This is a genomic window from Sphingobium sp. CCH11-B1 (assembly GCF_001556865.1).
GTDB lineage: Bacteria > Pseudomonadota > Alphaproteobacteria > Sphingomonadales > Sphingomonadaceae > Sphingobium.
Window position 1 is genome coordinate 1 of record NZ_LSJY01000134.1, and the last position, 57,438, is coordinate 57,438.

The following is a 57,438-nucleotide window of genomic DNA, read 5'->3' on the forward strand; positions in this document are numbered from 1 at the left end:
CTGCGCGCGCCTCCGGTCGGGCTACGCCCGCCCTCCGCCGCACGCAGCGCAAGGCCATCTTCAACAAACCAGCATCATATTATCCGAAAAGGGGGTCCCTCTTCGACGCCGATCGGGGGTCCCTTTTGAACGCCGTTTGACACCTGTGACGGTAAGACGCCGATTGCGTAAGCTGATTGAGGACGAAGCGAAGGTGGCAGCCTGAATCTCACAGGCGCTCCACTCCATCGCGTGCGGGTTGCGAAGGCCATTGCAGCCGATAGGGGGACAGAAATCCATCGGAAAACGCCATTCGCGCCGGGAGAGTGGAAGACTGCCACGTCCGAAGACTCGGCGTGCCCACTGATGCGCGCCAAACAGGTGATGCCGGCTGCGAGACATGCACGCGCTCCCGAATCGTCCGGAATTCGTCGTCCGCCAGCACTCGGGCGAGGGAAGCTCTCCGGACCAAGCGCACACTCCGTAAATTTCGCTACGATCCGCGCCGAACGGTCTGGCGACGGACGATCGTCAAACATCGCGGCGGGCGGCAAAACATTCCTTAAAGATCGGAAACTCGGCCACGATTCCTCCTCGACGACCTGAAACGGGGAACTCAGCGGCCATAGCGCTTCATCACCATCGTGTCCGGCTCGATCGACCCCATGAATTTTTGTGCAGAAGGGGCGGAAGCAAAGCTGTTCATTGAGGCATCCGCATCTTTCACTGAACGCCAATGCACGATGACAAGCCAGTCACGATCTCTGCCAGGTGCCGATTCACGGCTAATAAACCCCGGCTGCCGGGAAACATGCTCTTGCTCCACCGCTTTGTCGATGTCGGTGAACTCCGACACAGAAACGCCAGGTCGAATTTTGAGAGTCACCACTTCAATAACGTGGGATTGCGGCTCTTTGGTGCAAGATGAGGCCATGAACGCTCCTAAGGCGGCAACAGCGATAACCCCGATACGTCTCATATTTACGCTCCATCGAAGGTGAAGGGGAACCGTCCCACACCGGCAGGACGGTTCCCGCTTGTCAAAACTTGCCGTTCTCGTTTTTCCACGATTCGCGCGGCGGGATCGTTTCGATTGTATCCCAATGTTCGGCGATCTTGCCGTCCTCAACACGAAACAGATCGTAGAAGGACACGTGCTCGCCGGCAAACGTCCCCTCGCTCGCCACCAGCACGAAGTTGCCCTCTCCAAGCACGCGATGGATGCGATCATATTTCATCGTGACGCCTGCTTCGGCCATCGCCTGTAAAGCCGTCTGAAGGCCCGTCAGATTGTCCGCAATCTGCGGGTTGTGCTGCACATACGCATCGCCGTCGAAATAAGCGTTCAGTCGGTCGAGCTTGCCATTGACGAGTATGTCCTCGACGAACGCACAAACAAAGGCCTTGTTCTCTTCGGTTTTGTCGAGATCAGAGGCTTCGGTCGGGCCATCGATCATCGAATGTCCGCTCGGGTTCGGGCCCGCGATGGTCTGCAGATTGTCCCAATGCTCTACGATCTTGCCATCTTCGAAACGGAAGATGTCGAAGCCGATCTTCGGGCCGAAAAAGTCATAGTCCGTATGGGCGAAGACGAACGCACCATCCTCGAACACCCGAACGGTGTTGACCCGCGCCGACCCGGCAGGAAGCTGCGCGAGCACCGCCCCAAAGCCCTCCAATCCATCGGCAACTGCGAGGTTATGCTGAATATAGCTGTTGGAATTGATGACACTGACCGGCTCTCCCTCGCCCGTCTCAATCGCCTTCAGGAGCGCGACCACCTGTTGCTTTCTTTCACTCATTTCAAACCTCCATATACAACTGATATTGTAACACTCATGCGCAAGAATTGGCGAGAATGTCCTATACGGACTTCTGCCCTGCCAAGGGGAATTGGACTTGTAGCGGATTTGCGCCGGTCACCTATCTCATTATGCCACCTTGGCTTCGAATGTGAGCGGGCTGATGCCACCCAAATATGAATGGCGCCCCCGCGTAGCCGAACGGCCATGTCGAGTGCACGGATCGCCAGATCCTTCTTCATCCGGTCGCTGACCGCCCAGCCAACGATACGGCTTGCAGGTCGAGGATGACAGCGAGGTAGAGCCAGTTCGCCGCCACGCCCAGATGATGGTGGCTGTCGGTCGTGACCTTGTGCTTGTGGGTGCGGATACCCGCTTGCGCGGTAAACCACTGGCCAGTGCGATCCGCCCTGCCTCACGCTGAAATTCTAACCCATGCTTGGTCATCACTTCGGTCTCCTCGAATGAGCAGCTCTCAGGTGACTGGCGCAAATCCGTTACAAGTCCACGACCGATAAGAGGCGCTGAACGCCGCCGGGGATCCGCTGGAACGGTTGGAGGCCGTAGTGGCGAGGTTTTTCGCGGCCCCCTTATAGCGGCCTTGCGCCGCACCGCCCGTGCCAAGGGCGGACGGCCACCGATGCGACTGAATTGCAGATCAAGGACCGGCTCTCTTTTCAGCGCTTTTCCGGGTCTCGGGCTCGACGGAACGGTGCCCGATGCGACGACGGTCGCCTGACCCGCACCTGGGACGCAAGCGCAGCCAATGCCCATGAGGGCGCGCGGTTGCCCGATCTGATGAGCCGCGCCAACGCCCGGAAAGGCGATGGCGGCGGCATTCAAAGCAACCAACGAACGGTTCATGGGACAATCTTGGCAAGGGTGGATAAGATGCTTTACGCATGCCCTTGCCCGCCCCCTCATCCGCCGCGCATATTTCCTTTGCTGGCTACCCAAGGGATAGGCGCGCCGCGCGCGTATGCGATGCGGGGAATGGAGACGATGACGATGAGCGACCTCGACCAGATGCTGAATGCGCTGCGCGCCATGCCGACCGACGCCCGGCTCGACGAGATCGACGGCGCGGTGATGGCGGGCGTCGCGCGGCGGCGCGAACAGGCGATGGCGCGGCGCAGCCTGGCACTGGCAGGGCTGCTGGCGATCGGCATCGGCTGGGCGGGCAGCATTTTTCCTTCCGCCCCGGCCCAGGTCTCTCTCGCGGCGATCGGCATGTCCGACTACGCGCCCTCGCGCCTGCTCGGCCAGTGAGCGCGGGCCGCTATCTGCTGGTGGCGCTGGTGGCCTTCGCCGCGGCCTTGGCCGCCGTACTGGTCGCGCGTACCCTGCTCGCTCCCGCGCCCCATGTCGAAAGCGAGATCCACGCATTGCTGCATGAGCGGCTGACGCTTGATCCCGCCCAGAAATCGAGAATCCATGCGCTGGAGGCAGCCTTCGCGAAGCGTCGCGCGGCGCTGGAGGCGGAGATGCGCACCGATAACCAGCGGCTTGCAGATGCGATTGCCGCCGAACATGGCTATGGCCCGAAGGTCAGCGCGGCGGTCGATCTGTCGCACCACGTCATGGGTCAGCTGCAAAAGGAAACGTTGCAGCATATTTTCGCGATGCGCGGCGTATTGCGTCCTGATCAGGCGGCGCAGTTCGACGCCGCCATCGTCAAGGCGCTGACCCAGCCTGCCCAGTCCTCGCGCTAGGGTGAGTGCCGCTGATCCAGAGGATCGCGCGCTTGTCGCCCGCGCCTTGTCCGGCGACCAGTCGGCCTATGCCGAGCTGATGCAGCGCCATCGCGAGGCCGTATATCGGCTCGCGCGTGGTCATATCGGCGATGCTGACGAGGCGCTGGACATGACGCAGGAGGCCTTCATTGCCGCCTTCGCCGCCCTGCCCCGCTATGACGGCGCGCGCTCCTTCCGCGCCTGGATCGCGCAGATCGCGCTCAACAAGTGCCGCGACTGGGCGCGGCGGCGCGCTGTGCGCCGCTTCTTCACCGGCGCGCGGCCGATCGACGAGGCGCTCGGCATAAGCGATCAACGCGCCACCCCGGAGGAGGCGCTCGATTCGGCGCAGGCGCTCGCCCGGATCAACGCCGCCGTCGCCGCCCTCCCTGCGACATTGAAAGACCCGCTGCTGCTTTGCGCGATAGAGGGGATGAGCCAGGTCGAGGCAGGCCAGGTGTTGGGCGTCACCCCCAAGGCGATCGAGACGCGCCTCTACCGCGCTCGTGCGAAACTGAACGCAATGTTGAGGGATTAATCTGCGGGGCGCGTAAAAGGCAGCATGGTTTCCCTGTCTCTCGATCGCCGCGCCCTTATGAAGGGGGCCACAGCGCTCATGCTGGCACACGCCTTCCCAGCCTGGGCGCGCAGCGGATCAGCGGGCTTGCGCCCCGCGCCGGACGTGCTTTCGGGCGACATGATCGCGCTCACCGTCGGCGAAAGCCATTTCGCCACTGGCGGGCGATCGGCCCATGCCATCACCGTCAACGGCACCCTGCCCGCCCCGCTCATCCGCCTGAAGGAAGGACAGAATGTCCGCTTCGCCGTCACTAACCGGCTGAAGGAAGATACGTCAATCCACTGGCACGGCCTGATCGTCCCGTTTCAGATGGACGGCGTGCCCGGCATCAGCTTTCCTGGCATCCGACCGGGAGAGACCTTCACTTATGAATTCCCGATCCGGCAATCGGGCACCTATTGGTATCACAGCCATTCAGGAATGCAGGAAGCAATGGGCCATTATGGCCCGATCATCATCGATCCGGCCGGCCCCGATCCGGTGCAGGCGGACCGAGAACATGTAATCGTCCTGTCCGACTGGTCGCCGGTCCACCCCCACATGCTTTTGAAACGTCTCAAGCAAATGGGCGGCTATTATAATATGCAGAAGCAGACCCTGGCCGGGCTGCTCAAGGGCAAGGATCAGAGCCTTGCGGACCGAATCGCCTGGGGTAAGATGCGGATGGACCCCACCGACATTTCCGACGTCACCGGCTTTACCTACAGCTTTCTGGTGAACGGCCACGGCACGCCGGAAAACTGGACCGGCCTGTTTGCGCCGGGGGAGCGGGTGCGATTGCGGATCGTCAACGCCTCGGCGATGACCAATTTCAACGTGCGGCTGCCTGGCCTTGCAATGATCGTGGTCCAGTGCGACGGCCAGCATGTCCAGCCGGTCGAAACCGACGAGTTCCAGATCGGCATTGCCGAGACCTATGATGTGGTCGTCCAGCCGACCGAAGCAAAGCCTTATGGCTTGATAGCCGAGGCGATCGACCGTTCTGGCCTTGTCCGCGCGACGCTCGCGCCGCAGATCGGCATGGTGGCGCCCATCCCTCCGCTGCGCCAGCGCCCGCTGCTCACCATGAAGGACATGGGCATGGACATGAGCGGGATGGACATGGGCCAGAATGGCGTCATTGATCTGAGCCAGCCCGCCGACGACAGCATGAGCGGACACAGCATGAAGATGCTCGACCCCTCGGTCGCGCCCGACGTGCCGATGGGACCGGGCGTCGCGACCCTTTCCGCCATGCCGGCGGACCGCACGGCCGACCGTCCCACCGGGCTGGAGGACGTCGATCACCGCGTCCTCACCTATGCGGACCTGAAAGCGCTCGAGCCTAACAGCGATACGCGCCGGCCGACCCGCGCGCTCGACATTCACCTGACCGCGAACATGGAGCGTTACATGTGGTCGTTCGACGGGGTGAAGCTGTCAGATGGAGCGGAGCCGATTGCTTTTCGCCATATGGAGCGGGTCCGCGCGACGCTCATCAACGACACGATGATGCCCCATCCCATTCATATTCATGGCCATTTCTTCCAGCTCGTGACCGGTGAGGATGCGGCGACCAACCCACGCAAGCACACCGTCAACGTGCTGCCGGGAGGAAAAGTGAGCTTCGACCTCACCGCCGATGCGATCGGGGACTGGGCGTTTCATTGCCATATGCTGATGCACATGCACGCGGGCATGATGCGGGTCGTAACCGTCCGGCACGAAGGTGGCGCGGCATGATGCGCGCACTCGGCCTAGCGCTGCTTGCCACCGCGTGGCCGGCACAGGCGCAGACGATGGACCATAGCCAGATGGACCATGGCGCGCATCAGATGCCGCAGGGCGCAATGCCCGCCGCCGCCGACCCTCATGCCGGTCCCGGTATGGACGACGCGGACAGCGCCATCCCGAACGGCACGCCGCCGCCCATTCCCGTCGACCATGCCGCCGACGCCCTATATGATCCCGCCGTCATGGCCCGCGCCCGCGCCGCGATGACGAAGGAAAGCGGCGGCATGATCTTTTCGCAGTTGATGATCGACCGGCTCGAATATCGCGCGTTGAAGACTAGCGACGGCTATCATTGGGAAGGCGAAGGCTGGATCGGCGGCGACGTCAACCGGCTGGCGATCAAGTCCGAGGGTGAAGGCGACATTGGCGGCGCGCTCGAAAGCGCCGAGGTGCAGGCGCTTTACAGCCGTGCCATCGACCCGTGGTGGAACATCGTCGGCGGCGTGCGACAGGATTTCCGCCCGCAGCCCCAACGCACCTATGCCACCATCGGAATCGAAGGACTGGCCCCCTACTGGTTCGAGGTCGAGGGGCAGCTTTTCCTGTCGCAAAAGGGCGACGCACATCTGCGGCTGGAGGGCAGCTACGACCAGCGCCTGACCCAGCGGCTGATCCTCCAACCGGCAGTGGAAGTGAATGTCGCCGCGCAGGACGTGCCTGACATCGGTGTTGGCTCGGGCCTGTCCGACATCGAGCTGGGTGTTCGTTTGCGCTACGAGATTGCGCGCGAATTCGCCCCCTATGTTGGCATCAACTGGGAACGCAAATTCGGAGACACCGCCCGCTTTGCCTACGCCGGCGGGGAGAGCGCGTCTGCGACCAGCCTGGTCATGGGCATCCGCTTCTGGTTCTAACCTGCGCCGCAGAAGAAGACGCCGCCTCGCCGCATTTCCTCCAATACCCAGCGCCGAGGGCAAGGCTTTGCCTGACATCCCCTCGTGCGGAAGGCTGGCTGCCGCGCTCGCCATTTGCAGCGGCGCGCGGATGAAATACGCTGAAGGAATGCACGGAACCCGAAAGCTCCGTGCGGATGGTTTATCCTGAAATCCGGCTCAGCGGGACGCGAACTGGCGTCCTCGCCCGGACAGAGCCCAGCGCTGCGGCGTCGCATCGGGGGCGGTTTCGCGCACGAAACACTGCCCGCCCCGGCTTCGGATCGTCCGGCACATGGTGGCGGCGGCATTCCTGTCACCAAAGCCGCTGATGGCCAGCCTGTGATAGCCCCGGCCATTGACGGTCGCCTGGCTCGTCAGCACCGGAAAAGCGGCCAAGCTTGTGTTGCGGCCCGCCATGGCGAACCATTTCTCCTTGGCGACGGCCGCATTGTCATAGGCGCCAAGCTGAACCACCCACTGGCTGGCACCAGTGCCCACCGGCCTGATGAAGGCTGCGCGCTCCATGTTAGCCACAGGCATGCGGCTACCGGCAGCGCGCATCTTCAGGCGGTTTTCGGAGCCATAGGCCGCGACCCTGACCGGTTCAGGCAGCGCCTGGATAACGGGCACCGGCTGTGGCGCGCCGTTTTCGTCCGCCATCTGCATCGGCAAATTGGGTATGGAAGGCTCCGACGCGGCGCTGGCCATCTCGACCGGAGACGCGGGCGCCGCCAGCGCCAAGGCGACCGGCTGGCCAGGATCGGCCTGATTGATGGTCACGCCCATCAGAGCCGCGACGCGCAGGGGGGCGAGTGAAGGCTCCGCAATCTGCGCCCAGTCCGAAATCCGCTTGTTTGCCGCGAGCGGTTCCATATCCATGCCCACGACCATGCGCGCATCCTTCCACCGCCCTGCCAAGGCATAGGCATAGGCAAGGTTCTGGCGCGTCCGCACCGTGGCTGATGGGTCCTGGATCGCTGCGGACAGGATGCGTGCGCCCTCGGCCGGGTCGCCGGCAATCGCCATGGCAAGGCCGTAGTCGCCAGCAGGAATGATGTCGGCATGCGCGGTCAGAAGCTCGCGGGCCACCTCCGCCCGGCCTTGCGCCGTCTGCACAAGTGCCAGATTAACGAAGGTACTGGCGTCGCCGTCGCCCAGCGAAACCGCGTCAGACAGCGCGCTTTCCGCCGAAGCAAAACGGCCGGCGAGTACATAGGCACGGCCCAACGTCCGGCGATAGGTCGCATTCTGGGGATCGAGGCGAACCGCGGCCTCCGCCGCCTCCACGGCTTTCGCGCCATTTCGATCCGTCAGGGCCTTTTCCGCCGCAACAGCGGACTTGGCCGCGTCGCGTTGGGGCTGAACGACCGCCGCCGACGGACGGAAGGCTGCGCCCGTGCAGCCGACCATCGTGGTGGCGACGAGCAGCGACGAAAGCGTCACGCTTTTGAATGTCTTGCGATTCATCTTCCTACCCACTCCGATTACTGACCGTCGCCTACAGCTGGCAATTGTTGAGCCAGCCGGTCGATTTCCGGCAAGTCGTTGAGATAATCATCAAGCGCCTGCGTCACAATCTGCTGCGCGGATCGACCGCTAACAGCGCAGGCAAGACGAAGCTTGAGATGGCGATCAGCGTCCAGGCGCAAGGTAAAGGCAGCCTTTCGCGCCCGCACAGCGGCCGGAGCCGCAACGGCCTTGCCAGCCAATCGCCGCGCCAGCGTCTTGCGTTGGTGGATGACCGGCGGTTCGGTCACGGCTGCGGCCATGGGGGTGAGGCCGATAGGAGCGACAGCCTCTTCGACAGGCAATGGCGCAGGTTGCACGTCAAAGCCCATGTCGTTCCAACCAAGGTCGTCCGCCGATACAGCGGGCGCACGGCCCGAGCCAAGCATCGGACGGCGCATCGCTGGCTGGGCGGTGCCTTTGCGGGCCAGCAAGCCGGAGGTCAGAGAAGCAAGCGGTTTGGGTTCGGCCATGATGCGCGCCTCCTTCACTGGCTGATCACGCGGCGGCCAAAGCCTCCGCCCGTCGGGCGGGCGGCAACGGTACCGACGCTGCCATGGGGCACGGAAAACACCGTGCGACGGAAATTCTTTTCAAGCCGGTCCGACACATAGGTCCAGAGGGCCTGCACCTCCGCTGCGGAACGCCCCTTGGGATCGACCTCCATCACGGTGCGCCCGTCGATCATCGATGCGGCGAAATCCGTCCGGTGGTGCAGTGTCACCGGGGCGACCGTGCCGTGCTGCGACAGAGCCACGGCTGCTTCGGAAGTGATGCGCGCCTTTGGCGTAGCGGCATTTACGACAAAGATCAGCGGCTTGCCCGCCCGTTCACACAAGTCCACGGTCGCGCCCACGGCTCGCAGGTCGTGCGGACTCGGACGCGTGGGAACGACGATGAGTTCCGCAACGGAAATGACGCTCTGTATCGCCATGGTGATCGCGGGCGGCGTATCGATCACGGCGAGCTTGAAGCCCTGCTGCCGCAAAATCTCTAGGTCGGCCCCCAGGCGGGCAACAGTTGTTTGCGCGAAAGCGGGATATTCCGCTTCCCGCTCGTTCCACCAGTCGGCAAGCGACCCTTGCGGGTCGATATCGATCAGCACCACCGGGCCGGCACCGGCCAGCTGCGCCTGAACAGCCAGATGGCCGGACAGCGTCGTCTTGCCCGATCCCCCCTTCTGCGATGCCAATGCCAAAATCCGCACGCGCGCCCCCCACCAAAATTCAGGTTCGTTCGCAATCGCACGGGCGGAGCTAAAAATTGGTTAATTGCGGGAAAACACCATCTGAGCGATCATCCCGAGGCGTCGCACGAACTGGCGCTAACGGGACATTAACCCTGATGGCATAGGGCATCGCTGAATATCATGAGACGCAGGAGCTTTGGCGCATGAAGCGGATAGTGGTGATCCTTGCGGCCGCGGCTATGGCGAGCCTGACCGCGCCTGTTCAGGCTGACGTAAAGACCGGCGTCGATGCTTGGCAGCAGGGCGATTATGCGAAAGCAATCGCAGAATGGCGTCCGCTGGCGGAAGCCGGCGACCCCGACGCGCAGTTCAATCTCGGCCAGGCCTACAAGCTCGGCCGGGGCGTTCAGTCCGACATGGCCATGGCCATCAACTGGTATCGCAAGGCCGCGCAGCAGGGACATCTGCGGGCGGAGGACAGCCTTGGCCTTCTCATGTTCCAGCAAGGCGACCGGGCGGGAGCCATGCCTTATCTTGAGCGTGCCGCATCCCGCGGCGAACCCCGCGCGCAATATATCGTTGGCACGTCCTTGTTCAACGGCGACGTCATCGGCAAGGATTGGGTCCGCGCCTATGCGTTGATGAGCCGCGCTTCGGCTGCGGGGCTGTCGCAGGCCACGACGAGCCTCGAGCAGATGGGCAAATATATCCCTGAAGATCAGCGCAGGCAGGGCACGGCGCTTGCCGCCAGCCTCGAGACCGGCAAAAGCCCTAAAACGGAAGCAGCTCCGATTCCGGTGCGTTCAGCGGCGGTGTCCAGTCCGGCCAAACCATCGCCGCCGAGCGCGGCAAACAAGCCGATTCCATCGAAGCCTCAGATCGCCTCCACGTCCAAGGCGGTCCCGCCCTCTTCCGGCAACTGGCGCGTTCAGTTGGGCGCCTTCAGCGAGGAGGGCCGCGCTCGGACGCTGTGGAGCCAACTGACGAAGAAGGTTGGAGGCCTTTCCGCTTACCAGCTCTATCTGGTGAAGACGGAGGCCGTGACCCGCCTCCAGGCAGGGCCACTGTCGAGCGCAGCAGAGGCGGCACGGTTGTGCGGCTCGATCAAGGCCGCGGGATCGGACTGCATGCCCAAGAAGATGTGACCGGGGCACCCTCTTCGCGCTCAACTGACCGTGCCGGCATTTGGCAAAGCGTCCTTATACTGCAATAAGGACGGCCATGGTCGAACCTGTCACGGTGAATGGAAGATGGGACATATAGAGGCGCTGGTTGCCGCCAACTTGGGAGAGGAAGCCGGTCATCGAACTCTGGCCGCATTGGCGATCGACAGCGGATTGATGGCGGAACAGGGCGAAGCGGTGTCGCGCGCCGCCTTTGCCATAGCGCTCAACGTCGCGCTGTTTCATGACCTGCTTGGTCGGGTGTCGAGTGGCGCAGCCTATGTCGCCGATGTGCTTGCCCGCGGGAAAAGGGTGTTTTTCGACCATGGGGCGCTGCGGACGGTGCGGTTCCCATCCGGTCCTACCGGTGCCCTGCCGCCGGGCGAAGACGCGTTTACCCGTATTCTCGTGCCGCTCGGATACGACATGGCGGCGGTCTATCCGCTAGATCGATTGAGCATGACCGGCCGGGCCTACCGTCATCTGGACCATCCCGACATCATCCCGCAATTCTTCCTGTCGGAACTCCATGTCGATCGCTTCGACGCGGCCTTCGCAGATGTCGCCCGGCGCGTATTCGGAACGTCGCGTGATCCGCTGACCCTTCAGGCGAAGGATGTGCTGGCGCGCTATTCGGCTCAAGAGCCTGTCTACTTCGCTGACGCTGTAATCGCGCTGCCCTCCGTCGTAGCGGCGTTCGACCGCCAGCATGAACCGCCCACATGGGAAGATTATCAACAGCTTCTGTCTTACTCCAACGAAGCCGCCTGGATTGCGACGGAAGGCAACGCGTTCAATCACGCAACCGACAGGGTCGACGATGTCGCGGCCCTTGCCGAGCGGTTGAAAAGCGAGGATCGGCCCATGAAGGACAGACTGGAAGTGTCAGCCACCGGCCGCGTCCGACAGACCGCCTTCCGCGCCGACAGGGTGGAGCGCCTCTTCGCTGACGGCGAAAGCCGCTCCGTTTCCGGTTCCTTTTTCGAATTCATCAGCCGCGACATCGATCCGGCCACGGGACGGCTTGACCTCGCCTTCGACACCGGGAACGCGACGGGCATTTTCGCGATGACCGCTGCGCAGGAAAGCGGGGCCAGATGACGGAATGGCTGCAATCCTTCGACCCAGCATCGGGCGAAGTGATTTGGGAAGGCAAGATTGCTCGGGCGGACGACTGCCATACCGCCGTGGCGGGCGCTGGCAGTGGACGACCGGATCGCCATAGCGCGCCGCTACGCCGATGCCCTGCAGGAGCGCCGCCGCGCCCTGGCGGAACTCATTTCACGTGAGACTGGCAAGCTGCTCTGGGAAAGCGACGCCGAACTGGGATCGATGATCGCCAAGGTAGAAGTGTCGATAAAGGCCCATGCTGAGCGTACCGGCGAGCGGCAAAGCGACATGGCGTTCGGTCGCGCCATATTGCGCCACCGCGGGCATGGGGTGATGGCAGTGCTCGGCCCCTATAATTTCCCCGGCCATCTGCCGAACGGACATATCGTCCCAGCACTGATCGCCGGCAACACAGTCATTTTCAAACCATCCGAAATCGCACCAGCCACCGGCGCGGCGATGGCCGAAGCCTGGCTGGCGGCGGGGCTCCCGACTGATGTGCTGCAAGTCCTGCAGGGCGGCCGAGCCACCGGCGAAGCACTGGTCGCAGCGGACATTGACGGACTGCTGTTCACCGGGTCGGCGGGCGCGGGTTCGGCGCTGAGGCGGGCACTGGTGGATCGCCCTCATGTCATCATGGCTCTGGAGCTGGGCGGCAACAACCCGCTGATCGCATGGGACAATCCCGAAGCCGCCGCTTCGATCATCATCAACTCAGCCTTCATCACCACCGGCCAACGTTGCTCCTGCGCTCGCCGTTTGATCGTGCCGGACGACGCGATCGGGGATGCCATCGTCGAAGCGACGGCGGCCTTGGCTGCGCGCCTTCCGATCGCGGCCTGGACCGATGCGGGAGAAGCCTTCATGGGACCGCTGGTATCTGAACAGGCGGCCTCCTCCGCCCATGCAGCCGTTCACAACCTGATCGCGCGGGGAGCCAGGACCATCCGGCCCTTCACGGCGATCGAGGGCCGCAGCGCCGCCTTCGTGACGCCCGCCATGTTCGACGTGACGGGCATCGACACACCTGACGCGGAGATTTTCGCTCCCGTTCTGTCGGTCATCCGCGTTCCTGATTTCGATGCAGCAATGGAGGCTGCGAACGCCACCGTGTTCGGCCTGTCGGCGGGCCTTGTCTCGGAAAACGAACATTTGTGGTCGCGTATGGTGGAGGAAAGCCGCGCGGGCGTGGTCAATCGCAACCGACCGACAACGGGCGCAGCGGGCAACATGCCCTTCGGCGGATTGGGCGCGTCCGGCAATCATCGACCCAGCGCCTATTACGCAGCCGACTATTGTGCTTATCCGATTGCCAGTTTCGAAGCGGGAACCGTGGAAGCCGTGCCAGTCAACGGGTTGAACATCGCGACATCATAGGGCATCGGCGTGCCGCGCACTATTTGCGGAGGGTGTCGTGGCTATGTCTGTCTTTCCATCCTGGGTTCTGACCCTGGTCTGCGCGGATCGCGTCGGCATCGTCGCCGCGGTCAGCCGCTTTCTTGCGGAACGCGGGGGATTCATCACGGACAGCCAGCAATATGCGGATCGCGACGCCGGCCTGTTCTTCATGCGCGTCGCGTTCGAGGCTACCGATGGCCGGATGGCGGACACGGAGACGCTGCGCGCTGAATTCGCACCTGTGGGTGCCGCCTTTGCGATGGATTGGTCCCTGTCCCCCGCCGACCATCGCCCCCGCATGCTGATCGCTGTATCGAAAGCGTCGCACTGCCTCGCCGACCTGTTGCACCGATGGCAGACCGGAACCCTGGCAATCGACATCATGGGTGTGGTGTCGAACCATCCCAATATGCGCCGCACCACGGAATGGCACGGCATTCCGTATCATGAGCTACCGGCGAATGGCGATAAAGCCGTACAGGAAGCAACCCTTCTCGATCTGTTCGAGCGCACCCGATCCGATTATCTGGTCCTCGCGCGCTACATGCAGGTGCTGTCCGAAGAATTGGTCGAACGCCTTGCGGGACGCTGCATCAACATCCACCACAGCTTCCTGCCCGGCTTCAAAGGGGCGCGCCCCTATCACCGCGCCTATGACCGGGGCGTCAAGCTGATTGGCGCGACCGCGCATTTCGTCACTGCCGATCTGGATGAAGGTCCGATCATCGAGCAGGCGGTCGAACGTGTGGATCACCGCGCTACCGCCGACGACATGATCCGCATAGGACGGGATATCGAGGCGCAGGTACTTGCCCGCGCCGTCAGCTGGATGGCCGACCGGCGCGTGCTGCTCAACAGGGGCAAGACAGTCGTATTTCGGTGATCGTGCGGATCAAAGGCCGAGGCGCGTCCAGAAGTCTTCAGGTGCGATCGCGCGGTCCGACTTGGTCGACGGTTCGCGCGCCGTCCAGGATGAATGGGGCAGATAGATGTGCCGTTGAGGCCGGATGTCGCGTGGGCGACGGATATTGGAACCATGGTGGATCATCGTCTTCTCCTTGGTAGGGGAACACGAAACCTGGCGTTGTCGCTTCGGAACCGTGCGCTTTAGCCGTTGATGACGCGGAGCAAGCTGACATCCTTCAAAAGCCGCGGAGCATGAAGCTCGACATCCTGATCGGACATTTCTCGGGAAAAAGCCAAATAGCTTTGTTTGGCAGCGGCGCAGGCCAGCTTTTACACCGACCCTATCCGGCCGGTAAGCGCTTTCAGGCGACGATGCTGTATAGGAACCAGCCGACGATGAGCAGGCTCGAAACTATGCAAATACGATCGCCAAAGACATCGATCCGGGACACCAGACACCATCCTTCCATTTTGGGTGATCTTCGTCACCTCGCAGAGAGGATAGCGCAACTTGGTGAAAACGAGAATAGCAATTTTGCAAATCCGACATTTGCAACATTGCTAAAAATCCCTGTGTGCCACTGGGCCGTTCAGTCCGCCGAATTGCGAACCAGAGCCTGTGTTGCTTCCTGCGGCCCGCGATAGGCCTGCTGCAGTTCCGCACTCCAGTAGCGCAGGTCTTCCAAATCAATACGCGCGCCGGAGACCGCGCAAAGGACGAACTGTCCCGACTGAACGATGTCGAAATCCGCAGCGCCATAATGAAGCACTGCCAGTCCCTGGATGTCTGCCACCATCAGTCGCCTGTCAGTATCCGATCGACCAGTTGCTTCACGGTCGGCACGAAACCGTTGGAATAGAAAGGATCCTGCTTGAACTTGTAGGCGCCATGGCCGGCAAACAGCAGGTTCTTGTCCAAATCGCCGCCATGCACCGCTTCCTGCAATGATTTCTGGATGCAGAAGCTGCGCGGATCGGCAAGGCGGCCGGTGGAATTGGTCTCGCTGTCCATCCAGCTGGAAAAGGCGCATTGCGACAGGCAGCCCATGCAGTCTGTCTGGTCTTTCCGGATTTCCGCCTTTTCCTCCTCGTTTACGAAGACCAGCGTGTTGTCTGGCGTCTTGAGCGCGGATGTGAAGCCTTTCCCCACCCATTCCCGTGCGCGGGTGAGGTCGCCCAGCGTAACCCAGAAATTCTTGCCCTTGACGCCGACGTCGAGTTGATGCGTGTGATCACCCGCCTGCTCGGTGCTGAAGGGAATCTGGCGTTCAGAGCGCGCTTCGAGTTGCCGCAGGAACGGGTTGCGGATCGCGGAACTGTAGAAGCCGGTGGGTGAAAAGCGGTGAAGCAGGACATCGCCCGGCTCCAACTGCATCAATCGCTCCTTCCACAGTTGCGGTATGGGGCTTTCCTGCGTAAGCAGCGGGCGCGTACCAAACTGGAAGGCAATCGCGCCCAGCTCCGGATTGTCGATCCAGTCGTTCCAGTCCTTGAGATGCCAGACGCCTCCAGCCATCACAATCGGCACATCATCCGAAATCCCGCCTTCGCGCATCGTGGCGCGCAGGTCGCGGACACGGGGATAGGGATCCTGCGGGGCGCGGGGATCTTCAGCGTTAGACAGGCCGTTATGCCCCCCGGCAAGCCAGGGATCTTCATAGACGACAGCAGCCAGCCACTCCGACGCCTTGGAGTAGGCGCGCTTCCACAAGGCGCGGAAGGCGCGGCCCGACGAAACGATCGGGAGGTAGGACACCCCGTAGGATGCCGCGATCTCGCTAAGCTTGTACGGCATGCCAGCCCCGCAGGTGACACCCGAGACCATGCCCTTCGTCTTTTCCAGCACGCCGTGGAGAACGCGCTGCGCCCCGCCCATTTCCCACAAAACGTTGATGTTGATCGCGCCCTTGCCGCCGGCGATCTCGAACGCGCGCTTCACCTGCTCCACCGCGCCGTCGATGGCGTAGGCGATCAGTTCTTCGTGCCGGTCACGGCGTGTGCGACCATGATAAATTTGCGGGATGACATTACCGAAACTGTCGTAGCTGTCCGCGTTTACGGCCGAAACCGTGCCGATGCCGCCCGCCGCGGCCCACGCACCCGAACTCGCATGGTTGGAAACCGCAACACCCTTGCCGCCTTCAACGAGCGGCCACACTTCGCGGCCACCATAGACGATGGGCTTCAACCCCTTGAACAACGACTTCTCCCGCAACAACAGCCCGGCCCCGCGACCGGATAAAGGCTAGCCTATAGCAGCAATTGCCGCCGATGACGAATTTTCGCGCCCCCCTATCGCAAAATCATGGGACTGGCCAGAGCTTGTCCATAGAGCGTGGCATAGGCGTCGATCATGCCTGCTTCGGTAAAATCCCGACTGGCCCTTGAGCGGTTTGCCTCGCCCAGGCGCAGCCTGAGATCGGCATCATCCGCTAGCCCCGCGAGCGACCTTGCCAGCCCCGCCTCGTCTTGAACGATGAACGGCCGATTTTCCGGCGCCACCATATTGGCGATGTCGCCGACGTCCATCGATGCGACAGGCAAGCCGGCCGCCATCGCCTCCACCAGCGAAATGGGAAATTGCTCGCTGTCCGAAGAAAGGGCGAAAATGTCGAACAGCCCCATGAAACGCCATGGCCGGTCCATGAAGCCCGCCATATGGATGTCGCCGAGTCCGCACGCCGCAGCCTCTCTCAGGATCGCCTCTCGCTCCGGCCCCTCCCCTACGACGACCAGTTGCAGCCGGTCCTGGTGCGGCGCGACGGCGCGGACGAGCCGCGGAATGTTCTTGACCGCCCTCAACCCCGCCAGCGTTCCGACAAGCAACTTGCCCGGCGAACGGACCAGGCCGGCTATGGCGTCGCCCGCAGGCGGTTGAGCGTAGGAAGCGACGTCAATGCCGTTGCGGATGAGATGTATCTTGTCGGCGGGCTGCTTCCATATGGTGCGCGCGATCTTGTCCAGCCTGGCGGAGGGCACCACCAGCCCGTGCGCCGACCGCAGCGCCAAACGCCGAAACATGTTCCTCTTCGCCTTCAGGCCATCGGCCTCGTCGGCATTGAAGCCATCCTCATGGTGGATCAGCGGAGGCAAGCCATGTCTTCGTACCGCTAGTCGATGCGCCATGACGGCGTCCATCGCACCCCAATTATAGGTCAGAACAAGATCATAACGGCGCAGAAACGTCCTGATGTCCCGATAGCGCGCAAGGTTGGGCTTCCCGGCAAAGGATGGACCTGCGGGAAAATCCACCACAACCGCAGGATCGATCGCGTCGCGCGCGCCCATGGCGTCGGGATCCGCGCTCATGATGCTGTGCGATGCCCGGTCACCCCAGACGTTCATCAAGCGAACCGCTCGAGCTTCCTTGCCGCCAAGAGAAAAACTGCCGTGGACGTGAAGAATATGGGGCCGTTCACCCATGCAGCACACGGGCCAGCAGACGATCGATGCCGGCCGCGCTTTCCGGCTCGGCCAGAGTGGGTGCGTGACCGACGTCCGGCACGGTGACAAGTTCTGCATTGCCGCCGATCTCAGTAGCCATCCGGCGCGCAGTCGCATCGCTCAGCAGGTCGGACCGCGCTCCCCGCAGCAGCAGCGTCGGGATGTCGCGAAACGCCTGCATCACTGGCCACATGTCCACCCCCGCCTCGCTTCCCATGGCGCGGATCGGCTCCGCGATCTTCATGTCGTAATCCAGCACGATCCGCCCACCACTGTTCAACCGATAAAGCCGCTTCGCCATGGCCAGCCAGTCTTCAAGATCGTAGCCGGGATAGACGTCGCCATTCGCCTCCGCCAGGGCGCGCGCCGCATGGACCCATGTCGGGTGCGACTGCCCGACGCCGACATAGGACCGGATCCGCGCGAGCCCGCCCTCATCCAGCACCGGTCCTACATCGTTGAGCAGCGCTCCGGCCAACCATTCCCGGTGCGTGGCGGCGATCAGCATCGTGATGACACCGCCCAGCGACGTCCCGATTGCTACGAACCGGGTGATGGCCAGGTCCGCCAGCAAGCGGCTGATGTCTTGAAGATACACCAAGGGGACATAGGTCATCGCATCCTTGGCATAGGCGCTTTCGGCCCGCCCGCGCATGTCTGGACAGATAAGCCGCCACTGGCCCGCAAGCCGGGCGGCCAATGGCTCGAAGTCCCGCGCGTTGCGGGTCAGCCCCGGCAGGCAAAGCAAGGGCGGTCGGCTATCGTCACCGCCGGCATAATCGCGGTAATGAAGCCGGAGGCCATCAGGCGACCACCAATATCCGTCCTTATAGCCGCTCAAGCTTGATCCTTCGGATGCCTGCACCCCATATCGCCGTATGAGCCAGCCCCTGCAAGCCGCCAATTACCGTCCCGCAACCGAAATCGACGCGCTGATGCCCGACATCGCCACGCCGGTCGCGGCCGCCTCGTTCCCGCAGACGATCCTGCGGTACCGTAATGACAGAGCGGCGGCATCTGTCGGGCTGGAAGGTCTGGACGATAGAGATTGGGTCTCGCATTTCGGCCGCTTTTCTCCACTGGAAGGCAGTTTGCCCCAGCCATTGGCCTTGCGCTACCATGGTCATCAGTTCCGTCACTACAATCCCGACATAGGCGATGGGCGCGGTTTCCTGTTCGCGCAGCTGCTTGAAAAGGGAGGTCGCCTGCTGGATCTGGGCACCAAGGGTTCAGGCCAGACGCCCTATAGCCGGTTCGGCGACGGCAGGCTGACGCTGAAGGGCGGCGTTCGCGAGATACTGGCGACGGAAATGCTGGAGGCATTGGGCGTCAACACTTCGAGAACCTTGTCCCTTATCGAAACGGGCGAGGCGCTGGAACGCAACGACGAACCGTCGCCCACCCGTGGTTCCGTGCTGGTCCGGCTGAGCCACTCCCACATCCGGATCGGCACGTTCCAACGCGCAGCCTATCACGGCGATGGGCCGTTCCTCGAGCGTTTGGTCGAGTACAGCCTGACTCGTCTCTACGGGCAGCGTCCAGGCAGCAACCCGGCAGCACAGCTGTTCAACCATGTGGTCGAACGCGCGGCCGATCTCGCGGCGAGCTACATGGTGGCAGGCTTCGTCCATGGCGTGCTCAACAGTGACAACATCAACGTCACGGGCGAAAGTTTCGATTACGGCCCCTGGCGGTTCACCCCGTTGTGGGAGCCAGGCTTTACCGCGGCCTATTTCGACCATGCCGGGCTTTACGCCTTCGGACGGCAAGCCGAAGCTATCCATTGGGACGTCGCGCAATTGGCCGTCAGCTTGCGAACGATCATGGAAGCCGATCCCCTGATCGAGAGCCTGGAACATTTTCCATCCCTCTATTCGCAAGCCCTTCAGCGCCGCTTTTGCTGGCGCCTGGGCGTCGGGGACGGAGACGCCGGTGTGATGACCGAAGCGGCCGTGCGCGGCATGATCGCTACCGGCACGCCCATCGATCGCTTCTTTCATGACTGGCGCGGCGGCAGTCTGCTGGATTCCAATGCCTATGGCGATAGTGCATGGACCGCCTTCCGGAACGCGATGGCAGCATTCATTCCCTGTGCGGGTGCCAGGGATCACCCCTATTGGTCAGATGAAGCGCCCTGCTCCATGCATATTGACGAGGTGGAAGCGATCTGGAGCGCGATCGACGAGCGCGACGACTGGTCCCCCCTTCATGACAAGGTGACCGCCATCCGGCGCATGGGCGACGCGCTCGGCACCGCGCCACCTCCACCTTGAAGGCTCCTCCATCCCGTCGGTCATTTTATCCTTAACTATTTTCCGCCATATCCGCCCCATGCCTGCTGACCTGTTGTCTCATGAACCCGCGACCGGCACCCTGTTGTGGCAGGGTCAAGCGGGAGACGTCGACGCGGAGGTCGATCGTGCAAGACGCGCATGGCCGAAATGGGCGGCACAGCCTATCGCCTACAGGATTGAAACGCTTCGCAGGTTCGTAAATGTGGTGCGTCGGCACGAAGATGCTCTGGCGGACCTGATCGCGCGCGAGACTGGCAAGCCGATGTGGGACGCCCGCAACGAAGTCGCCGCGGTGATCGGCAAGGTGGATGTCAGCGTCGCGGCCTATTCCGAACGCACCGGTCAGCGTCGTCTGGAGGCCAATCTGGGCGCGCGCCAGTCGGTACGGCACAAACCCCATGGCGTGATGGCGGTATTTGGCCCCTATAATTTTCCGGCGCACCTGCCGAACGGGCATATCATCCCTGCGCTACTGGCCGGTAATGCCGTGGTGTTCAAACCGTCCGAAAAAACGCCGGCGGTGGGCGAGATGCTGGTGGGACTGTATCATGAGGCAGGCGTACCCACAGACGCAGTCCGAGTGCTCCAGGGTGGTCCCGATAGCGGCAAGGCCCTGGCCCTTCATCCCGCTGTAAACGGCATCCTGTTTACCGGCTCCGCGCAAACCGGCATCGCGATCAATCGCCAATTCGCAGGGCAGCCCGCGAAGATCCTCGCGCTGGAAATGGGTGGCAACAACCCCATCGTGGTCTGGGACACGCCGGAACTTCACGCCGCAGCGACGATCGTCGTCCAGTCGGCCTTCATGACCAGCGGTCAGCGCTGCACGGCGGCCAGTCGGCTGATCGTGAGGGACAGCATGGCGGATAAGCTCATCCCCGAGGTGAAGAAGCTAGCCGACCGGCTGATCGTTGATCATCCACATGCGGATCCGGCACCCTATATGGGTCCCGTGATCGACAACCAGACGGCAGACGGCCTGACGGAGAGCTTTCTGTACCTCATGAGCAACGGCGGCAAGCCGATCAAGCATATGGTACGCCCACACAAGGGCCTGCCCTTTCTCTCACCAGCTATCATCGATGTCACGGGAATGAAGGAACGACCAGATGTCGAGCTTTTCGGTCCGCTGCTGCAGGTAATCCGCGTGTCCGACTTCGATGCGGCGATCGAGGAAGCGAACAATACGCGCTATGGCCTGTCCGCTTCGCTGATAGGCGGTTCGCCGGAACAATATAATCAATTCTGGTCGAACGTTCGCGCGGGCCTTGTCAACTGGAACCGCCCCACCACCGGCGCTGCGTCCAACGCACCCTTCGGCGGCACCGGGATATCTGGCAACCATCGGCCGAGCGCCTATTATGCCGCCGACTATTGTGCCTATCCCGTCGTGTCCGCAGAGATCGAGAATCCCCGCGCAGCGATCGGTATTGGCCTGAAGGACATAGACGTCAGCGCCATGGGCGATTGAAGGCCAAAACTTTTCCTTACCACCGCCATACCCATTCTGAATTGAACTGCTCCGCCGCTTTCGCCATGTGGCGACCATGGCTGAAATTGCACCTGCTACAGTCTTTCTCGTCGGCGCAGGCCCCGGCGATCCCGATCTTCTGACGATCAAGGCCGCACGCCTGATCGCATCGGCGGACGTGATCGTTCACGATGGGCTCGTATCGGCGGAGATATTGGCGCTGGCGTCCGCCGATGCCGATCTCATTTCAGTGGCAAAGCAGCGGAGCCGCCATTCCATGCCGCAGGAAGCGATCAACGCATTGATTGTCGACCTTGCACGGGAACAGCGCAACGTGGTGCGCCTGAAGGGCGGCGACCCTTTCATATTTGGACGGGGCGGCGAAGAAGCGGCCGCTTGCCGGGCGGCGGGCGTCCCGGTGGAAATCGTGCCGGGCATCAGCGCGGCGATCGGCGCGGCCGCACAAGCCCAACTGCCGCTCACGCACCGACATGCATCCAGCGCGGTCAGCTTCGTCGCCGGCCAATGCAAGGGCCTCAGCCAACAGGATTGGTCTGGTTTGGCGGGGAAAGGCCGGACCCTCGTGATCTACATGGGCGTGGCGACGGCAGCAGACATCGCGGATAAGTTGATCGCGGACGGCGTATCGCCGTCGATCCCCGTCGCCGTGCTGGAAAATGGCACACGCGCCAACATGCGGTCGCTGCGCACGCTGCTCGCCGACCTTGGCGACATGGTGGAGCGCGAGCGCGTGAAGAGCCCGGCACTGATCGTCGTTGGCGAGGTCGCAGCCCATGCCATTGCGCAGGATGTTCTGACTGGCTGGTCGCAGGAATTTGGTTCGGAGATAGGTTCGTGAAGATACTGACCGGCAATGATCTGGTGACGGGAGACGTCATCTGGTGGGCAGGCGATGGCTGGTCGCGTCAACTGAACGACAGCGTCGATGTCGGACAGCATGGGGATGATCTGGCGCGGTCCGAGGAAGCGGCGCTGCGCGTCGTGGGCGCCTATGTTATCGACGCCACCCTCACCGACCAGGGCATCCGGCCGGCGCATATCAAGGACCGCATCCGCGCGCTGGGACCGACCGTGCGCCCCGACCTGACCATCAAACCGAACGATGCCGACGCCGGCAATTGGGTGATCTGAACCATGTATCGTTATGACAGCTACGACCAGTCGATCGTGGACGCACGCGTCGAGGAATTTCGGGATCAGGTGCAGCGCCGCCTGTCGGGGGCGCTTACGGAGGATCAGTTCAAGCCGTTGCGCCTGATGAACGGTCTCTATCTTCAGTTGCACGCCTATATGCTGCGCGTTGCGATCCCCTATGGCACCCTGTCCGCGCGACAGATGCGCAAGCTGGGCGAGATCGCGCAGAAATATGATCGTGGTTATGGCCATTTCACGACGCGCCAGAACCTTCAGTATAACTGGATCAAGCTGGCCGACGCGCCCGACATCCTGGCGGAGTTGGCGAGCGTCGAGATGCATGCCATCCAGACCAGCGGCAATTGCATCCGCAATATTTCGTCGGATCAATATGCCGGCGTGTCGGCGGACGAGGTGACGGATCCGCGGCCCTGGGCCGAGCTGCTGCGCCAGTGGTCCAGCTTCCACCCGGAATTCACCTATCTGCCCCGCAAGTTCAAGATCGCGGTGATCGCATCCGATGAAGACCGTAGCGCCATGCGACTCCACGACATCGGTCTGAAGCTCGTTGCGCGGGATGGGCAGATCGGCGCGGAAGTCTATGCTGGCGGCGGCATGGGCCGCACGCCCATGGTTGCCCCGCTTATCAGGGACTTCGTCGCAGAAGATGAGATCGTTTCTTATCTGGAGGCCTGCCTTCGCGTCTATAATCGCTATGGCCGCCGCGACAACAAGTACAAGGCGCGGATCAAGATCTTGGTCCATGAACTGGGAGTCGACGAATATAAACGCCAGGTCGAGGAGGAGTTCGCGCATATGCGGACTTTGGGTCTCAATCCGCCTGTTGAGGAAATCGACCGCATCCGCGCCTTTTTCGCGCCGCCTGCCTATGAGACCGGGCTTGCGGAAGACATCGATCGCAGCGACCCAGCTTTCGCCCTTTGGGTGGATCGCCAGGTCGCGGCGCACAAGGCGCCGGGCTATGCGATCGTCAATGTGAGCCTGAAACCGCTGACCGGCATCCCCGGCGACGCATCGGCCGAGCAGATCGCGCTCGTGGCAGACCTGGCCGAACGCTATTCGCTCGATGAGATCCGCGTCACCCACGCGCAAAATCTGGTCCTGCCGCATGTGAAGAAGGCCGATCTCCATGCCATCTGGCAGGCGTTGGAGGATGCGGGACTGGCGGAAGCCAATCTCGATCTCATCACCGACATCATCGCCTGTCCCGGGCTTGATTATTGCGCGCTGGCCAACGCGCGCTCCATCCCGCTGGCGCAGAAGATCGCTCAGCGCTTCGCCGATGCTGAACGGCAGGCTGAGTTGGGTGAGCTCAAACTCAAGATCAGCGGCTGCATCAATGCCTGCGGCCACCATCATGCCGGCCATATCGGCATTCTGGGTGTGGACCGTAAAGGCGTGGAGAATTTTCAGCTGCTGCTTGGCGGATCGGGCGCTGAGGACGCGTCGCTCGGCCAGATCACCGGCCCCGGTTTTTCCGAGGACGGCGTTGTCGATGCGATCGAGAAGGTCACAGATATCTATCTCTCTCAAAGGACCAGCGGCGAACGCTTTCTGGACACCTACCGCCGCATCGGCATGAAGCCCTTCAAGGAGGCGATCTATGGTTGAGTTCCTGTCCTTCCGCGACGGCGAAACGGCACAGGAACCCGCAGTCACGGTGGAATCTTTCACCGGGCAGTCCAACGCCACCGCCGTCCGCATCGAACCGGGCGAGGATGCGCGGGAACTGCTGCCGCATCTCGACCGGATATCGCTCGTGGAGGTGAATTTCCCCGCTTACGGGGACGGCCGCGGCTATTCGGCTGCCCGCATCCTGCGCGAAGCCGGCTATCAGGGCGAACTGCGCGCGGTGGGCGATGTGCTGGTCGATCAGATCAACGCCATGCGCCGCTGCGGTTTCGACAGTTTCCATCCGGCCAGGCCGTTGGACGACGACGCGGTCGATCGCGCGCTCAGTCGCTACGCCGACGTTTATCAGAAGACTATCGATGGTCGGCAGCCTGTGTGGGCCAAACGCCATCCGGAGAAAATCGATGGCTGATCCTGCCCGCCGGATCGATATCATCGATGCGCGCCCTGCCTTCACCCAGGCGGACGCGGACGCGTTGAATGCGCGTTTCGAGGGCGTGGATGCCCTCACCATGCTCAAGGCCGTCTTCGCGGAAGGTCTGGCCGGCAAGGTGGGGGTCGTCTCTTCCTTCGGAACAGAAAGCGCCGTGCTGCTTGATCTTGTCGCCAAGGCCGATCCAACCATCGACGTGATATTCGTCGATACGCTCAAGATGTTCGCGGAAACGCTCAACTACAGGGACCTTCTTATCAAGCGTTTCGGCTTCACCAACAGCCGGACGATTTCTCCCTTGCCCGACGTCATTGCCGCGAAGGACGAAACCGGGTTGCGCTGGTCCTACGATCCCGATGGTTGCTGCGAGATTCGCAAGGTGGAACCCATGAAGCGGGCGAAGGCTGGGCTTGACGCGTGGATTTCGGGACGGAAAGCCTTCCAGTCTGTGACTCGGCAGAACCTTCCCCGGTTCGAGGTCGAGGATGGGCGGCTCAAGATCAACCCGCTCGGAGACTGGACGAAGACCGACCTGGAAGCCTGGTTCGCTGGACACGACCTGCCCCGCCATCCGCTGGAATCCCAAGGCTATCTCTCGATCGGGTGCGAGCCGTGCACGTCGAAGGTGCTGCCGGGGGAAGACCCGCGTGCGGGCCGATGGCGCGGCTGGGACAAGGTTGAATGCGGCATTCATTCTCCTGTCACGCCGATCACCCCGGTCGATCCTGAAGATCCGGCTAACCAGCCGGTATTCTGACCGGCCGGTGCGTCCGCGCTTGTGATGAAATTGCAAGGCGCTGGACGGGCCATGCCGAACGCGCGATAGACTCGCTCCCTGTTTCCAACGACATAAGGGAGTCGCCAATGGATCGCCGCCAATTTCTGACCAGCACCGGCGCGGTGGCGATCGCCGGTGTCGTGCCACATGCCCGTGCCCAGACCGCCGGCGCAGATGACGCACGTCTCTCGGCAGCCTTCGCCGCCATATTCGAACGGCAGCTCGACCTGTCCCCCATGATGGTCACCAGTCTGGGGCTCGACAAGGGTGGCCGCGCCGGAGCGAAAAGCCAGCTGGATGACAACAGCAGATCCGGGACGATGAAGAAAGTGGCGGCGGCTCAGGCAGCGCTTCAGGAACTGGACGGATTTAAGGGCGCGCCCCTATCCGATGCGCAACGGCTCAACCTGGACGTCATTCTATACTCACTGGATCAGCAGACCGTGCCCGCGAAATTCGGGCTCAACAGCGTCCAGCGGCCCTATCGCATCTTCCAGCAAGGCGGCAGCTATTTCCAGGTGCCCGATTTCCTGAATACCGCGCACACCATCAACGTCGCGTCAGATTGCGATGCTTATATTGCCCGGCTCAACGCTTTCGCCCGCAATCTGCGAACCGATACGGCGTTGCAGCGGGATGAAGCCGCACGCGGCTATCTCGCTCCGGGCTGGTCACTCGATCTGACGCTGGGCCAGTTGAAGAAGCTGCGCGGCCAGCCTGCTGCCGACAGTTCCATCGTGCAGTCACTGGTCAAGCGCGCGGCCGCGAAAGCCATCGCGGGTGACTGGCAGGCGCAGGCCACCGCAGTCGTGGAAAAGGCGATCTACCCCGCGCTGGACGAACAGATGGCCACCATTGAAGCGCTCAAAGGCAAGACTGCGGCAGGCGACGGCGTATGGCGGACGCCCCGAGGAGATGAAATTTACGCGGCGGCGCTCAAACAGGCGACGACAACGGACCTGACCGCTGACCAAATTCATGCGATGGGCGTCGAGCAGGTGGCTGATATCAGCGCGCAACTGGACGCCATGCTCAAGGGCGCGGGGCGTATTGGCGGCACGATCGGCGAACGGTTGGCCGCGCTCAACGTCGATCCCTCGCAGCTGTACGCTGACAGCGCAGAAGGACGGGCAGCACTTTTGGCGCAGCTCAATCGGGATATCGATGCGATGCGGGCGAAACTCCCGCAGGCCTTTGCCACCATCCCCGACACGCCGCTGGAAATCAGGGCGGTACCGGTGGAGATTCAAGATGGCGCGTCGAACGGCTACTATAATCGTGCCGCACTCGACGGGTCGCGGCCCGCCATTTATTTCATCAACCTGAAGGATGTTGGCGACTGGCCGAAATATGGTTTACCCTCCCTCACCTACCATGAAGGGGTGCCGGGCCATCACCTCCAGATTTCGACGGCGCAAACCGCTGGCGACGTGCCGATGCTGCGCAAGACAGCCTTCATGAGCGCCTATTCGGAAGGGTGGGCTCTCTACGCAGAACAACTGGCTGACGAACTGGGCGGGTATGCGACGCCGCTCGACCGCGCAGGTTATCTCCAGTCCTTCCTGTTCCGGGCCGCGCGCCTCGTTGTGGACACTGGCATTCACGCCAAGAAATGGAGCCGGGAGCAGGCGACGGACTATATGGTTCAAGCCACCGGATTTGCCCGCCCACGCTGCCAGCGCGAGGTCGAACGCTATTGCACGCAGCCGGGGCAGGCGACCAGCTACAAGGTCGGTCACGGCGTCTGGACCAAAGCGCGGGCAGCTGCTCAGGCGGAACTCGGAAAATCATTCGATATCAAGCAGTTTCATGCCATTCTTGAGGAAGGCGCGATGCCGCTTTCGATGCTGGAAAAACGCGTCGCCGATCGCGCGAGAGCCGCACGCGGCTGATCATCGCCATTCCCGGGCACGCCGGGGAATGGCCTTGCCATCATTCGTAGCTCAAATCCTCATAACCGTCATCGGCAAGGTCGGAGAAGCGCGTGATCTTGGCATCGAACTTCATCCGGATGCGTCCGGTGGAACCATGGCGCTGCTTTGCCACGATGACCTCCGCCTTGCCGTAAATACGGTCCATATTTTCCCGCCACGCCGCGTAAGCGGCTTCGTCTTCCACCTTCGGCTCCTTCGCTGCTTCGTAATAATCCTCGCGGAAAACGAACCAGACCATGTCGGCGTCCTGTTCGATCGACCCGGATTCGCGAAGATCGGACAGTTGCGGCCTTTTGTCTTCGCGCTGCTCCACCGCGCGGCTCAACTGGGATAGCGCCAGCACCGGCACATGAAGTTCCTTCGCCAACGTCTTGAGGCCGCGCGAGATTTCGGAAATTTCGTTGACGCGATTATCGTTGCCGCGTCCTGTACCCTGCAATAGCTGGAGGTAATCCACGACGATGAAGCCGATGTCGTGCCGGCGTTTCAACCGGCGGGCACGGGTGCGCAGCGCCGCGATGGTCAGGCCCGGCGTGTCATCGATGAAGAGGGGCAATTCCTGCAGGTCCCGCGCTGCCCGAGACAGATTCTGGAAATCGGCGCGGCTGATCTTCCCCATGCGCAACGCCTCGCCGCTGATGCCCGATTGCTCGGCAAGGACACGGGTCGCCAGCTGGTCAGCCGACATTTCGAGCGAGAAGAATGCCGTTTTTGCGCCCATATTCTTTTCCGGCGCAATGCCGTCGGCATTGTCACGGACCCAGCGAGACGCGGCATTATAGGCGATGTTGGTGGCGAGCGAAGTCTTGCCCATGCCCGGACGTCCGGCAAGGATCATCAAATCCGAATTATGCAGACCGCCGATCTTGGCGTTTAGGCTGTTGATGCCTGTCGTAATCCCCGACACATGTCCGCCGCTGTTCAGCGCGCGCTCGGCAACCTGTACGGCCATGGTGGAGGCTGCGAGGAAGCTTTTGACGGACCCTGTCTCGCCCTCCCCTTCCGATACCTTGTAGAGCGCGACCTCCGCTGCCTCAATCTGCTCGCGCGGGTTGACATCCTCGCTTGTATCCAGCGCATTTTCAACGAGTTCCCGACCAACACTCACAAGCTGACGAAGCAGTGCAAGGTCGTAAATCTGGTTGGCGAAATCACGCGCGCCGATCAGCGCGGCGCCGTTGCCGGTGAGCTGCGCCAGATAAGCGGCACCGCCCAGTTCCTTCAACGCCGGATCCTGCTCCAGCATGGGCTTCAGGGTCACCGGATTGGCGACCATGTCCTTGTCCAGCAGGCGCATGATCGCATCGTAGATCCGCCCGTGGAGCGGCTCGAAGAAATGCTCGGCCTTGAGCTTGAGCTGCACGTCTTCCGCAATGCGGTTGTCGATCATGATCGCGCCCAGCAGCGCAGCCTCCGCCTCGACATTGCGCGGTAGTTCGGTGCCGCCTGCCTCGGCCGGCGTAATTTTCAGAAGTTCGACCATGCGCTCTCTTTCCTCCCGTGAACTGGCGGGCGCAAGGGGGCGGGAGGAAAGCTTTCTGTGGATAAGTCCCACTTGCATTTCATGGCGCACCGTCCCACTGACTGATCGCTTCATCATGGCCGATCCCCGCATCATAGACATCCAGCTCGATCAGCGCACCATTTTGTGGCGGAACGCGGATGTCGAGCAAGAGCGGCGGATCGCCATCTTCGACCTGCTGGAGGATAACCGCTTCGCACCACAGCGATCGCATGCGGACGGCTATGCCGGACCCTACAAAGTGCTGTTGCGGGTGGAGGAGGGACGGCTGGTGATTGAGATCAGCCGAGAAGACGGTAGCGGGCTGGAAGCGGTCATCCTGGGTCTCGGCCGGTTTCGTCGGCCCATCCGCGACTATTTCGCCATATGCGACAGCTATTATCAGGCCATCAGCAACGCGTCGCCCCAGCAGATCGAAACCGTCGATATGGCGCGTCGGGCCATCCATAACGAGGCCGCCGAAATGCTGAGAGAAAGGCTGGAAGGCAAGATCGAGGTTGATTTTGATACGGCACGACGTTTGTTCACGCTGATTTGCGTGCTGCACATCAAGGGGTAAGCTAATCAGGGTCACGACTTTCGGGGGCATGCTGGTCCGCGTGGGGGCGGGATTGGTGGTGGTCGCTGCGCTGATTGCGGCGCTGTGGCTCTACGCGCGCGCATGGGCGCCGGATCGGGCTGACTATGCCGTACAGGGCGCGACTATCGACGGGGCCAACGGCCATGTCGATTGGGGAACGCTGGCGGCCCAAGGCGCCGACTTTGCCTATATCGGCGTAACCGGCGGGACGGGCGTTCGGGATCCCGCCTTCGCCGCCAACTGGCGCGGCGCGCGCGCGGCAGGGATGCGATACGGCGCGCTCATGGCTTACAGCCTTTGCCGCAGTCCTGCCGACCAGGGCACGACGTTCATGACCACCGTCCCGCGGGACAATGCGGCCCTGCCCCCGGCCATCCGCCTGGCTTTCGATCCTGCGTGCGGCAAACGGCCGCGACGCGACCAGTTGCTGTCCGATCTCAACACGCTGGTCAATCTGGTGGAGAGCCATGCCGGCAAGCCCGTGCTGCTCAATGTCACGGAAGAGTTCGATGAGGTCTATGACGTCGGGTCGGGCATCAACCGGACATTGTGGCTGGATGCCAACTTCTTCCCGCCTGATTATGCGTCGCGATCATGGGTGATGTGGACAGCCACGGACATGCGGCATATCGACGGGGCCAACGGCCCGGTGCGATGGAATGTGGTGGCGCCCTGATGCAGGACGAACAACGAGTGAGACAATTGATTGCGGCCGCGCGTGAAGCGATGGCCCATGCGCATGCGCCATATAGCCGCTTTGCGGTGGGCGCCGCTGTCCGGCTGACCGATGGCAGCATCGTCGCCGGATGCAACTTCGAAAATGCGAGTTACGGTTTGTCGCTCTGCGCCGAAACGGTGGCGCTGGCGTCGGTCAATGCGCAAGGTCGTCTTGCCGACGTCGAAGCGATCGCTGTCGTAGGCGGCGCGATGGACGCTGCGGAACAGGCGCTCGTCACACCCTGCGGCCGTTGCCGCCAGATCATGAACGAAGCTGAGCAGATGGCGGGGCGTACCCTCTCCATCTACTGTTCCACCCCGAATGGCGACCGCATTCTCGACCTTCGCGTCGCCGACCTGCTTCCCCATGCCTTTGGCCCTGCCGACCTCGGCATCGGCCCCGCGAAAAAGAGCTGAAACCTATGGCAATTCTTTCCGACAAGTGGATACGTGAGCAGGCGGTGTCGACCGGCATGATCGAACCGTTCGTCGAAAACCAGAAACGCGACGGGTGTATCAGCTACGGTCTGTCGTCCTACGGTTACGACGCGCGTGTGGCCGACGAGTTCAAGATCTTCACCAATGTCGACAGCGCAGTGGTGGACCCCAAGGATTTCGCAGCCAACAGTTTCGTTGATCGCAAGACGGACGTCTGCATCATCCCGCCCAACAGCTTCGCACTCGCCCGCACGGTGGAATATTTCCGTGTGCCCCGCGACGTGCTGGTGATCTGCCTCGGCAAATCCACCTATGCGCGCTGCGGCATTATCGTGAATGTGACCCCGCTGGAGCCGGGCTGGGAAGGTCATGTCACCCTCGAATTTTCCAACACGACCCCCCTGCCCGCCAAAATCTACGCCAATGAGGGCGCATGTCAGTTCCTCTTCCTTCAGGGCAATGAGCCATGCGAGGTGAGCTACGCCGACAGAGCGGGCAAATATATGGGCCAGCAAGGCGTCACTCTGCCTCGGTTGTAACCTCTGTTGAAATCTTCATAAGCCTATTGGCAACATTTTATGTCGCCAAATTGTCATTCCTTGTAGCGGGATGTCTCCGAAACTTCGTTCTGGGGCATTGAGCGGCCTGAACGCTGCCACAATCAGGGGAACAGACAATGCAGATGCGCCAATTGCTGGCGGGGGTCTCCCTCGCCATATGCCTTGCTTCGCCCACTCAACTTCTGGCAGCGCCAACAACGGATGCCAGCCTTAGCCAGCGGCACCGGTTTGACATTCATGTCCAGCCGTTGAGCGGCGCTCTTCGGCAATTATCCACCCAGTCGGGCGTCCGCATCCTCTTCCCCTACGACGAAGTTGCGACAATTCGCAGCCGTCGGATCCAGGGATGGATGTCGACGCAGGAGGCGCTGTCCCGTCTGCTCGCCGGCACCGAGCTGCGGTCTTCGGAAGCAGGCGTCGGCGTCATAGCCCTTGCCATTCCATCCAATCGTGGCGTCGCCTGGCGAAATCCGCTAGCGCTTCAGCTTGCGCAAGCAAGCGTGCCAGGCGCGACAGGAACGGCTGTGGCCATGGCCCCCGCGCCGGAACCCGTGGAGGATTCGACCCCCATCATCGTGACAGGCACGCGCACCACGACGCGTACTGTCGCGGAAAGCCTGGCCCCGATCGACGTGCTGGGCCAGAAGGATCTGGAAGCGAGCGGCAAGCAATCCGTGCGAGACCTGCTCGGCACGCTCGTCCCCTCCATCAACGTGTCGAACAACGGCGCGGGCGCGAGCTGGGCGGTACGCACCCTGTCGCTTCGTGGCCTGGGTGGCGACCAGTTGCTGGTGCTCGTGAACGGCAAGCGGCGGCACAACAGCGCCACGCTCTTCATCAATGGGTCGGTACAGAACGGGCAATCCCCGCCGGACCTGGATCTGATCCCCGGGAACGCTATCAGCCGGATCGAAGTGTTGCGTGACGGGGCGTCCGCCCAATATGGGTCCGACGCCATCGCCGGGGTGGTCAATGTTATCCTGAAGAATGACACGTCAGGCGGCGCAGCGCTCACGTTGGGCAGCACCGCCGACAATGGCGGGTGGCAAGGCCGCATTCAGGCTGACAAGGGTTTCTCGCTGGGCGCCGATGGCGGATATGTGCATATTTCCGGCGATGCGGTGCTGCAGGACAATACGGTGGTCGCAAGCTCGCCTATCGCCTGCGCTGGCCCGGCGAACTGCTCGGGTCTTAACGCCTGGTACCCCTCGGTGAATGGCGTCGCCGACCCGCGCAACACCACCGTAGACCGTCACCGCGCCAAATATGGGCAGCCGCAGGTGATCGGCGGCAATTTGGGCTATGACGCCATGCTGCCGGTCGGCGGCGCGTTCGAGCTTTACAGTTTCGGCACTTTTTCCAAGCGCCATGCCGCCGGCTGGCTGACCTATCGACTGCCGGCCGCCAACAACAATATCTATTCCACATATCCCGAAGGCTATATCCCGCGCATCCATGTCCGCGATGAGGATTATCAGGTCGCGCTGGGATTGCGCGGCGATGTGGGAAGCGGCGTGAATTTCGACCTGTCAAGCAGCTATGCACGGGACAAGGTCGGCTATAGCCAGACGACCACTCTCAACCCGTCGCTTGGCCCGGCAAGTCCGACGAACATGTATCTGGGTAACATCCAGTTCGACGAGTGGGTCACGAACCTCGACCTGACCAAGGAATTCGACCTGGGGCTCGCCAAGCCGATCGCCCTGGCGGTGGGCGCGGAATATCGCGAAGACACGTTCCACATCCGGCCGGGCGAACCGGCTTCCTATATCAATGGCGGCTACCGCTTCCCGGCGGGTCATCATCTCGCCGGGCAATTTGCCGCCGGCATCGGGTCGCAGGGCGTCAGCGGCTTCCCCCCTGAAGGATCGGGCAAATGGAGCCGCAACAATTGGAGCGCCTATGTAAACCTGGAAGGCGCGATCGTCGAAGGCGTGGAGTTCGGCCTCGCCGGGCGGCATGAGGATTATTCCGACTTCGGCACGACCGACACGGGCAAGGCGTCGATCCGCATCGAACCGGTTCGCGGCATCGCGATCCGCGGCACGGCAAGCACAGGCTTCCGCGCTCCGACGCTCCAGCAGCAACATTATGCCTCCGCGTCCACCATCGGCGTCGTCATCAATGGCGAAAATGTGCTCCGGCCGGTGCAGGCGCTTCCGGTGGACAGCCCGGCTGCCCGCGCCTTGGGCGCCGTGCCGCTGAAGCCCGAAAAGTCCACCAATCTTTCGGCCGGCATCGTCCTTACGCCCGCGCCTGGCCTCAATCTCACGGTCGATGCCTACCAGATCAAGGTGAAGGACCGCATCCTGCTGAGCGAAACTCTGCAAGGTCCTGCCGTCGTCAACATCCTGCGCGCCAACGGTATCCAGGAAGTCTTTGGCGCACTGATCTTTTCCAACGCCGCCGATACGCGCACCCGCGGCCTGGACATCGTCGGGACATACCGGAAGGGCCTTGGCGACTTGGGGCTGGCAACGGTCAGCCTCTCGGCCAACTTCAACCGGACCAAGTTCACCCATATCGATCCCCCTGTCACCGGCGGCGCGGGCGTCGCCTTTATCGGCCGCGCGCGACAAGGCGATCTTTCGGAAGGAACGCCGCGCGACAAGTTCATTGCCAACATCCTGTGGGAGAAGGATGCGTTCAACCTCAACCTGCGCGCGACGCGCTACGGCAAAATCTACGCTCGCGCCGGTGCCACCAGCCTGGTTACCGCAGACTGGGTCGCCTGCACGCCTGCATCTGCCACCTGCACCGCGAAGTTCGTGGACAATGTCGTCGATCCCAAGGTCATCCTGGACCTTGAAGCGGGGGTGAAACTTACCAAGGGGGTCAAATTGTCGGTTGGCGCTAACAACTTGCTTAACACCTACCCCTCGAAGCTGAAGCCCGCCAGCCAGGTCGCCGGCAATCTCTATAACGCTTATGCGCCCTATGGCATCAGCGGCGGCTTCTATTATGGCAGGCTGAACCTTGAGTTCTGATGGAGCAGTGCGGTTCGCTGCCACGCCTGCGAACCAAAAAGCGGAACCCGCGCTGAACTGAAAATTAAAAAGGCCGACGTCAGTAAGACGTCGGCCTTTAATCATGAAAGCAGGATAAAGGAACCTGTCAGGCGACCTTCGCCTGCTGTTCCGGCAGTTCGTCAGGATCGCGCAGCACATAGCCGCGTCCCCAGACGGTCTCGATATAATTGTCCCCACCGCAAGCCAGGGCCAGCTTCTTGCGCAGCTTGCAAATGAAGACGTCGATGATCTTGAGTTCCGGCTCGTCCATTCCACCATAGAGGTGGTTCAGGAACATTTCCTTGGTCAGCGTCGTGCCCTTGCGGAGCGACAGCAGCTCCAGCATGGCATATTCCTTGCCGGTCAGGTGGACGCGATTGCCGTCGACTTCTACCGTCTTCGCGTCGAGATTGACCGACAGCTTGCCGGTGCGGATGACTGACTGCGAATGGCCTTTCGACCGGCGCACAACGGCATGAATACGCGCGATCAGCTCTTCGCGATGGAAGGGCTTGGTCACATAGTCGTCCGCACCGAAACCAAACGAGCGGACCTTGCTGTCCATTTCGCTGATGCCCGACAGGATCAGGACCGGGGTCTGGACCTTGGCCGCGCGCAATTTCTTCAGCACGTCATACCCGTGCATGTCGGGCAAGTTCAGGTCGAGACAGATGATGTCGTAATCGTAGAGCTTGCCGAGGTCCAAACCCTCCTCGCCAAGGTCGGTCGTATAAACGTTGAAGCCTTCGGTCGTGAGCATAAGCTCGATCGCCTTGGCGGTGGTCGGTTCGTCCTCGATCAGCAGCACGCGCATGTGAAGCCCCTTGTCCGTCGCAGTTCCGTTCACCCACCAGAACGGCTTACGTTCAATTTCATTAACCAAAAAACTTCTGAAGGACAAAGGTTAATTATTCGCTAACCGGCAGGAATGCGCGAGTCGCGTACTTTCGAATCTGTTTACAATGCGTTGAGGCCGAAACATTCCGCACGGAGTCAATATCAATCCGCTTGCGAAACGAGGTTAAAATACTGGATGCCTCGATCCTGCGGTAACGATTTTCTGCAATCAGCAGCCGTGATGTCGCGCGAGGAAATCTAGCAGGGCTTCCACCCGAGCCGGCCTCAGGCGCGACGGTGGGGTCACGAGATGAAGGCCAAAGGGTGGCGGTCTCCACTCCACCAAAATCTCTTCCAATTCGCCTTTTGCCAGCGCCTCTCCCACTATGAAGTCAGGCAGCCGGGCGATGCCGACACCCTGCCGGAGGGCAGGCAACATCGCCTCACCGCTATTGACGGTGAGGCGGCTGCGTACCTGCACCGCGACATTTTGCTGACCCGGCCCCGCGAAACGCCAGACGTCCGGTGTCGCCGCGTTGGAATAGCAAAGACAGTCATGCGCCGCCAGGTCGGAGGGATGCTGGGGCCGCCCTCTCGCGTCCAGATAGGCAGGCGACGCGATGACGTGCATCGTGACATCGGAGAGCCGGCGCGCCCGCAGCGAACTGTCGGGCATGTCGGCGATACGGATGGTGGCGTCGAGCCCCATTTCGACGATATCGATCCGCGCATCCGACAGGTGCAGGTCGACATCCACCTGAGGATTGGCCTTGGTGAATTCCGCCACCAGTGGTGCTACACGCAGAAGGCCGAACGTCATGGGTGCGCCAAGCCGCACCAGGCCGGACAGGTCCGCCGTCTCGTCCTTAGCCGCCTCTTCCGCCGCATGTCCTTCGGCCATGATGCGTCGCGCATGGTCGGCCAGGCGCTTGCCACTTTCCGTCAGCGACAGTCTGCGGCTCGTGCGGTTGAAGAGACTGGTGTCGAGATGTTCCTCCAACCGGGTCACTGCCTTGGACACCGTGGCCTTGGACACGCTTAAGGCCTTGGCGGCGTCGGTGAAGCTCCGGTGTTCGACGACGGCAGCGAACATGGCCCACGCCTCGAAATCAGGTAAGCGCATAAGGAAACAATCCGTTTCATAGCTGCTTGTTTATGAAACGATCCTGAGGACTAAATTTGGGAAACGCAAGGTGGAAGCTGCTGCTTCCGCAACGAAAAGGATTTAAAATGACCACGACCACTGCGAGCCGCATAGAGCGCCGCCCTTTTGCGTCGCTGGGCCATGCTGACCATGGTTGGCTGAACGCCCGCCACCATTTTTCCTTCGCCGATTATTATGACGAAGAGCGGATGCACTGGGGCGCGATCCGGGTTTGGAACGATGACGAGATCGCCCCGCGGTCCGGCTTTCCGCCGCATCCCCATGCCGACATGGAGATCATAACCTATGTCCGCACTGGCGCGATCACGCATCAGGACAGCCTGGGCAACAAGGGGCGCACGGCGGCCGGAGACGTCCAGGTGATGTCCGCCGGCACCGGCATTCGCCACGCCGAATATAATCTGGAGGACGAGACCGCCACGCTCTTCCAAATCTGGATCATGCCTTCAGCCAGGGGCGGGCAGCCCAGTTGGGGCGCAAAGCCATTCCCCAGGGATGACCGCTGCGGCAAGCTGATCGTTCTCGCCAGCGGGCATGACGATGATCGGGAGGCACTCCGCATCCGCGCAGACTGCCGTCTGCTAGGCGGCACGATCAAAGCCGGCGAGAGCGTGACCTATGAAAGTGCGCCCGGCCGCCATCTCTACTTGGTCCCTGCGACTGGCCGCATCGAGATAGATGGCCAGACTTTCGAGGCGCGCGATGGAGCGGCGATTATCTGCGGCGGTCCGATCACCATCACGGCGATTGAAGATGCGGAGATCGTCCTTGTCGACAGTATTTGACCTGAACCGGCCTGCCCTTCCCCCAACCTTGGGGCGGGCCGCGGCCGTCCGCACCTTTCCCTCTCCCATGCGGACGGCCCCCTTTGCTTCTTCTATTGACCGTTTTTCAGGAGACTAAACATGGCTAAAGTTCTGGTTCTCTACTATTCGTCCTATGGCCATATCGAAACGATGGCCAAGTCGGTTGCCGAAGGCGCGGCCTCTGCCGGCGCGCAGGTGGACATCAAGCGCGTACCCGAAACCGCACCGCTGGAAGTGGCCAAGAACGCGCATTTCAAGCTGGATCAGGACGCGCCGGTGGCGACCGTGGCCGAGCTTGCAGAATATGACGCGATCATCGTAGGCACCGGCACCCGCTTTGGCCGCATGTCCGGCCAGATGGCAGCTTTTCTCGATCAGGCGGGCGGTCTGTGGGCGCGCGGAGCGCTGAATGGCAAGGTGGGCGGCGCGTTCACATCGACTGCCTCACAACATGGCGGGCAGGAAACGACGTTGTTCTCCATCATCACCAACCTCCTCCACTTCGGCATGGTGATCGTCGGGCTCGACTATGGCCACACCGAACAGATGGGCGTGGACAAGGTTCGCGGCGGTGCCCCCTATGGCGCGACGACCATCGCTGACGGTGACGGCAGCCGCCAGCCTTCGCCGGAAGAATTGGAAGGCGCACGCTACCAGGGCCGCCGTATCGCGGAAACAGCGATCAAGCTGCACGGCTGAGGCAAGGGCCTTCATAATCGCAAAGCCCGGTGCCCAATATTGCCGGCACCGGGCTTTTGGTACGCCTTAGAGCATCCAGCGGCTTGCGGTTGGCGAGCGGCTTATGACCTTCCATAGTGCCCAAGGCGCAATGAGCGCGATGGCGAACAACGCGTATTTGGTCATGTAGGGCGTCAGATAATGGATCACGGCCACATGGCAGTACATGATAATCATCGAAGCCCGGCCGATAGCCGCGAGCGGCCCCGCGCCCGGCGCGATCAAGGCTGACAGCCGGAACGTCAGAAACGATGTCGCCACTGCGGCGCCGACGGACAGCAGGGGCCAGCCATAATCCGCCGCCTTCATGTTCAGCGTCGGGAACAGGCCGCACAGTCCGCACAAGGCAACGGCAAGAAGCGGGACTATCATCCAGTTCCGCCACGCAATGCGCGGCCAAGCCGCGCCGATCCAGAGCAGGATGAACGCCATCGGGACCGTGATGAGCCCGAGCGGCGACGCCCTGAACCACCCTGTCACGCAGGATAGGAGCGTCATCGCGATCAGCGGCAAGCTCCATCGCCGGTCCAGTGGATCGGGCAACCGCGCCGAGACCAGATTGAAGAGGATGCGCGCGATCATGAGGCAAGGCACGAACCAGAAAATGGTATAGGGGCCCCGCAACCAAGACCCACCCAGCAAGATCGGCAAGATATCGCCAGGCCACTGGTCGAAGATGGGCCGTTGCCCCTTTAACGGTTCGACGATCTGGTCAACGCAGACGAGCAGAAGCAGGTAGATTGAATAGGGACGCATCTGTCCGAGCAGCTGACGCTTGGTGAAAGCGCCGATGGGGTGCGGCCGCGATAACATGCCGGACAGTAGGAAGAACAGCGGCATGTGGAAGGAATAGATCGCGTCCCGCACTGGCCCGCGCGTCCAGACATGCCCTGCCACGACGGCGATGATGCCGATCCCCCGCGCAACATCGACCCAGTCAAGGCGAAATTGCGCCTGCGGCCTGCCCTGCCCTCTGTTGTCCATCGGCACCCTGCCCTATAGGATGGCCGGCCAACGTCAATTCCCCCTTCGATCGGATGCTCCTTTTGCCCCTGCTGACCGACCATGTGCTGTTCATTGATGGAGAGGCGCTGATCCTCGACAAGCCCGCGGGTTTGCCGGTCGATGCGCCGCGCGATGGATCGATGTCGCTTGAAAATCATCTGTCGTCGTTGACGTTCGGCTTCCAGCGGTGGCCTCTCCCCGTGCATCGGCTGGATCGGGACACCAGCGGATGCCTTCTGCTGGCCCGCAATCCCAAGGCGCACAAGCGGTTCGCCGGCGCGTTCGAGGCGGGAATCGTCACCAAGCGCTACGTCGCCGTCATCGGCGGGGTGCCGGAGGAAGAGGAAGGCACGATCGCCCTGTCGCTCAAGAAGGTCAGCAGCCCAACCCAGGGCTGGCGCATGATCGCGGCCAAGGCTGGTAAGCCTGCGGTCACGCATTGGCGCAGGTTGGCGGTGCGCGATGGCCGTGCATTGATCGCCTTCACCCCCGAAACCGGCCGCACACATCAAATCCGCGTCCATGCCGAACATGGGCTGGGCTTTGGCATATCGGGTGATCCTGTCTATGGCGATGGCACCGGCCCCATGCTGCTGCACAGCCGGTTCCTCAGCATTCCACGCGATGGCAAGCCAGCGGCGGAGGCGGCCGCCCCTCTGCCTGCGGCTTTCCTTGCCGCCGGCTTTGCGCCCGAGATATTGGACGATGCCGGACTTTGAGATTCCAGAAGGAGCGCTTGAAGAGCGGTTCATTACCGGCGGGGGGCCGGGCGGCCAGAATGTAAACAAGGTCGCGACCGCCGTTCAGCTGCGCGTCAACCTGTTCAAGCTCGGCTTGCCGGTACACGCCTATCGCAAGATCAGGACGCTTGCCGGTTCCCGGCTCACATCCGCCAACGAAATCGTTATTCAGGCCAACCGTTTCCGCACGCAGGAGGCCAACCGCCAGGATGCACGCGACCGGCTGGCGGAGATGATCGCGAAGGCGCATGAGCGCGATGCCCGGCGCATCGCCACCAAACCCGGCAAGGCCGCCAAGGCCAGACGGGTCGATGCGAAGAAAGCCCGAGGGTCCGTCAAGGAAGGACGTGGGAAGGTGCGTGTCGATTGATGAGCCCTATGGTTCTGACAGGGTCCAGCGCTTATATCCCGACTCATGTATGATTTTGCCCCCGCCGACACTGCCGACAAGCAGGCGCTTCACGATGATCTCCTGTCCGCTGCAAAGGCACTGACGGCCAACGAGCCCGATGCGATCGCCAATATGGCGAATTTGGCAGCATTGATCTGGCAGTTTCTGCCGGACCTGAACTGGGCCGGCTTCTACCGGATGGTGGAAGGAGAGCTGGTGCTGGGGCCGTTTCAGGGCAAGCCTGCCTGCATCCGTATACCCATGGGGCGGGGGGTGTGCGGTACCGCAGCCGCTACCCGTCAAACGCAGCTCGTCGAAGATGTGCACGCCTTTCCGGGGCACATCGCCTGCGACGCGGCCAGCGCTTCGGAAGTCGTGGTCCCGATCATCGCAGAAGGCGACCTGATCGGCGTGCTCGACCTGGACAGCCCCTTGCCGGCGCGGTTCGACGCAATCGACGCGCGAGCTCTGGAAAGGCTCATGGCAGCGGTCGCGTCACGCCTTCGCTGAGACAAGCGATCAAAGACAGCTTTCCGTCGCCCCGTTTCGGGACAGGGGCGGCCGCCACAGGGTGACGAGCCTCGGATCATCATGCTAAACGGCTCGTAAGGGAGTTGAACCGCCTGCCTTCCGGCGCGCGGACGTGAGGGAGCATAGACCATGAGGATTGCAGGCCTTCTGCTGATTGGCGCGAGCCTCTTGCCCGTTGCGGCCGTTGCAGAAGCTGGCGGCGCTGCGCATCCGGAGGGTGGCATGGCCCGCCCCCGCGGCGATGCATGGACCGGAACGCATCGGTGGGGACCGCGCTATAATGGCCGCTGGTATGCGGGTTGGCGCGCGCCAGGGGGCTGGAACGGATATCGCCGGCCGGTCTATGGGTATGTCTTGCCGCGATACTGGATTAGCCCAAGCTATTATATCGCCAATTCGAGGGCCTATGGACTGCCAGCGCCGGCCTATGGCTATGGTTGGTCGCGCTATTATGACGATGCCGTCATGACCGATCGCTGGGGCCGCGTGTATGATTATCGCACCGGCATCGATTGGGACCGGTATGAAGGCGGCTATGGTCCCGACGAGGCGGCACATGACGGCGAACCGCGCCGCGACAATGGCGTTGGCGGCGCGGCGGTAGGTGCCGTCGTGGGTGGGATCGCTGGCAATCGCATTGCCGGGCGTGGCAATCGCGCCGTGGGTACTTTGGTCGGCGCAGGCGTCGGCGCTGTAGCTGGCGCGGCCATCGACAGGGCAGAGGATAAAGGGCGCCCCTTGCCGCCGCATCGCGAGCGGTCCGGCGCTGGTTATGACTATGACCATGCCGATGACGGCGTCACCACCCGCAATGACTATGAGGGTCGCTGGACGGGCACTTGGACCACGGACGATGGCCGAAAGGTCAGTGGTACCTATGAAGGGCGGTTCGAGGGCGACGTTCGGGGCGCGGGCGTCGATTATGACGCGCCGCCTTATGGCGGGCCACCGCACTGGTCGAACCCGGGCGTGGGCGCGCCTGCAGGCGGATATATAGCGAACGGCTATTATTACCCAGCGCCCATCGTCACCACCGTCACCGTTCAGCCAGCCACGACGACAACCACCACGACCACCTATGTCACCAGGAAGGTCCGCTATATCAAATCGGCTCCGGGCAAAACCGTCCGGCATTGCCGCTGCAAATAGCTCATTCTTGAGCGGCGATGAGAGCGTGGGTCGCCTCTAGCGGAAGCGGCCTGCCGAAATAATAGCCTTGGCCCACGACGCAGCCGAGCGCCAGCAGATGATCCGCCTGCGCTGGTGTTTCGACGCCCTCGGCGACAACTTCCATGCCGAAACTGCCGCCGAGCTTGACGATGGCGTCGACAATGGCGGCGTTGCCTTCGTCCCGCTCCACATCTTGGACGAAGCTGCGGTCGATCTTGATAATGTCGACCGGATATTGTTTTAAATGGCTGAGGGATGCGAAGCCCGTGCCGAAATCGTCCAGCGCCAGCCTCACACCCGCATCGGCAAAGTGACCCATCGCGCGCGCGACCTGATCGCCGCCGTTGCCGAGCAACACGCTCTCAGTGACTTCAATTTCGAAATGCGCAGCCGGAATGTCCATCCGATGCAGATGATCCAGGACACGGTCGGAAAAATCGCCACGCGCAAAATCAGCAGGCGAAGCGTTGATCGCCACACGCCCAGGATTGAGACCCTTGTTCAGCCAGAGCCGGAGGTCGGCCAGGACCCCTTCAAGCATCTGTACAGTCAGCCCCACTGCAAGTTCGCTGTGGAGGAACGCGGCTGCAATCGCACCGGGCAACTGGATGCCGAGGCGGGGATGATGCCATCGCAACAAGGCTTCAAAGCCGAGCAGCCGACCGGTGCGCATATCCACCTTGGGCTGGTAGTAGGGCACGACCAGCCGATCGGCCACGATCTGCCGCGCCATATGGATCATCGACGTGCGCTGCTGGGCTTCGGCCCGCAATTCAGAATGAAACACCGTCAATCGGGAGCGACCGCCGCGCTTCGACGCATAAAGGGCCAGGTCCGCCGCCTTGAGCAGTTCGTCCGCGCGAACCGCATGATTGCCAAAAATCGCCCCGCCAATGCTCACACCGAATTCCAGCAGGCGTCCTTGATGGGCAACGGGCATCCGGCACGCCTCCATCAAGTCGCGGCTCAAGGATTCCAGCCCGGCCTCGCTATCGATCGTGGGCGCGATCAGGCCGAATTCGTCGCCTCCCAGCCGCCCGACAACGGCATCCGCCGGAGCGACAGAAGAGAGTTTTTCCGCGAAAGCGCATAGCAGTGCGTCCCCCGCGTCATGACCAAGAGCATCGTTGGTCCTCTTCAGATCGTCGATGTCCAACAACAGCAGCCCAAAGCGATCCCCATGTTGTTGCGCGTTTGCCGACAATGTTTCCAACGAGGCCTGCCACCGTGTCCGGTTGGGCAGGCGAGTCATGGAATCATGCGTTGCCGCCCATCGAATACGCTCCTCCGCGTTCCGCTCTTCCGTGACGTCGAGGAAAGTAACGATGATGCGGGACACCGCGCCGCCATCGGTGCGGCTCGTCCAGCCTGTGCTTCTGATCCACCGCAAAGCGCCGGTGTCCGCACGACGAATGCGCAAGGTCGCTTCGAAATGGAGCGCGCCCCCTCCTTGCGCGACGGCATCCAGCATATGCTTGAGCCGGTCGCGATCCTCCGGATGCACCAGGTCGAGCGCAAGTTCGGTTGTCGCGGGCTGATCGGCGGAAATGCCAAGCATGGCGCGAAACTCCGCTGACCATGTGCGCACGCCGCTTATGCAATCGAAATCCCAGATCCCCAGACGCGCCGATTGGACAGCGAGGCGGAACCGCTCTTCGCTATCGCTCAGTGCACTGCGCGCCAACCGTTCGGCATGCACATCCTCCAGCGTGCCATACCAGCGGACCACGCACCCATCCGCGTCTCTCCTGGGCGCTGCGCGGGCCCGCATCCATCGATACCCGCCATCCCGCAGCAGGACGCGATATTCGATGTCGACCGGCGCTCCGCTGACAAGACTGCCCGTCCATATGGCGATGGTCCGTTCAATGTCATCGGGATGAAGGGCGCCGATCCAGCCGGTGCCGAGTGCCTGATCCGGCGGCATGCCGGTCAATTCGAACCAGCGCGGCCCGACTTCCTGAATACTGCCGTCCGGCCCGGCCGTCCAAGGGACCTGCGGACTGAGTTCGAAGGACCAGCGATAATGCTCCTGGCTTTCCGCCAATGCCTTCGACAAATCGCTGGCAGCAGTGCAATCCTCCATATTTTCGAGCGTTCCGCGCCAGCCGACCGGCGATCCTGGCTCGTCGACCCGCGCCAGAGTCACGCGGAACCAGCGCGGCCGATCATGGAAGCAACGGATTTGAACGAGCAAGGGCTCAGCCTGCGTTCCGCCCAATGCAGCGCGGATCAGGTTCCGTCGATGTTCACCGGTCAGCAAAGTTGTCCAGGCCAGTCCGATCGGGTCAGCGGCGAAACGTGCCTGCTCGTGCCCACCCCTCTCCTCCAGGGAAATCAGCCGACCTCGCCGATCAACCGCCCAGCGCACCAAAGGCGGCGACAAGTGACCCGACGGGCACAAAGTAGCCAGGTCGTCGATCGGCAACAGCACATCTGCGAAGCAGAGACCCGCGTCCAGCGCAACGCGCATCTCCGAAAATCGATGGTCTGCCAAGCGGTCCATAAGCCGCCCAAATCCTTCCGCACTGGTCCCCACCAGCCATGGAAATTAGCGCAAGGAGTTAAATAAATGCATACCGCCGAGGCAGAGTAATGTCTAACTTGGATTAACGCCGAAGGGCGGCCGCGAGTTCGGTAGGAAGCGATTGTTCGGGCTGCGCAGAAGACCCCCGCGATTGTTCCTGATCGTCCGGATTGAACCGGACCCATCCATGACGACCAAGCTTTTCGAGGGGCTGGTAGCGGACTTTATATTGCATCCGCTGCGACCCTTCCACCCAGTAGCCGAGATAGACATAGGGCAGGCCTGCCGAGGCCGCGCGGATCAGGTGATCCATGATGATATAATTGCCAAGGCCGGGACGATGCTCCAGCTCCGTGTCGAAAAAACTGTATATCATCGAGAGGCCATCGCCCTGACGATCGGTGAGGCACGCGCCCACCAGCTTGCCGGGCCGGCCATCGGCATCGGGTTCGCGATATTCGATCACATAGCTGTCGACGGGAGTTTGCTCGACCATATCGGCAAAATCCATCTCGTCCATTTCGGTCATGCCGCCGCCAGGATGCCGGGCATTGAGATAGCGTCGAAGAAGCGCATATTGCTCCTCCGTCGACCAGGGCCTGCACGCTGTGACATTCAGGTCGCTATTCCGGCGCAGCACCTTGCGCTGGGTCGCATTAGGCCGGAATTGCTTTGCCAGGACACGCACCGACACGCAGGCAGAGCAATCCGCGCAGCTTGGCCGGTAGGCGACATTCTGGCTGCGCCTGAAACCGATGCGGCCAAGCGCGTCGTTGAGTTCCGACGCGTTATCGCCGCTCAGTTCCGTGAAGACCTTCCGCTCATTCTTGCCCGGAAGATAGGGGCAAGGACTGGGGTTGGTGACGAAGAAACGGGGGAAGCGAAATGGCGCGGTCATGCCCCACACTCCGATTCCATCTTCATCCTCATTCGGTCCATCGTCGGTTTATGGCGTCACGTCGCGCGGCTGAAAAGGGCGTTTACCACGAAAATTGCAGCGGGATGGCCATCATGCCACTTCGATGGGCGCGACTTCATACCCTGCTTCCCGAAGCGCAGCGATAAGCCTTTGAAGATGGCCACCATCGCGCGTTTCGCACTCGACATCCAGGCTAAGGCCCTTCGCCGGCAGGTTTGTGAAGATACGCTGGTGCGACAGCTCCAGGATATTGACCGCCTCCTGATCGAAAATGCGCGCGACGTGAAACAGGGCGCCGGGACGATCCTGGAGGATGATGCGCAAACGGGCGAGACGGCCCGAGCGCGCAAGGTCGCGCAGCAACACATTGGCCAACAGACGCGTGTCGATATTTCCGCCCGTCAGCACCAAGCCGACATTACGGCCTACAAACTGCTCGCGGTACGTCAGTAGAGCCGCGAGGCCCGCAGCACCCGCGCCTTCCACGACCGTCTTCTCGATCTGCAGGAGCAGGCTGACAGCTTCCTCCAGCCGCCTTTCCGACACGAGCAGCACGTCGTCGGCCAATCGCTCGACCACGCGCCGCGTGATATCCCCGGGCTGCTTGACGGCTATGCCTTCCGCCAGCGTGTCGCCGTCACAGGCCAGGTCGCCGCCCTTGATGAAGCTATACATCGACGGATAAAGTTCGGCCTGGACACCCACCATCCGGATGTCCGGCTTCATCGCCCTTGCCGCAGTCGCCATGCCGGAGAACAATCCGCCGCCGCCGATCGGCACGACCAGCGTGTCGATCTGCGGCGCATCCTCCAACATTTCGAGCGCCACCGTGCCCTGCCCTGCCATGATGTCCGGCTCGTCAAAAGGATGGATGAAGGTCAAGCCCTGCTCCACCTCCAACTTGCGCGCATGGGCGTAGGCGTCGTCGAACTTTTCGCCAAATTGAACAACCGTAGCGCCATGCCCTCTCGTCTGCGTGACTTTCACGATCGGCGTGGTCGTCGGCATGACGATGGTCACCGGCACGCCCAAGCGCTTGCCATGATAGGCAAGGCCTTGCGCATGATTGCCTGCCGAGGCAGCGATCACGCCCTTTTCCTTCGATACGTCGTCCAGTTGCAGCAGCCGGTTCAGCGCACCGCGCTCCTTGTAGGCGGCGGTGAATTGAAGATTTTCGAATTTCAGATAGATGCTGCACCCCAGCATGTCCGACAGCGTCTGGCTGATCAGCGTCGGGGTTTTCACGATCGAACCCGCAATGCGGGTTCGCGCCGCGAGAACGTCGTCAACGGTGATGGGCAGCGGCAGCGCGCTTTCGATCCTGGCAAGCGTGTTCATGGGCGCCCCGTAAAGCAAAATTGCGGCGGAAGAAACTGGCACTGGCCGAAAACTCGCCCTATGGCGGTTCGAACGCAGCAAATGTACGAGGCTTATGGCTAATATCGCGTTTATCGGTCTGGGCGTCATGGGTGGCCCGATGGCGGGACATCTGGCGAAGGCAGGCCATAGTCTCACCGTTTACAACCGCTCCATCGGCAAAGCGAAGACCTGGGCCGAAACCTATGGCGGCACGGTGGCGATCACGCCAGCCAAGGCAGCCGAAGAGGCGGACATCGTGATTAGCTGCGTCGGCAACGACGATGACCTGTCGCAGATCGCGTTGGGACGCGACGGCGCTTTTCGCGCGATGCGCGAAGGCAGCCTGTTTATCGACCACACCACTGTTTCGGCGCGGATAGCCCGGCAGTTGTTCGTGGAAGGCGAAAGTCGCGGCATCCACAGCGTCGATGCGCCCGTGTCCGGGGGACAGGCCGGCGCCGAAAACGGCAAGTTGTCCGTCATGTGCGGCGGAACCGAACCAGCGGTCGCCGCTGCGCGTATCGTGATGCAGGCTTACGCCGCCCGCATCATCCACGTCGGCGCGGCCGGTGCGGGGCAGACGACGAAGATGGTGAACCAGATCTGCATCGGCGGCGTGTTGCAGGGGCTGGCGGAAGCGTTGCGTTTCGCGCAGGCGGCCGAACTCGACCTCGACAAGGTATTCGATGCCGTCTCTGGCGGCGCGGCACAAAGCTGGCAGATGGAAAATCGCTGGAAGACCATGGCGCAGGACAGTTTTGACTTCGGTTTCGCGGTCGATTGGATGCGTAAGGACCTTGGCCTCGCCCTGGAGGAAGCGCGTGCGAATGGCGCCAGCCTGCCGGTGACGGCGATGGTCGATCAGTTCTACGCCGATGTGCAGGCCATGGGCGGTGGACGGCAGGACACCAGTTCGCTGGTGCGCAGGATGACGCGCGCATGACGATGTCACGACTGGCGGCGATCGCCATGTTGGCGCTGCCTATGCCCGCCCTTGCATCTGGCGTGATCGATAATGTGAACGGCATCGCGCTTGATGCCAATGGACGGATCGTCCGTTTCGGCGCGCTTCAGATCGACGATGACGGCAAGGTCGAAAAGCTGATCCAGGGCCGGTATCAGGAACCGGAATATAAGCCCAGAAAACCGAAAAAGGGTCAGCCCTGGCCGGAACGTCCCAAGGGCCCGACCTTCAAGCTGGACGCCGGCGGCAAGACTTTGATCCCCGGGCTGATCGACGCGCACGGCCACATGATGGGCTACGGCCTGTCGCTCATCACGCTCGACCTTTCCGAAACGGCATCGCTGGCGGAAGCGCAGGCGAAGATCCGCGCCTATGTGGCTGCCAATCCGGGTCTCAAATGGATTATCGGCACCGGCTGGAACCAGGAGAAATGGGGCCTCGGCCGCTTCCCGACGGCAGAAGAACTTGATGCGGCGGTCCGCGACATGCCGGTGTGGCTGGAACGGGTGGACGGCCATGCCGGCTGGGCCAACAGCGCCGCAATTCGTGCTACGGGCATTACCGCCGCGACCAAGGCGCCTTCAGGCGGGCGCATCGAAATGGCTGCGGGCAAGCCGGCCGGCGTTTTCGTCGACAAGGCGATGGACCTTATCCAGAAGATGGTGCCGCCCCCTGCCCCCAAGGACCGCGACATCGCGCTGGAAAAGGCGCAGCGCGCGCTGCTCGCGCAGGGCGTTACCGGCATTACCGATATGGGTACCAGCATCGAGGACTGGCAGGCGTTCCGGCGCGCGGCCGACCGCGGCGCACTGCGCGTGCGGATCATGTCCTACGCTTTCGGCCTCGACAACATGATCGCCATCGCAGGGCCGGAACCGACGCCGTGGCTCTATGACGATCATTTGCGCATGGGCGGCATCAAGCTGTTGCTGGACGGCGCACTGGGATCGCGTGGCGCATGGTTGCGCGCGGATTATGCCGACGCACCGGGCCAGCGCGGCCTGCCGATGATTCCAGACACCCAATTGCGCAACATAATGAGCCGCGCGGCGATGGACAATTTCCAGGTGGCGGTCCACGCGATCGGCGATGCCGCCAATCGCGAAGTCCTCAACGCCATCGAGGAATTGAACGACACTTACAAGGGCGAGCGTCGCTGGCGGATCGAACATGCGCAGATAATCGACCCCGCCGACCTGCCCCGCTTCAAGCCGCTGGGCGTCATCGCGTCGATGCAGCCGGTGCATGAAGCATCGGACTGGCGCATGGTGACGGCGCGGCTTGGTGAAGCGCGCCTCACTGGCGCCTATGCGTGGAAGACCATGTTGGACAACGGCGTGCCGCTCGCTTTCGGATCGGACGTGCCGGTGGAAAGTCCCAACCCATTCGCCGGCATCGCAGTAGCAATGAGCCGTGAGGATTCCAGGGGAGAACCCGCAGGCGGCTGGATGCCGGCTCAGCGCGTCAGCTTCGAGGCAGCGCTGGACGGCTTCACCCGGCAGGCGGCCTATGCCGGCTTTGCTGAAAAGAGGTTCGGCAATCTGGCGGTCGGGCAGCGCGCGGACTTTCTGCTGATCGACCGTGACATTTCCGCCGCGCCGCCCAGCGACATCCGACAGACGCAGGTGCTGGAAACCTGGATCGGCGGCAAGCGGGTCTATACGAAGGGACAGGACGTCGGCAGCCAGCCCCTCAGCGCGACTTCGCCGGGTTCCACACGGTGACCGTGCGGCCCGTCATTGCGCGCACGACCCCTTGCAGCGTTGCGGCGTAGGCGATCAGCACATCCACCAGTGCCGCCAAGGGTCCGCTCTTCGCTCGCACGCCGATCCAGATGACGAGCGCGACGGCAATCGCCCCACCCATGTAGAGGACCGGCGAGAGGCGCATCGCGAGCGCGCCTGCGGCAACCCCGCCGATCAGGATGAACACGCCGCCGAACCAGCGGACGATCTTGCGCGACGCATATTTGAAGCGATCGATCGCGGCCATTCGCCGGAGCTGCGGACGCAGGTGACCGTGCGTATGCCATGAGCGAGCCGCGATCCGCACCTTACGCCGATATTCATCCCGCCGGGCGGTCACCAACCGTTCACGAGCTATGACGTCCTTGGCTTTTACCAGCCGTTTGCCCGCGAAGACCACCGCCATGGAGACTGTGAGGTCGTCCAGCACGCTGTCGGGAAAGGTCGGATACAGGGTTTTTCGGATGGAGAAGATGGAGCCGTCCGCCCCCAGCACATTGCCGGTGCGCGACTCTTCATCTTTCAGCCTCTCCTCGATGCGCCAGTAAAGCGATCCCACCGAAGCGGTGGCGCTCTCGTCCGCGCCGACATAATGCAGAGACCCCAGCACCCCGCCGACCTCCGGATCGGCGTAGCGGCCCAGCAGCCGCGCGATCGCGTCTTCGTCAAGCAGCACATTGGCGTCGGTGAAGATGAGCACATCGCCCCGCGCCCGAGCGGCGAGTTGCTTCATGCCATGCGCCTTGCCACTGCGCCCTGGGCCACGGATGAGAGTCACCAGATTGCCCTGTGCCGCGATGAGGTCGCCAGTGCCATCGGACGAACCGTCGTCGAAGGCGAGGATTTCAAGGTCCGGCTTTTGACGCTTGAGCATCGCCAGATTGACCAGCTTTTCCGGCATCGCCGCCGCTTCGTTGTAGGCGCAGAAGAGCAGCGAGGCGCTTGATGGCGCTGTGGCGACCGGATGCTCCGGCTTGGACGGCACCATGCGCAGGATAAAGGGATAAAAGAGGAAGGGCCAAAGGACCGCTACCATGCAGAGCAGCATAATGGCTGCCAGGATCAGGTTGATCGCCATCCCCCTAATATGCCTTGTGGTGGACCAGCACGCCCAGCGTCGCGACGATGATGCGCAGATCGCGCCAGATGGACCAGTCGCTGACATATTCCAGATCGGACTGAAGCCGGTCGATCAAATCCTGATGATGGTCCGTCGCCCCGCGATGGCCGCGCACCTGGGCCAGGCCGGTCATGCCCGGCTTGATGCAGTGGCGCGCCCAATAGCGGGCATCGACTTCCCAATAGAGGCTGTCGCCGGCTTTTGCCGCCGCGGCATGAGGACGCGGACCGACGATGCTCATATCCCCCTTCAACACGTTGAAGAGCTGCGGCAATTCATCGATGCTTGTCTTGCGCAGAAAGGCGCCGACCGGAGTCACCCTGTCGTCGTCCCGCCGGGTCAGGGTAGCGGCCTTGTGATCGCTCACCTCGGTTCGCATCGACCGGAACTTGTAGATGGAAAAGGATCTCGCATCCTTGCCGATGCGGGGCTGACGGAAGAGAATGGGGCCGGCGCTCGTCAGCCTTACTGCAAGCGCGGCGGCGATCAGGACAGGCGACAGCAGCAGCGTCGCGATGCTGGCCACCAGCAGATCGAACAGGCGCTTGACCAGCCGGTCGCGAAACTGGAGCGGACCGCCGGCAACGATAATGGTTGGCTGACCGTCAAATTCGTCCACCCGCGCAGGCGCGAAGCGGAGCAGTTCGGGCACCACGATCTCGCCTCTCGCCGAAAGGGACTTGAGCGCGGCCGACCAGTCGTCCATCCGTTCCAGGGGACAGGCGACGATTACCCGTTCCGCCATGCCGACCGCCGCGGCCAGCCGCGCAGCCATGTCGGCGTCGTGCCGCTCGGGATGCAGGCTTGCCGCATCGGCGTGGATCAGCTCGACATGGCGGCCCGCCTCGACAGATACGCCGTCCAATATAACGGCGGTCAGATGCGGCACGTCCCCCAGCAGCCTGACGGCAAGCCGCGCAACGGCGAGCCGCACCAGCGCCAAGGCTACACCGCCCAGCGCGAGCCCCGTGACGAAGGTCAGACGCGATAGCTGCTCCGCGATCTTGCCCAGATAGACGATGAGCAGCATCAGCAAGGCCGCCTGCGCCAGCGCCCAGAGCGCGCGCGAAATGCCGCGCCGCACCCGGTCCAGCGTGTTGATGCCATAAGCCCCGCCTTTCACCGCCAGCAGGGCGTAGAGCGGCGCCACCATCGCGAACATGACGATGCCGTGTGGCTTGCCGGGTTCTCCCCACAACGCCCCCAGCACCAGCCAGTTGGCGGCGAGGAACGCGCAGAACAGCCCTGCCATGTCGCCGGCCAGGCAAAGCGCGTAGAGCCGCAGGCGTACGATTTCCTTGGAGACGGTCACGGAGTGGCCTTGCATCATCATGATGCTGTTCCGTTGGCACCTCGCGCGACCGGTGGCAAGGGGCGACGCCGGATGCCCTCACCCATCGCGGCGGCACATCCCTTCACAGCCCGAATATGCGCCCCAGCGCCTTGTCCAGCATCAGCAGCTGCCAAAGTAGTCGGCCATGATCGGCGACGCCGGCGCGATGATCGGCCGCAACCTTGGCGAGACGTGCCGCGTCGAACCAGCCGGTGCGGGCGAGCGCCGATCCGCCCGCGATAGCCGTAGCCTCGCCTGCCAGCGCGCCGCGGAACCACGCGCTGATCGGCGTGACGAAGCCCATTTTCTGGCGGTACAATATGTCCTGCGGCAGGAAGGGCTCCATCGCCTTCTTCATCAGATATTTGCCGCTGTTGCCGCGGATGCGTTGCTGGACAGGCAGACGGGCCGCGAATTCCACCAGTCGGTGATCGAGCAGCGGCTCGCGCGCTTCCAGGCTGACGGCCATGCTCATCCGATCGGTCTTTGTCAGGATGTCGCCGGGCAGCCAGATGCGAAGGTCCGCATATTGCGCCCTGTCGAGCGGATCGCATGCGGGCGCATCAGCCATCGCCTTTATATAGCGGTCCTCGGCCCGATACGCGCCAAGGCGGCTTTTCATGTCCTGGCCGTAAAGGCGATGGCGCAGGGCATGAGGCGTGATGCCTACCGACGCGGCATAGGCCTCCCCTCCTTCCCCGGCGAATTCGAGGAAGGTCGATTTCGCGCGCAGCGGACGCGGTGCCCAATCGGCCTTGGGATACCATCGGCCCAGCGTCCCGAACAGCGGCTGGCGCACGGATCTGGGGATCAGGGCACGAAGCTTTTCGCCCTGCATCTGGAAACGGTGGCGGCGATAGCCGGCGAAGGCCTCATCCGCGCCGTCGCCCGACAGCGCGACCGTCACTTGCTCGCGCGCCAACTCGCAGACCCGATAGGTGGGCAGCGCCGACGCGTCGGCAAAGGGTTCGTCGAAATGCGCCGCCAGCGTGTCGATCAGGCCGAAATCGTCCGGCGACACGATGCGGGTGCGGTGATCGGTGGCGAAACGGCGCGCGACCCGGTCGGCATAGGCGGTCTCGTCCAGGCTGGCGACATCGAAGCCGATGGTGCAGGTCTTGACCGCGCGCGAGGACGCTTCCGCCATCAACGCGACGACACTGCTGCTATCGACGCCGCCGGACAGGAAGGCGCCCAGCGGCACATCAGCGACCATTCGGGACCGCACCGCTTGCCGCATCAAAGCGACCAGTTCCTCCTCCAGCGCCTGCGGGCTCGCCTTCGACCGGTCGGCAAAGCTGACGTCCCAGTAGCGTTGCGGCTGGGGAAGCGGGCGCCCGCGCACCAGTCGCAGCGTCTCGCCAGCAGGCAGCTTGCGCACACCCGCCACCAAGCAGGCGTCGTCGGGGATGTAGCCATAGGCCATATAGTCCTCGACGGCGGACAGGTCCGGCGCGCGGCGGAGCAACGGATGAGCAAGCAGACTCTTCAACTCCGATCCGAAGATCAGGCTACCGTCCGACAGCAGGGCATAATGGAGCGGCTTCACGCCGAGCCGGTCGCGCACCAGCCAAAGCGCCTGTGCGCGCGCGTCGAACAGGGCGAAGGCGAACATGCCGTTGAAGCGATGAACGCACTCCTCCCCCCACTGGCGATAGCCGTGGAGGATGACCTCGGTATCGCTGTGGGTGCGGAATACGTGGCCCTTGGCCTCCAGTTCGGCGCGCACCTCCGCGAAATTGTAGATTTCTCCGTTGAAGACAACGGCGAGGCTCTGATCTTCCGTCAGCATCGGCTGCGCGCCGCCGCCAAGATCGATGATCGAGAGGCGCAGGTGGCCCAGGCCTACGCCCGGCGCGGTCCATATGCCGCTGCCGTCTGGTCCGCGATGTGGCATGACGTCCAGCATCGCGCGCACCCGCGCCTGATCGACAGGTTTCGCCGTTTCGAGATGAAAGATGCCCGCTATGCCGCACATGGCACAACCCCTAGCGGATGCCGGCGACGCGGTCAGCCAAAAGCTGAACGTCGCCCAAGTCTTTCAGAAAGGCATGGATGGCGGCGTCAGCGGGACGACCCTCCGCCTCCTCCGCCGAGACAAGGATGGCGACGGCCCGTTGATCCTGGCCCAGCAAGCGGGACTTGAGTGTTGCAAGCTTGACCTGCGCCGGGTTGCCGCTGGGTGGGTTGCGGCCCACCACATAGAAGCTGACGACGTGGCGGACGACCGGACCTGGCGCGGTGATCTGTTCGCCGCGTCCTTGAGCAGGCGAACGGGCCGGCGAGGACCATACCCATTGACTGTCGGGATCGGCCGCACCCTGTCCAAAGCCGACCAGTTCGCGCCCTTCGTCCTGCCGATCGAAGGCAGCGATGGCGAGATCGGCCACATGCCCCTGCCCATCACGGTAGCGACCGTGCATCAGGATGTCGGCACCGTCGAAGCGAGGCTTCCATGGGTAAGCCTGAGGGGCTTCAGTGCGCGACCAGCCGCGAACGGCGGGCAAGGCTGGTGATGGCGGCAACGGATCGGCGGTGGCGGCCGTTGCCGTGAGCCAGGCCGGCGCGGCAGCGATGATCGCGACGGCAAGCGCTGCGACGGTCAGGCTGTCCGACGCTTTCGCCTTTATGGAGCCAAGCGATTCCGCATCGAACCACGAATCGCCGGGCTTACGGTCAAAGAACGGCCATGCGACCGCCATGACCATCGCCATAACGATCGCGAAGAAAACCCAGCCATAGACGACATGATCGAAGCCTATGGCGGCATCCACGGTGGTCAAATGCGCGACCCAGATGGTCGCGAATGCGCGCACCCCGTTGGCGGCGACCGACAGCAGCAGCGCGCCGCACAGAAAGATCGCCCGCCGCCACCAGCTTCTGAAGCAGACATTGCAGACCAACACGCCATAGGCGGCCATCGCGATCAGGAACTTTGCCCCGGAACAGGCTTCGGCCACCTCGAAATAGCCGGTCGGGGTGGTGATGAAGATGCCTTCCATGTGCGCGGGGACGCCGGCGAGATCGAGCAGGAACATGGCGATCCGCGCCGTCAGCAACTGCAGCGGCGGAACGATCTCCTCACCGAATGGGACCATGAAGAAAGCGTAGAAGAGCGGGAACAAAAGCGCGCGCGCGATAACGGGGCCGAGCAGAGCGAGCACCGCGCCTTGCAGCATCATCACCAGGGCGCCGTGGCGGATCATCGCTACGCCGGCGGCCGACCCCACCAGCCAGGCCAGCGCGCCAAGGCCGAGCCAGGCGAGGCCGGGCGACCAGGCGATCGGCTGCAACCGGCGAAGAGCAGACCATCTCTGCTGGACCAACCAAGCGATCAGCAGGGGGATGAAGAGGCAATGGCCGAACGTCGACGCGTTCCACCAGATGGACACCATGCCGGTGACATCGCGGAAGAACAGCAGGATTATGCCTGTCGCGACGACGACCAGTGCCGCCAATTGCCGGCGCCACGCGTCAATGCTGCGGGCCGCGCCGGCCAGAGGCAATGCCCCTCCGGTCATGCCGCGCGAGAACCGGCATCGCCGGCATCCGGACACAATAGCGCGGGTAAGCCAGCGAGCGTGGCGGACCAGCGGTAGCGCTGCTCCATGCGGTTGCGGCCAGCGGCGCCCAGTTTTGCGGCGTAGGTCCGGTCGGCGAGCAGAGCGACGATGGCGGCTGCTTCGTTCGGCGCGTCGGCAGCAACGAGCAGGTGCGCGCCATTCTGCGCATCGATGCCTTCGGCCGCTTGCGGCGAGGCCACTACCGGCCGCGCCATCGCCATCGCTTCCAGCACCTTGTTCTGGATGCCCCGCGCGATGCGGAGCGGCGCCACAACGACATCGGCCGCGGCCAGCCAGCCACGCACGTCCGGCACGCTACCAGTGACGATCACGCCCGGCAGCGTCGCCAATGCCTGCACCGCTGGGGAAGGATTGCGGCCGACAATGGCGAAGCGCGCATCGGGATAGGCTTCCCGCACGATCGGCAACGTATCGCGCGCAAAGCTCTCGACCGCCTCGATATTGGGCCGATAGTCCATCTGTCCCGTGAAGACGAGCAGAGGCCCATCCCCTTTGTCGACCCTGTCGAAAGGAGCCGCGGGGTCGAAATAATCGAGCGCCACGCCGTTTTCGATGGCCACGATCCGGTCCGGGCCGAATCCGCTCGCCTTGCGGAACAGGGCGGCTTCGGCTTCGCTGACAAAAGCGCTGACATCGGCGCGGGCGGCCGTGAGCCGCTCGAAGTCAAAAAGGGCGCGGCCCTCGCGGCGATTGACCCACGCCATGGGGCCGCTGCCGCTTTCACCATAGGCCGCATATTTTGCCGAGTCGAAATCGACGAAATCCATCAGGAAACGGACATGGGAAGGAAGATGCGGGACGAAATGCGCCATCTGCGCCGAATAGGCGACCACCGCGCGAACGGGATGACGGGCAAGCGTATTGGCGACCCAGCGATGCAGTTGCCGATCGTCGAACAGCGACACGAGCATGGGCTGGCGGCGGACAAGGCCCGCTATCCCGGCCGCCAGCTTCGATCGGTTGCGCATCAACACGCACTGACTCGCGGTATCGGCGGCCATGTCCGCTGCGAATCCCATATCCCTCGCGTCATCGGCAAAGCAGCCGACATGGACGGGAGCCAGTTCCGTCAAGCGCTTCAGCAGGTGGTAGGAGCGGATCTTGTCGCCGCGATCGGGCGGATAAGGGATGCGGTGGCAGAGGAAGAGGATGTCGCCGGTCATCCCAGGCCCCGCGCGATCGGGGGGCCGATCAGGTTGGCGATGGGTAGAGGCAGCTTCTTCCAGAGGTCGATCCGTCGCTGATATTTGGGATTGTTGGGGCTGATTTCCCGCACCGCGCCATCAGGAGACCAGCGATAATAGCCAAGCGCACGCGGCTCGAAACCGAAGCTCTTTTTCCACGCGGCCTGACCGCTGCCGACCTTGGACCGGCCAAAATCGAAATGGCTCATGCCGCGCGTCCGGCCATGGGCCATCAGACGATAATACATAAGTTCATTGGACCGAAGCTGCCGGGCGACGGCCAGCCCACCGCCCCAATAGGGCATGACGCGACCAGCATGATAGAGGTTGAGAACCGCCGAAACGGGCCGGTCGCCGTCCAACACCAACAGGATGTCGGCGTCGTTCCCGAACGCATCGAGCACCGAACGGAACAGGGCGCGGGGGAATACCGGCGTCCCGAGATTACGGACGCTTTCGGCGTAGATGCGGTAGTGGGCGCCCTGGAAGTCGGCATCGCGGCCGACCTTCACCGCAAGAGCAGGATTGGAGAGCGCCTTGCGCAATTCGGCGCGGTGCTTGCGCGGAATGGCGAGCAGTTCGGCGTCGTCATCGGGGGCGATCGGTCGGACGAAGCCCAGATGCTCGCCATCGCGCCTTTCCCATCCCTCCCCTGGGGCCGCGCCCCCGCGCAATTCCACTGGCACACCGCCACGCTCACGCGCCACCTGCTGGGCGGCAGTCGCCAAGGCTGCGGCCGCACGCGGATCATCGACCAGAATGCCGCCATCGACCGCAAAGGCCGTCGATATCATGGCGCTGCCGAAAAGACGGCTCTGCAGGTGATGGAGCGGCAGGAGACCGCTGATCCTGCCCGATGGCGCGACGGCCGCCAGCAACAACGGCTTGTGCCCGGTCGCGCGATGAATCGCGCGGAGCCAGGCAGTCAGATGAAAAGGCGTTCCGTCCGGGTGCGCGCGCACGAACGCGTCCGCCGCCGATGCCTGTTCCGGATTTGCAAGATCCAGCGTGGTGATCGCCATGTCGGCGCCGGTTCCGACGATCATGACGCGCGCGCCGCTTCCGCGTCCGCCAGCGCATCGACGCGTGTCCAGGCAAAGTCGCGCGTCAGCCGCCGCAGCTTGGCCGCCATGACGGACAGGTTGCTGTAATGGCGTAGCCGCGACCGTAGCGGCGCGCCTTCGACGCGCGGCTGATCCGGATCGATTTCCCACGGATGGAAATAGATGATGGCAGGACGCGCCTCCTCCTCATTCACCTGGCGGATGGCCCAGCGGGAAAAACCATAGGGCAGCAGGCGGAAGAAGCCGCCTCCGCCA

The 57,438-nt window shown here is 62.7% G+C and carries 53 protein-coding genes and 3 pseudogenes (1 of these 56 only partly in view); 31 read left to right on the forward strand and 25 right to left on the reverse strand.

What is annotated here, in order from left to right; genetic code table 11:
• Window positions 1–595 precede the first annotated feature (595 nt).
• The 3 genes and pseudogenes from AX724_RS13900 to AX724_RS22910 all read right to left on the reverse strand — a co-directional run.
• On the reverse strand, window positions 596–958 hold the full coding sequence (locus tag AX724_RS13900) for an antibiotic biosynthesis monooxygenase family protein (RefSeq protein ID WP_197421583.1): 363 nt from the start codon (window positions 956–958) through the stop codon (window positions 596–598).
• A 61-nt stretch (window positions 959–1,019) separates the two neighbouring features.
• Window positions 1,020–1,760, reverse strand: coding sequence for a nuclear transport factor 2 family protein (locus AX724_RS13905; protein WP_197421584.1), 741 nt, complete (start codon window positions 1,758–1,760; stop codon window positions 1,020–1,022).
• A gap of 197 nt (window positions 1,761–1,957) precedes the next feature.
• Window positions 1,958–2,151 (reverse strand): annotated as a pseudogene (locus tag AX724_RS22910) (DDE-type integrase/transposase/recombinase); the annotation flags it as partial.
• A 154-nt stretch (window positions 2,152–2,305) separates the two neighbouring features.
• Here AX724_RS22910 and AX724_RS22915 point away from each other — a divergent pair.
• From AX724_RS22915 to AX724_RS13930, 6 genes and pseudogenes are all read left to right on the forward strand, one after another.
• Window positions 2,306–2,514, forward strand: a pseudogene (locus AX724_RS22915) (transposase); the annotation flags it as partial.
• 275 nt (window positions 2,515–2,789) lie between these two features.
• The gene (locus AX724_RS13910) at window positions 2,790–3,050 is read left to right on the forward strand and encodes a hypothetical protein (RefSeq protein ID WP_066767744.1); all 261 of its coding nucleotides are present in this window, start codon (window positions 2,790–2,792) and stop codon (window positions 3,048–3,050) included.
• Entirely contained in the window at window positions 3,047–3,493 is a 447-nt protein-coding gene (locus AX724_RS13915) for a Spy/CpxP family protein refolding chaperone (RefSeq protein ID WP_066767455.1), read from the forward strand. The genes AX724_RS13910 and AX724_RS13915 overlap by 4 nt, the downstream gene beginning before the upstream one ends.
• A gap of 1 nt (window position 3,494) precedes the next feature.
• Window positions 3,495–4,052: an RNA polymerase sigma factor gene (locus tag AX724_RS13920; protein ID WP_066767457.1), complete on the forward strand. Its 558-nt coding sequence runs from the start codon at window positions 3,495–3,497 to the stop codon at window positions 4,050–4,052.
• A 24-nt stretch (window positions 4,053–4,076) separates the two neighbouring features.
• Window positions 4,077–5,816, forward strand: coding sequence for a copper resistance system multicopper oxidase (locus AX724_RS13925; protein ID WP_066767459.1), 1,740 nt, complete (start codon window positions 4,077–4,079; stop codon window positions 5,814–5,816).
• Window positions 5,816–6,721, forward strand: a complete 906-nt coding sequence (locus AX724_RS13930; RefSeq protein WP_066767746.1) for a copper resistance protein B — start codon at window positions 5,816–5,818, stop codon at window positions 6,719–6,721. The genes AX724_RS13925 and AX724_RS13930 overlap by 1 nt, the downstream gene beginning before the upstream one ends.
• Before the next feature lie 198 nt (window positions 6,722–6,919).
• Here the strand turns inward: AX724_RS13930 and AX724_RS13935 are convergent, their stop codons facing one another.
• From AX724_RS13935 to AX724_RS13945, 3 genes are read right to left on the reverse strand one after another with little or no spacing between them, the layout of a single operon-like run.
• Window positions 6,920–8,209, reverse strand: a complete 1,290-nt coding sequence (locus tag AX724_RS13935) for an SPOR domain-containing protein (RefSeq protein ID WP_066767461.1) — start codon at window positions 8,207–8,209, stop codon at window positions 6,920–6,922.
• Window positions 8,210–8,226: 17 nt separating this feature from the next.
• Window positions 8,227–8,721, reverse strand: a complete 495-nt coding sequence (locus AX724_RS13940) for a hypothetical protein (protein WP_066767462.1) — start codon at window positions 8,719–8,721, stop codon at window positions 8,227–8,229.
• Between the two features lie 14 nt (window positions 8,722–8,735).
• On the reverse strand, window positions 8,736–9,455 hold the full coding sequence (locus AX724_RS13945; protein WP_066767464.1) for a ParA family protein: 720 nt from the start codon (window positions 9,453–9,455) through the stop codon (window positions 8,736–8,738).
• 185 nt (window positions 9,456–9,640) lie between these two features.
• On the opposite strand from AX724_RS13945, the gene AX724_RS13950 reads away from it, so the two are divergent.
• The 4 genes and pseudogenes from AX724_RS13950 (at window position 9,641) to purU (ending at window position 13,991) form a co-directional block, all read left to right on the forward strand.
• A complete protein-coding gene (locus AX724_RS13950) occupies window positions 9,641–10,582 on the forward strand; it encodes an SPOR domain-containing protein (RefSeq protein WP_066767466.1) in 942 nt (313 codons plus the stop codon).
• Window positions 10,583–10,687: 105 nt separating this feature from the next.
• On the forward strand, window positions 10,688–11,701 hold the full coding sequence (locus AX724_RS13955) for a 2-oxoadipate dioxygenase/decarboxylase family protein (protein ID WP_066767468.1): 1,014 nt from the start codon (window positions 10,688–10,690) through the stop codon (window positions 11,699–11,701).
• Window positions 11,698–13,087, forward strand: a pseudogene (gene astD, locus AX724_RS13960) (succinylglutamate-semialdehyde dehydrogenase). The gene AX724_RS13955 and the pseudogene astD (AX724_RS13960) overlap by 4 nt, the downstream one beginning before the upstream one ends.
• 43 nt (window positions 13,088–13,130) lie before the next feature.
• Window positions 13,131–13,991, forward strand: a complete 861-nt coding sequence (gene purU / locus AX724_RS13965; RefSeq protein ID WP_066767470.1) for a formyltetrahydrofolate deformylase — start codon at window positions 13,131–13,133, stop codon at window positions 13,989–13,991.
• Window positions 13,992–14,000: 9 nt separating this feature from the next.
• On the opposite strand, the gene AX724_RS24080 is transcribed toward purU, so the two are convergent.
• From AX724_RS24080 to AX724_RS13985, 5 genes are all read right to left on the reverse strand, one after another.
• Window positions 14,001–14,156, reverse strand: a complete 156-nt coding sequence (locus AX724_RS24080; RefSeq protein ID WP_197421585.1) for a hypothetical protein — start codon at window positions 14,154–14,156, stop codon at window positions 14,001–14,003.
• Between the two features lie 448 nt (window positions 14,157–14,604).
• Window positions 14,605–14,811, reverse strand: a complete 207-nt coding sequence (locus tag AX724_RS13970; protein ID WP_066767473.1) for a DUF2093 domain-containing protein — start codon at window positions 14,809–14,811, stop codon at window positions 14,605–14,607.
• Window positions 14,811–16,214 (reverse strand): NAD(P)H-dependent flavin oxidoreductase, encoded by a 1,404-nt coding sequence (locus AX724_RS13975; RefSeq protein WP_066767748.1) that lies wholly within the window; start codon window positions 16,212–16,214, stop codon window positions 14,811–14,813. Before AX724_RS13975 ends, AX724_RS13970 begins: the two co-directional genes overlap by 1 nt.
• Window positions 16,215–16,306: 92 nt before the next feature.
• Window positions 16,307–17,437 (reverse strand): glycosyltransferase, encoded by a 1,131-nt coding sequence (locus AX724_RS13980; protein WP_066767475.1) that lies wholly within the window; start codon window positions 17,435–17,437, stop codon window positions 16,307–16,309.
• Window positions 17,430–18,299: an alpha/beta fold hydrolase gene (locus tag AX724_RS13985; RefSeq protein ID WP_066767477.1), complete on the reverse strand. Its 870-nt coding sequence runs from the start codon at window positions 18,297–18,299 to the stop codon at window positions 17,430–17,432. The genes AX724_RS13980 and AX724_RS13985 overlap by 8 nt, the downstream gene beginning before the upstream one ends.
• 37 nt (window positions 18,300–18,336) lie before the next feature.
• Between AX724_RS13985 and AX724_RS13990 the strand changes: the two genes are divergently transcribed.
• From AX724_RS13990 to AX724_RS14025, 8 genes are all read left to right on the forward strand, one after another.
• Window positions 18,337–19,731: a protein adenylyltransferase SelO family protein gene (locus AX724_RS13990; RefSeq protein WP_066767479.1), complete on the forward strand. Its 1,395-nt coding sequence runs from the start codon at window positions 18,337–18,339 to the stop codon at window positions 19,729–19,731.
• A 58-nt stretch (window positions 19,732–19,789) separates the two neighbouring features.
• On the forward strand, window positions 19,790–21,223 hold the full coding sequence (gene astD / locus AX724_RS13995; protein ID WP_066767481.1) for a succinylglutamate-semialdehyde dehydrogenase: 1,434 nt from the start codon (window positions 19,790–19,792) through the stop codon (window positions 21,221–21,223).
• A gap of 76 nt (window positions 21,224–21,299) precedes the next feature.
• Window positions 21,300–22,082, forward strand: coding sequence for a uroporphyrinogen-III C-methyltransferase (cobA, locus tag AX724_RS14000; protein ID WP_066767486.1), 783 nt, complete (start codon window positions 21,300–21,302; stop codon window positions 22,080–22,082).
• On the forward strand, window positions 22,079–22,375 hold the full coding sequence (locus AX724_RS14005; protein ID WP_066767487.1) for a DUF2849 domain-containing protein: 297 nt from the start codon (window positions 22,079–22,081) through the stop codon (window positions 22,373–22,375). The genes cobA and AX724_RS14005 overlap by 4 nt, the downstream gene beginning before the upstream one ends.
• Before the next feature lie 3 nt (window positions 22,376–22,378).
• A complete protein-coding gene (locus AX724_RS14010; protein WP_066767488.1) occupies window positions 22,379–24,010 on the forward strand; it encodes a nitrite/sulfite reductase in 1,632 nt (543 codons plus the stop codon).
• Complete coding sequence (locus tag AX724_RS14015) at window positions 24,003–24,443, forward strand: DUF934 domain-containing protein (RefSeq protein ID WP_066767489.1); 441 nt, start codon at window positions 24,003–24,005, stop codon at window positions 24,441–24,443. Before AX724_RS14010 ends, AX724_RS14015 begins: the two co-directional genes overlap by 8 nt.
• Window positions 24,436–25,221, forward strand: a complete 786-nt coding sequence (locus AX724_RS14020; RefSeq protein ID WP_066767491.1) for a phosphoadenylyl-sulfate reductase — start codon at window positions 24,436–24,438, stop codon at window positions 25,219–25,221. Before AX724_RS14015 ends, AX724_RS14020 begins: the two co-directional genes overlap by 8 nt.
• Window positions 25,222–25,328: 107 nt before the next feature.
• A complete protein-coding gene (locus AX724_RS14025; protein WP_066767493.1) occupies window positions 25,329–27,134 on the forward strand; it encodes a DUF885 domain-containing protein in 1,806 nt (601 codons plus the stop codon).
• 40 nt (window positions 27,135–27,174) lie between these two features.
• Here AX724_RS14025 and AX724_RS14030 read toward each other — a convergent pair whose 3' ends face one another.
• Window positions 27,175–28,659, reverse strand: a complete 1,485-nt coding sequence (locus AX724_RS14030) for a replicative DNA helicase (protein ID WP_066767496.1) — start codon at window positions 28,657–28,659, stop codon at window positions 27,175–27,177.
• 115 nt (window positions 28,660–28,774) lie between these two features.
• Here AX724_RS14030 and AX724_RS14035 point away from each other — a divergent pair, with 115 nt between their 5' ends.
• From AX724_RS14035 to AX724_RS14055, 5 genes are all read left to right on the forward strand, one after another.
• Entirely contained in the window at window positions 28,775–29,257 is a 483-nt protein-coding gene (locus AX724_RS14035; RefSeq protein ID WP_066767499.1) for a UPF0262 family protein, read from the forward strand.
• A gap of 28 nt (window positions 29,258–29,285) precedes the next feature.
• Window positions 29,286–29,954, forward strand: a complete 669-nt coding sequence (locus tag AX724_RS14040) for a GH25 family lysozyme (RefSeq protein WP_066767502.1) — start codon at window positions 29,286–29,288, stop codon at window positions 29,952–29,954.
• A gap of 17 nt (window positions 29,955–29,971) precedes the next feature.
• Window positions 29,972–30,412, forward strand: coding sequence for a cytidine deaminase (locus AX724_RS14045; protein ID WP_443018717.1), 441 nt, complete (start codon window positions 29,972–29,974; stop codon window positions 30,410–30,412).
• A gap of 5 nt (window positions 30,413–30,417) precedes the next feature.
• Window positions 30,418–30,972, forward strand: a complete 555-nt coding sequence (gene dcd, locus AX724_RS14050; protein WP_066767505.1) for a dCTP deaminase — start codon at window positions 30,418–30,420, stop codon at window positions 30,970–30,972.
• 137 nt (window positions 30,973–31,109) lie between these two features.
• Window positions 31,110–33,980 (forward strand): TonB-dependent receptor plug domain-containing protein, encoded by a 2,871-nt coding sequence (locus AX724_RS14055; RefSeq protein ID WP_066767506.1) that lies wholly within the window; start codon window positions 31,110–31,112, stop codon window positions 33,978–33,980.
• A 127-nt stretch (window positions 33,981–34,107) separates the two neighbouring features.
• Here AX724_RS14055 and ctrA read toward each other — a convergent pair whose 3' ends face one another.
• Window positions 34,108–34,815, reverse strand: a complete 708-nt coding sequence (gene ctrA, locus AX724_RS14060; protein WP_066767510.1) for a response regulator transcription factor CtrA — start codon at window positions 34,813–34,815, stop codon at window positions 34,108–34,110.
• A 252-nt stretch (window positions 34,816–35,067) separates the two neighbouring features.
• Complete coding sequence (locus tag AX724_RS14065) at window positions 35,068–35,961, reverse strand: LysR family transcriptional regulator (RefSeq protein WP_066767512.1); 894 nt, start codon at window positions 35,959–35,961, stop codon at window positions 35,068–35,070.
• A gap of 107 nt (window positions 35,962–36,068) precedes the next feature.
• Here AX724_RS14065 and AX724_RS14070 point away from each other — a divergent pair, with 107 nt between their 5' ends.
• On the forward strand, window positions 36,069–36,788 hold the full coding sequence (locus AX724_RS14070; RefSeq protein ID WP_066767514.1) for a pirin family protein: 720 nt from the start codon (window positions 36,069–36,071) through the stop codon (window positions 36,786–36,788).
• Between the two features lie 120 nt (window positions 36,789–36,908).
• Complete coding sequence (wrbA, locus tag AX724_RS14075; protein ID WP_066767519.1) at window positions 36,909–37,508, forward strand: NAD(P)H:quinone oxidoreductase; 600 nt, start codon at window positions 36,909–36,911, stop codon at window positions 37,506–37,508.
• A gap of 66 nt (window positions 37,509–37,574) precedes the next feature.
• On the opposite strand, the gene AX724_RS14080 is transcribed toward wrbA, so the two are convergent.
• On the reverse strand, window positions 37,575–38,531 hold the full coding sequence (locus AX724_RS14080) for an acyltransferase family protein (RefSeq protein WP_066767520.1): 957 nt from the start codon (window positions 38,529–38,531) through the stop codon (window positions 37,575–37,577).
• 62 nt (window positions 38,532–38,593) lie between these two features.
• Between AX724_RS14080 and AX724_RS14085 the strand changes: the two genes are divergently transcribed.
• The 4 genes from AX724_RS14085 to AX724_RS14100 all read left to right on the forward strand — a co-directional run bounded on the left by AX724_RS14085 (window position 38,594) and on the right by AX724_RS14100 (window position 41,363).
• Window positions 38,594–39,271, forward strand: a complete 678-nt coding sequence (locus AX724_RS14085) for an RluA family pseudouridine synthase (RefSeq protein ID WP_066767750.1) — start codon at window positions 38,594–38,596, stop codon at window positions 39,269–39,271.
• Window positions 39,258–39,662 carry an alternative ribosome rescue aminoacyl-tRNA hydrolase ArfB gene (arfB, locus tag AX724_RS14090; RefSeq protein ID WP_066767521.1) on the forward strand — a complete coding sequence of 135 codons (405 nt, stop codon included), beginning with the start codon at window positions 39,258–39,260 and terminating at the stop codon, window positions 39,660–39,662. Before AX724_RS14085 ends, arfB begins: the two co-directional genes overlap by 14 nt.
• Before the next feature lie 45 nt (window positions 39,663–39,707).
• Window positions 39,708–40,193, forward strand: coding sequence for a GAF domain-containing protein (locus AX724_RS14095; protein ID WP_066767523.1), 486 nt, complete (start codon window positions 39,708–39,710; stop codon window positions 40,191–40,193).
• Window positions 40,194–40,343: 150 nt separating this feature from the next.
• A complete protein-coding gene (locus tag AX724_RS14100) occupies window positions 40,344–41,363 on the forward strand; it encodes an RcnB family protein (protein WP_066767525.1) in 1,020 nt (339 codons plus the stop codon).
• A gap of 1 nt (window position 41,364) precedes the next feature.
• On the opposite strand, the gene AX724_RS14105 is transcribed toward AX724_RS14100, so the two are convergent.
• The 3 genes from AX724_RS14105 to AX724_RS14115 all read right to left on the reverse strand — a co-directional run bounded on the left by AX724_RS14105 (window position 41,365) and on the right by AX724_RS14115 (window position 46,168).
• Entirely contained in the window at window positions 41,365–43,890 is a 2,526-nt protein-coding gene (locus AX724_RS14105; protein ID WP_066767527.1) for a putative bifunctional diguanylate cyclase/phosphodiesterase, read from the reverse strand.
• A 103-nt stretch (window positions 43,891–43,993) separates the two neighbouring features.
• Window positions 43,994–44,809, reverse strand: coding sequence for an arginyltransferase (locus AX724_RS14110; protein WP_066767529.1), 816 nt, complete (start codon window positions 44,807–44,809; stop codon window positions 43,994–43,996).
• 111 nt (window positions 44,810–44,920) lie between these two features.
• The gene (locus AX724_RS14115) at window positions 44,921–46,168 is read right to left on the reverse strand and encodes a threonine ammonia-lyase (protein ID WP_066767531.1); all 1,248 of its coding nucleotides are present in this window, start codon (window positions 46,166–46,168) and stop codon (window positions 44,921–44,923) included.
• 94 nt (window positions 46,169–46,262) lie between these two features.
• Between AX724_RS14115 and AX724_RS14120 the strand changes: the two genes are divergently transcribed.
• Together AX724_RS14120 and AX724_RS14125 are read left to right on the forward strand one after the other, a co-directional pair.
• Window positions 46,263–47,132, forward strand: a complete 870-nt coding sequence (locus tag AX724_RS14120; RefSeq protein ID WP_066767533.1) for an NAD(P)-dependent oxidoreductase — start codon at window positions 46,263–46,265, stop codon at window positions 47,130–47,132.
• The gene (locus AX724_RS14125; RefSeq protein WP_066767534.1) at window positions 47,129–48,877 is read left to right on the forward strand and encodes an amidohydrolase; all 1,749 of its coding nucleotides are present in this window, start codon (window positions 47,129–47,131) and stop codon (window positions 48,875–48,877) included. The genes AX724_RS14120 and AX724_RS14125 overlap by 4 nt, the downstream gene beginning before the upstream one ends.
• Here AX724_RS14125 and AX724_RS14130 read toward each other — a convergent pair.
• From AX724_RS14130 to AX724_RS14160, 7 genes are all read right to left on the reverse strand, one after another.
• Window positions 48,846–49,976: a glycosyltransferase gene (locus AX724_RS14130; RefSeq protein ID WP_066767536.1), complete on the reverse strand. Its 1,131-nt coding sequence runs from the start codon at window positions 49,974–49,976 to the stop codon at window positions 48,846–48,848. The two genes, AX724_RS14125 and AX724_RS14130, sit on opposite strands and share 32 nt — an antisense overlap.
• Window positions 49,977–49,980: 4 nt before the next feature.
• Window positions 49,981–51,351 (reverse strand): exopolysaccharide biosynthesis polyprenyl glycosylphosphotransferase, encoded by a 1,371-nt coding sequence (locus AX724_RS14135; protein WP_066767540.1) that lies wholly within the window; start codon window positions 51,349–51,351, stop codon window positions 49,981–49,983.
• Window positions 51,352–51,433: 82 nt separating this feature from the next.
• Window positions 51,434–53,329, reverse strand: a complete 1,896-nt coding sequence (locus AX724_RS14140) for an XrtA/PEP-CTERM system amidotransferase (RefSeq protein ID WP_066767541.1) — start codon at window positions 53,327–53,329, stop codon at window positions 51,434–51,436.
• A 10-nt stretch (window positions 53,330–53,339) separates the two neighbouring features.
• Window positions 53,340–54,872, reverse strand: coding sequence for an exosortase A (gene xrtA / locus AX724_RS14145; protein ID WP_066767544.1), 1,533 nt, complete (start codon window positions 54,870–54,872; stop codon window positions 53,340–53,342).
• Window positions 54,869–56,098: a TIGR03087 family PEP-CTERM/XrtA system glycosyltransferase gene (locus tag AX724_RS14150; protein WP_066767546.1), complete on the reverse strand. Its 1,230-nt coding sequence runs from the start codon at window positions 56,096–56,098 to the stop codon at window positions 54,869–54,871. Before AX724_RS14150 ends, xrtA begins: the two co-directional genes overlap by 4 nt.
• Complete coding sequence (locus tag AX724_RS14155; protein WP_066767548.1) at window positions 56,095–57,165, reverse strand: FemAB family XrtA/PEP-CTERM system-associated protein; 1,071 nt, start codon at window positions 57,163–57,165, stop codon at window positions 56,095–56,097. The genes AX724_RS14150 and AX724_RS14155 overlap by 4 nt, the downstream gene beginning before the upstream one ends.
• Window positions 57,162–57,438: the end of an XrtA system polysaccharide deacetylase gene (locus tag AX724_RS14160; RefSeq protein ID WP_066767555.1), read on the reverse strand. 569 nt of this gene lie beyond the right edge of the window; the window shows 277 of its 846 coding nt (coding positions 570–846); its start codon lies beyond the right edge, outside the window — the gene reads right to left on this strand; its stop codon occupies window positions 57,162–57,164. Before AX724_RS14160 ends, AX724_RS14155 begins: the two co-directional genes overlap by 4 nt.

Coding starts and splice junctions, on each gene's coding strand:
- AX724_RS13900 (WP_197421583.1), bottom strand. CDS start 958: ATGAGACGTATCGGGGTTATCGCTGTTGCCGCCTTAGGAGCGTTCATG.
- AX724_RS13910 (WP_066767744.1), top strand. CDS start 2,790: ATGAGCGACCTCGACCAGATGCTGAATGCGCTGCGCGCCATGCCGACC.
- AX724_RS13925 (WP_066767459.1), top strand. CDS start 4,077: ATGGTTTCCCTGTCTCTCGATCGCCGCGCCCTTATGAAGGGGGCCACA.
- AX724_RS13930 (WP_066767746.1), top strand. CDS start 5,816: ATGCGCGCACTCGGCCTAGCGCTGCTTGCCACCGCGTGGCCGGCACAG.
- AX724_RS13935 (WP_066767461.1), bottom strand. CDS start 8,209: ATGAATCGCAAGACATTCAAAAGCGTGACGCTTTCGTCGCTGCTCGTC.
- AX724_RS13940 (WP_066767462.1), bottom strand. CDS start 8,721: ATGGCCGAACCCAAACCGCTTGCTTCTCTGACCTCCGGCTTGCTGGCC.
- AX724_RS13950 (WP_066767466.1), top strand. CDS start 9,641: ATGAAGCGGATAGTGGTGATCCTTGCGGCCGCGGCTATGGCGAGCCTG.
- AX724_RS13955 (WP_066767468.1), top strand. CDS start 10,688: ATGGGACATATAGAGGCGCTGGTTGCCGCCAACTTGGGAGAGGAAGCC.
- purU (WP_066767470.1), top strand. CDS start 13,131: ATGTCTGTCTTTCCATCCTGGGTTCTGACCCTGGTCTGCGCGGATCGC.
- AX724_RS24080 (WP_197421585.1), bottom strand. CDS start 14,156: ATGATCCACCATGGTTCCAATATCCGTCGCCCACGCGACATCCGGCCT.
- AX724_RS13970 (WP_066767473.1), bottom strand. CDS start 14,811: ATGGTGGCAGACATCCAGGGACTGGCAGTGCTTCATTATGGCGCTGCG.
- AX724_RS13980 (WP_066767475.1), bottom strand. CDS start 17,437: ATGGGTGAACGGCCCCATATTCTTCACGTCCACGGCAGTTTTTCTCTT.
- AX724_RS13990 (WP_066767479.1), top strand. CDS start 18,337: ATGAGCCAGCCCCTGCAAGCCGCCAATTACCGTCCCGCAACCGAAATC.
- astD (WP_066767481.1), top strand. CDS start 19,790: ATGCCTGCTGACCTGTTGTCTCATGAACCCGCGACCGGCACCCTGTTG.
- cobA (WP_066767486.1), top strand. CDS start 21,300: ATGGCTGAAATTGCACCTGCTACAGTCTTTCTCGTCGGCGCAGGCCCC.
- AX724_RS14010 (WP_066767488.1), top strand. CDS start 22,379: ATGTATCGTTATGACAGCTACGACCAGTCGATCGTGGACGCACGCGTC.
- AX724_RS14015 (WP_066767489.1), top strand. CDS start 24,003: ATGGTTGAGTTCCTGTCCTTCCGCGACGGCGAAACGGCACAGGAACCC.
- AX724_RS14020 (WP_066767491.1), top strand. CDS start 24,436: ATGGCTGATCCTGCCCGCCGGATCGATATCATCGATGCGCGCCCTGCC.
- AX724_RS14025 (WP_066767493.1), top strand. CDS start 25,329: ATGGATCGCCGCCAATTTCTGACCAGCACCGGCGCGGTGGCGATCGCC.
- AX724_RS14030 (WP_066767496.1), bottom strand. CDS start 28,659: ATGGTCGAACTTCTGAAAATTACGCCGGCCGAGGCAGGCGGCACCGAA.
- AX724_RS14035 (WP_066767499.1), top strand. CDS start 28,775: ATGGCCGATCCCCGCATCATAGACATCCAGCTCGATCAGCGCACCATT.
- AX724_RS14040 (WP_066767502.1), top strand. CDS start 29,286: ATGCTGGTCCGCGTGGGGGCGGGATTGGTGGTGGTCGCTGCGCTGATT.
- dcd (WP_066767505.1), top strand. CDS start 30,418: ATGGCAATTCTTTCCGACAAGTGGATACGTGAGCAGGCGGTGTCGACC.
- AX724_RS14055 (WP_066767506.1), top strand. CDS start 31,110: ATGCAGATGCGCCAATTGCTGGCGGGGGTCTCCCTCGCCATATGCCTT.
- ctrA (WP_066767510.1), bottom strand. CDS start 34,815: ATGCGCGTGCTGCTGATCGAGGACGAACCGACCACCGCCAAGGCGATC.
- AX724_RS14065 (WP_066767512.1), bottom strand. CDS start 35,961: ATGCGCTTACCTGATTTCGAGGCGTGGGCCATGTTCGCTGCCGTCGTC.
- AX724_RS14070 (WP_066767514.1), top strand. CDS start 36,069: ATGACCACGACCACTGCGAGCCGCATAGAGCGCCGCCCTTTTGCGTCG.
- wrbA (WP_066767519.1), top strand. CDS start 36,909: ATGGCTAAAGTTCTGGTTCTCTACTATTCGTCCTATGGCCATATCGAA.
- AX724_RS14080 (WP_066767520.1), bottom strand. CDS start 38,531: ATGGACAACAGAGGGCAGGGCAGGCCGCAGGCGCAATTTCGCCTTGAC.
- arfB (WP_066767521.1), top strand. CDS start 39,258: ATGCCGGACTTTGAGATTCCAGAAGGAGCGCTTGAAGAGCGGTTCATT.
- AX724_RS14095 (WP_066767523.1), top strand. CDS start 39,708: ATGTATGATTTTGCCCCCGCCGACACTGCCGACAAGCAGGCGCTTCAC.
- AX724_RS14100 (WP_066767525.1), top strand. CDS start 40,344: ATGAGGATTGCAGGCCTTCTGCTGATTGGCGCGAGCCTCTTGCCCGTT.
- AX724_RS14105 (WP_066767527.1), bottom strand. CDS start 43,890: ATGGACCGCTTGGCAGACCATCGATTTTCGGAGATGCGCGTTGCGCTG.
- AX724_RS14110 (WP_066767529.1), bottom strand. CDS start 44,809: ATGACCGCGCCATTTCGCTTCCCCCGTTTCTTCGTCACCAACCCCAGT.
- AX724_RS14115 (WP_066767531.1), bottom strand. CDS start 46,168: ATGAACACGCTTGCCAGGATCGAAAGCGCGCTGCCGCTGCCCATCACC.
- AX724_RS14120 (WP_066767533.1), top strand. CDS start 46,263: ATGGCTAATATCGCGTTTATCGGTCTGGGCGTCATGGGTGGCCCGATG.
- AX724_RS14125 (WP_066767534.1), top strand. CDS start 47,129: ATGACGATGTCACGACTGGCGGCGATCGCCATGTTGGCGCTGCCTATG.
- AX724_RS14130 (WP_066767536.1), bottom strand. CDS start 49,976: ATGGCGATCAACCTGATCCTGGCAGCCATTATGCTGCTCTGCATGGTA.
- AX724_RS14135 (WP_066767540.1), bottom strand. CDS start 51,351: ATGATGATGCAAGGCCACTCCGTGACCGTCTCCAAGGAAATCGTACGC.
- AX724_RS14140 (WP_066767541.1), bottom strand. CDS start 53,329: ATGTGCGGCATAGCGGGCATCTTTCATCTCGAAACGGCGAAACCTGTC.
- xrtA (WP_066767544.1), bottom strand. CDS start 54,872: ATGACCGGAGGGGCATTGCCTCTGGCCGGCGCGGCCCGCAGCATTGAC.
- AX724_RS14150 (WP_066767546.1), bottom strand. CDS start 56,098: ATGACCGGCGACATCCTCTTCCTCTGCCACCGCATCCCTTATCCGCCC.
- AX724_RS14155 (WP_066767548.1), bottom strand. CDS start 57,165: ATGATCGTCGGAACCGGCGCCGACATGGCGATCACCACGCTGGATCTT.